This is a genomic window from Streptomyces sp. NPDC019937, from assembly GCF_040631655.1.
GTDB lineage: Bacteria > Actinomycetota > Actinomycetes > Streptomycetales > Streptomycetaceae > Streptomyces.
Window position 1 is genome coordinate 57672 of sequence record NZ_JBEYAL010000034.1, and the last position, 45509, is coordinate 103180.

The following is a 45509-nucleotide window of genomic DNA, read 5'->3' on the forward strand; positions in this document are numbered from 1 at the left end:
CGTCGCGGTGCCCGGGGTGAGGCTGAACGCGGCGAGGGCGACCGCGCCGAGGGCCGCGGATCTCTTCAGGTGCTTCAGAGTGTTTCGCAACGGAAGTCCTCTCGTGGGGGGTTACGCAAAAATGTCAGGCCCATGCCAAATGGCAAGGCCTGCGTATGCCCTGCGATTATGTGAAGTCCGTGAACAGCCTGACAAGAGTGGTGTTCAGGCCAAGCGCACGTCCGGCCGCTGCCCGCGCTCCCCCGTCACCACCGCCCCGCGCGGCCTCCGCGCCGCCGCGCCCGGCCGCCCGTACAGTGGGCACGTGGCGGCACCGGGCAGCGACATCGAACACGGCTATCCGCACCTGGACACGGTCCGGGCCGCGATCGCCGCGCTCTACCGGCGGCTCTCCCGCGACACGGTGGACACCTTCGGGCTCAGCGTGGCCCCCGGCGACGTCGCCTTCGCCGACCAGGACGATCTGCACCTGGGCGTCCAGCGGGTGGCCCGGGTGATGGTGGGGCACATGCGGCTGCCGGACGCCCGGATGATCGTGAGCTTCCGCGAGATGCGGCACGCGGGGAACGTGGAGCTGGCGGCCGGGCCGGAGTACTTCATCGAGCTGAACTCCCGCTTCAAGACCCACCGCCGCGACATCGGGGCGGCCCTCGCCCACGAGGTCACCCATGTGTATCTGCACCGGCTCGACCTGGCCTTCCCCGGCACCCGCGACAACGAGATCCTCACCGACACCACCGCCGCCTACCTCGGCACCGGCTGGCTGCTGCTCGACGCGTACCGCCAGGACGCGGTCACCAGCCAGAAGCTGGGCTATCTGACGCCCGAGGAGTTCGGCTACGTCCTCGCCAAGCGGGCCCGGCTCTTCGGCGAGGACCCGGCGCCCTGGTTCACCAGCCCGCAGGCGTACGAGGCGTACGCCAAGGGGCTGGAGCTGGCCCGGCGCGACGAACGGCAGCCGCCGCTCGCCGCGGCCGGGTGGACGGGCCGCCACCGGTACGCCAAGGACCGCCGTTCGGCCCAGTCCGGTCACCCCTCCCCCACCGGGGGCGACTACGCCTTCGAAAGCGGTCCGCCGTTCAGCGTGTCGTTCCCCTGCCCGACCTGCCGTCAGCGCATCCGGCTCCCGGTGCGCGGCAGGCTGCGGGCGCGCTGCGGACTGTGCCGTACGGTCCTGGAGTGCGACACCTGAGCGACCCTGACGGGGGCGGGGCGACGCCGGGGCGCACTCCACGTCGTACCCTCGCGTGCATGAGCCCCTCCATCGCCACCAACACCCGTGTCGCCCGGGACGAGCTGCTGGAGTTCGTCCGCCCGCGCCACCGCGCCATCCTGATGACCCGCCGGACCGACGGCTCCCCGCAGGCGTCCCCGCTGACCTGCGGCGTCGACGACTCGGGCCGTATCGTCATGTCCACCTACCCCGAGCGGGCCAAGGTCCGCAACGCCAAGCGCGACGCGGCCGTCAGCCTGATCGTGCTGTCCGACGAGTGGAACGGCCCGTGGGTCCAGATCGACGGCACCGCCGAGGTGATCGACACCCCCGACTCGGTCGAACCGCTGGTCGAGTACTACCGCAACATCGCCGGTGAGCACCCGGACTGGGACGAGTACCGCTCGGCGATGCGCAAGCAGGGCAAGTCGCTGATCCGGGTCACCCCCGAGCGCTGGGGCCCGGTCGCCACCGGCGGCTTCCCCGCCCGGCTGGTGGAGGGCGAGGGATAAGGGCCGGTCGCCCGTTCCGGATTCGCGGATACGGGAAACGCCACGCGGCGCCCGCCCCCGGTCGGGTGGGGGAGGCGCCGCGCGGCCGGTCCGTACGCCGTTGTACGGGCGGAGACCTGGAAGAACCGTCAGACCATGAGGGCCCGGTCGGTGGGGCGGATCGGGGCGGGCAGGGCGCTGGCCCCGGCCAGGTAGCGGTCCACGCCGCGCGCCGCGGAGCGGCCCTCGGCGATGGCCCAGACGATCAGCGACTGGCCGCGGCCCGCGTCACCGGCGACGAAGACGCCCGGCACGTTGGTCGCGAAGTCGGCGTCGCGCGCGACGTTGCCGCGCTCGTCCAGCTCCAGGCCGAACTGCTCGACGAGGCCGTTCTCCCGGTCGGTGCCGGTGAAGCCCATGGCCAGGGTGACCAGCTGGGCCGGGATCCTCCGCTCGGTGCCCGGCTTCTGCTCCAGCTTGCCGTCCTTGAACTCCACCTCGGTCAGGTGCAGCCACTGGACGTTGCCGTCCTCGTCGCCCTCGAAGTGGGTGGTGGAGACGGAGTAGACCCGCTCGCCGCCCTCCTCGTGGGCCGAGGTGACCTTGTAGAGCATCGGGAAGGTGGGCCAGGGCTGGCCCTCGCTACGCTCCTCGCCCGGCTTGGGCATGATCTCCAGCTGGGTGACGGAGGCGGCGCCCTGCCGGTGGGCGGTGCCGACGCAGTCGGCGCCGGTGTCACCGCCGCCGATCACCACGACGTGCTTGCCCTCGGCGGTGATGGGGGGCGTGGTGAGGTCGCCCTCCTGCACCTTGTTGGCGAGCGGCAGGTACTCCATCGCGAAGTGGATGCCGTTCAGCTCGCGGCCCGGGACCTTCAGGTCGCGGGAGGTGGTGGCACCGGCCGCGATGACGACGGCGTCGTACCGCTTGCGCAGCTTGGCGGCGTCGATGTCGCGCCCGATCTCCGTCTCGGTGCGGAACTTGGTGCCCTCCGCGCGCATCTGCTCGATGCGGCGGTTGATGTGGCGCTTCTCCATCTTGAACTCGGGGATGCCGTAGCGCAGCAGCCCGCCGATGCGGTCGGCCCGCTCGTAGACGGCGACCGTGTGGCCGGCGCGGGTCAGCTGCTGGGCGGCGGCGAGTCCCGCCGGGCCCGAGCCGATGACGGCGACGGTCTTGCCGCTGAGCCGCTCGGGGGGCTGCGGGGTGACGTCGCCCGAGTCCCACGCCTTGTCGATGATGGTGACCTCGACGTTCTTGATGGTCACCGCGGGCTGGTTGATGCCGAGGACACACGCGGACTCGCACGGGGCGGGGCACAGCCGCCCGGTGAACTCCGGGAAGTTGTTGGTCGCGTGCAGCCGCTCGCTGGCCTCGCGCCAGTCCTCGCGGTAGGCGTAGTCGTTCCACTCGGGGATGAGGTTTCCGAGCGGACAGCCGTTGTGGCAGAACGGGATGCCGCAGTCCATGCACCGGCCGGCCTGCTTGCTGATGATCGGCAGCAGCGAACCGGGGACGTAGACCTCGTTCCAGTCCTTGACCCGCTCGTCCACCGGACGCGTCTTCGCGACCTCGCGGTCGGTGGTCAGGAAGCCCTTGGGGTCAGCCATTGGTCGCCGCCTCCATCATCTTCTCGGTGGTCTCGGACTCGGAGAGTCCGGCTCGCTCGGCGGCGTCCTTGGCGGCGAGCACGGCCTGGTACGTAGCGGGGATGATCTTGCTGAAGCGGGTCAGGGCGCGGTCCCAGTCGGCGAGCAGCGCGGCCGCGACGGTGGAGCCGGTCTCCTCCTGGTGGCGGCGCACAGCGTCGTGCAGCCACTGCTTGTCGGTGTCGTCCAGCTCACCGATGGCGTCGAGGAGAGCGCCGTTGACGTTGTCCCGGTCGAGGTCGATGACGTACGCGATGCCACCGGACATGCCGGCCGCGAAGTTGCGCCCGGTCGGGCCGAGGACGACGGCCCGGCCGCCGGTCATGTACTCGCAGCCGTGGTCGCCCACGCCCTCGGAGATCACGGTCGCGCCCGAGTTGCGGACGCAGAACCGCTCGCCGACCTTGCCGCGCAGGTACATCTCGCCGCCGGTCGCGCCGTACGCGAGGGTGTTGCCCGCGATGGTCGAGTACTCGGCGAGGTGGTCGGCGCCCCGGTCCGGGCGGACGATCACGCGGCCGCCGGACAGGCCCTTGCCGACGTAGTCGTTGGCGTCGCCCTCCAGCCGCAGCGTGACCCCGTGGGGCACGAACGCGCCGAAGGACTGGCCGGCCGAGCCGGTGAACGTGATGTCGATGGTGTCGTCCGGCAGACCCGCGCCGCCGAACTTCCGGGTCACCTCGTGGCCGAGCATGGTGCCGACGGTCCGGTTGATGTTGCGGATCGCGACCTGGGCCCGGACCGGCTGGGCGGCCTCGGCGGAGTCGGCGTTCAGCGCGTCGGCCGCGAGCTTGATCAGCTCGTTGTCCAGGGCCTTCGCCAGGCCGTGGTCCTGCTCGACCACCTGGTGGCGGACCGCGCCGTCGGGCAGCTCGGGGACGTACAGCAGCGGGGCGAGGTCCAGGCCGCGGGCCTTCCAGTGCCGCACGGCCCGGCTGGTGTCCAGCAGCTCGGCGTGACCGATGGCCTCGTCGAGGGTGCGGAAGCCCAGCTCGGCGAGGAGTTCACGGACCTCCTCGGCGATGAACCGGAAGAAGTTGACGACGAACTCGGCCTGGCCGCTGTAGCGCTCGCGCAGCACCGGGTTCTGGGTGGCGATGCCGACCGGGCAGGTGTCCAGGTGGCACACGCGCATCATCACGCAGCCGGAGACGACCAGCGGCGCGGTGGCGAAGCCGAACTCCTCGGCGCCGAGCAGCGCGGCGATCACCACGTCGCGGCCGGTCTTCAGCTGGCCGTCGGTCTGCACGACGATGCGGTCGCGCAACCCGTTGAGCAGCAGGGTCTGCTGGGTCTCGGCGAGGCCCAGCTCCCAGGGGCCGCCCGCGTGCTTGAGCGAGGTGAGCGGCGAGGCGCCGGTGCCACCGTCGTGGCCGGAGATCAGCACCACGTCGGCGTGGGCCTTGGACACGCCCGCGGCGACGGTGCCGACGCCGACCTCGGAGACCAGCTTGACGTGAATGCGCGCCTTGGGGTTGGCGTTCTTCAGGTCGTGGATCAGCTGGGCGAGGTCCTCGATGGAGTAGATGTCGTGGTGCGGCGGCGGGGAGATCAGGCCGACGCCGGGCGTCGAGTGCCGGGTCTTCGCCACCCACGGGTACACCTTGTGCCCGGGCAGCTGGCCGCCCTCGCCGGGCTTGGCGCCCTGCGCCATCTTGATCTGGATGTCATCGGAGTTGACCAGGTATTCGCTGGTCACGCCGAAGCGGCCGGAGGCGACCTGCTTGATGGCGGAGCGCCGCGCCGGGTCGTGCAGCCGCTCGGAGTCCTCGCCGCCCTCACCCGTGTTGGACTTGCCGCCCAGCTGGTTCATGGCGATGGCCAGGGTCTCGTGCGCCTCCTGGGAGATGGACCCGTAGCTCATGGCGCCGGTGGAGAACCGCTTGACGATCTCCTCGACCGACTCGACCTCCTCGATCGGGATCGAGGGCCGCTCGCCGTCCTTGAAGGAGAACAGGCCGCGCAGCGTCATCAGCCGCTCGGACTGCTCGTTCACCCGCTCGGTGTACTTCTTGAAGATGTCGTAGCGGCGCGCGCGGGTGGAGTGCTGGAGCCGGAAGACCGTCTCCGGGTCGAACAGGTGCGGCTCGCCCTCGCGCCGCCACTGGTACTCGCCGCCGATGTCCAGCGCGCGGTGCGCGGAGGGGATGCCGGTGGCCGGGTACGCCTTGGCGTGCCGGGCGGCGACCTCCTTGGCGACGATGTCCAGGCCCGTGCCGCCGATCTTGGTGGCGGTGCCGTGGAAGTAGGTCTCCACGAAGGACTCGTCCAGGCCGACGGCCTCGAAGACCTGGGCGCCGCGGTAGGAGGCCACGGTGGAGATGCCCATCTTGGACATCACCTTCAGCACGCCCTTGCCGAGCGCCTTGATCAGGTTCTTGATCGCGGTCTCGGCCTCCATCTCCGGCAGGAAGGTTCCCGCGCGGACCAGGTCCTCGACCGACTCCATCGCCAGGTACGGGTTGACGGCCGCGGCACCGTAGCCGATGAGCAGCGCGACATGGTGCACCTCGCGCACGTCGCCCGCCTCGACCAGCAGCCCCACCTGGGTGCGCTGCTTGGTGCGGATGAGGTGGTGGTGGACGGCGGAGGTGAGCAGCAGCGAGGGGATCGGCGCGTGCTCGGCGTCCGAGTGGCGGTCGGAGAGCACGATCAGCCGGGCGCCGTCCTCGATGGCGGCCTCCGCCTCGGCGCAGATCTCGGCCAGCCGCGCGGCGAGCGCGTCGCCACCGCCGCCGACCCGGTAGAGACCGGAGAGGTTGGCGGCCTTCAGACCCGGCATGTCGCCGTCGGCGTTGATGTGGATGAGCTTGGCCAGCTCATCGTTGTCGATCACCGGGAAGGGCAGGGTGACGCTGCGGCAGGAGGCCGCGGTCGGCTCCAGGAGATTGCCCTGCGGGCCCAGCGAGGAGATCAGCGAGGTGACCAGCTCCTCGCGGATCGCGTCCAGCGGCGGGTTGGTGACCTGCGCGAACAGCTGGGTGAAGTAGTCGAACAGCAGCCGCGGCCGGTCGGAGAGGGCGGCGATCGGCGAGTCCGTGCCCATCGAGCCGATCGGCTCGGCGCCGGCCTTGGCCATCGGCGCGAGCAGGACCCGCAGCTCCTCCTCGGTGTAGCCGAAGGTCTGCTGGCGGCGGGTGACCGAGGCGTGGGTGTGCACGATGTGCTCACGCTCGGGCAGGTCCGCCAGGTCGATCAGCCCGGCCTCCAGCCAGTCGCCGTACGGCTGCTCGCCGGCCAGCTCGGCCTTGATCTCGTCGTCCTCGATGATCCGGTGCTCGGAGGTGTCCACCAGGAACATCCGGCCCGGCTGCAGCCGGCCCTTGCGGACCACCTTGGCCGGGTCGATGTCCAGGACACCGACCTCGGAGGACAGCACGACCAGCCCGTCGTCGGTGACCCAGTAGCGGCCCGGCCGCAGGCCGTTGCGGTCCAGCACGGCGCCGACCTGGGTGCCGTCGGTGAAGGTGACACAGGCCGGGCCGTCCCAGGGCTCCATCATCGTGGAGTGGTACTGGTAGAAGGCGCGCCGGGCCGGGTCCATCGAGGGGTGGTTCTCCCACGCCTCGGGGACCATCATCAGCACCGAGTGCGGCAGCGAGCGGCCGCCGAGGTGCAGCAGCTCCAGGACCTCGTCGAAGGTCGCGGAGTCGGAGGCGTCCGGGGTGCAGAGCGGGAAGATCCGGTCCAGCCCCTTGTCCCCGAACAGGTCGCTGACCAGCTGGGATTCGCGCGCCCGCATCCAGTTGCGGTTGCCCTGCACGGTGTTGATCTCACCGTTGTGGGCGACGAAGCGGTACGGGTGGGCCAGCGGCCAGCTCGGGAAGGTGTTCGTGGAGAACCGGGAGTGGACCAGCGCGATGGCCGTGGCGAAACGGCGGTCGGACAGATCCGGGAAGAACGGCTCCAGCTGACCGGTGGTCAGCATCCCCTTGTAGACCAGGGTGCGGGAGGACAGCGACGGGAAGTACACGCCGGCCTCGCGCTCGGCGCGCTTGCGCAGCATGAACGCCTTGCGGTCCAGGGCCAGCCCGCTGCTGGCCCCGTCCGCGACGAAGAGCTGGCGGAAGGCGGGCATGGTGGTGCGCGCGCCGTTGCCCAGCAGCTCGGGCGCGACCGGCACCTCGCGCCAGCCGAGGACGGTCAGCTCCTCCTCGGCGGCGAGCCTCTCGATGTGCTCCGCGGCCGCGTCGTCCCCTGCCTCGGGGAGGAACGCGATGCCCACGGCGTACGAACCGGCCTCGGGAAGCTCGAAGTCGGTCACGTCCCGCAGGAAGGCGTCCGGGACCTGTACGAGAATGCCCGCGCCGTCGCCCGAGTCGGGCTCCGAACCGGTGGCTCCGCGGTGCTCAAGGTTCCGTAGAACGGTGAGAGCCTGCTCAACGAGCTCGTGGCTGGCCTCGCCGGTGAGGGTCGCCACAAAGCCGACGCCACAGGCGTCGTGCTCATTGCGCGGGTCGTACATCCCCTGTCGGGCGGGGTGGGATGCGGAACGCATCGGCTCTCCCGTCGTCGTCATGGCATTTTGCGTGTGCCGAGGGACGACGTTGGCCCTCCGCGAGAATTTCGTGCAGGTTACATGATGAGCCGGTTCTCGGGAAGTGGATATTCCGTTTCACCATGTGGACACCCCTGCACGGGGTCGAGTCGGGCGATGGGGACTGTTCGACCACCGTCGCCCCGGCGCGAGACGGGCCACACTGCCCGAGCGCTTCGGCTTTATGCCCGCTGGTAAAGGAATCGAAACCGCCGAGTAACAGCGTAATGATGCGGTCACTCGCATGAGAGGCCGACCGAGGGGTCAGCCTACGGCCGTACCGAAGAATGTGCCGAGGGCATATGTCACACCGGCCGCCGCGCCGCCCAGCGCGAGCTGCCGAAGCCCGCTGTACCACCAGGGCCGGGCCGTCACCCGGGCCACCACCGCGCCGCAGGCGAACAGCCCGATCAGCGCCAGCAGCACCGCGGGCCACAGCGCCACCGCGCCCAGCAGGTACGGGAGCACCGGCAGCAGCGCGCCCAGCGCGAACGAGCCGAACGAGGACACCGAGGCGACCAGCGGCGACGGCAGATCGTCCGGGTTCACGCCCAGCTCCTCGCGGGCGTGTATCTCCAGCGCCTGCTCCGGGTCCTTCGACAGCTGGGCGGCCACCTCGCGGGCCAGCGCCGGCTTCACGCCCCGCGACTCGTACAGCGCCGCCAGCTCCGCCATCTCGTCCGCCGGGTGCTTGCGCAGCTCACGCCGCTCGACCTCCAGCTCGGCCTCGACCAGCTCGCGCTGGGAGGCGACGGAGGTGTACTCACCGGCCGCCATCGAGAACGCACCGGCGGCGAGCCCCGCCAGCCCGGTGATCACGATGGTCTGCCGGTCCACGGCCCCGCCGGCGACGCCGGTCATCAGCGCGAGGTTCGAGACCAGCCCGTCCATGGCCCCGAAGACGGCCGGGCGCAGCCAGCCGCCGTTCACATCCCGGTGCGTGTGGTTGTCACGGTGGGCGATATGCGGTGACTCGATGGTGTCGATGACGGACATAGGTGACGTGCTCCCTTCGCGGGCGCAAGCCTGCCGCCCGCGCCCCAATGACTCGAAGGTAGACACGGGATCCCTGGTCGCGCCAGCAAGGAAGGCCGAACTTACCCTTCTGACCTGCGGAAACGTAAAAAGGCCGCCGAAACCCGAGGGTTCGGCGGCCTCTTGGCGCAGGGGTCAGGGCTTCTTGGTGGCCTCCGCCTCGGCGGGAGCCTCCGCCTCGCCACCGCCCCCGGGATGTGCCTCGCTCTCGGCCTTCGCCCCGGCCTCGGTCTTCGCCCCGGCCTCGGCGTTCGTCTCGCTCTCGGCCTTCGTCCCGGCGCCGGTCCCGGCCTCGGCTTCGGTGGCCTCCGCGGCATCCCCCGCCGCGCCGGCCTCCACCGCGGCGGGTTCGACGACCGCCTCCCGGCCGGGGGCCTTCTTCGCGGAGATCACCAGGTACGCCACCGCGCCCAGGAAGACGATGATGGACGTCCAGCCGTTGAGCCGCAGGCCCAGGAAGTGGTGGGCGTCGTCCACCCGCAGGTATTCGGTCCAGAAGCGCCCGACGGTGTAGGCGGCCACATAGAGGGCAAACGCCCGGCCATGGCCCAGCTTGAAGCGGCGGTCCGCCCAGATCACCAGCAGCGCCACGCCGACGCACCACAGCGACTCGTACAGGAACGTCGGGTGGTACGTGCCGGCGACGCGCCCGGTGGCCGGGTCGGCGTCGATCTTCAGCGCCCAGGGCAGGGTGGTCGGCTTGCCGTACAGCTCCTGGTTGAACCAGTTGCCCCAGCGGCCGATCGCCTGGGCGAAGGCGATACCGGGCGCGATCGCGTCCGCGTACGCCGGGAGCGGGATGCCCCGGCGGCGGCAGCCGATCCAGGCGCCCACCGCGCCGAGCGCGATCGCCCCCCAGATCCCCAGGCCGCCCTGCCAGATCTTGAAGGCGTCGACCCAGTCCCGGCCCGCGGTGAAGTACAGCTCGTAGTCGGTGATGACGTGATAGAGCCGCCCTCCCACCAGGCCGAAGGGCACCGCCCAGACGGCGATGTCGGCAACGGTGCCGACCTGGCCGCCGCGGGCGACCCAGCGCCGCCCACCGAGCCAGACGGCGACGAAAACGCCGATGATGATGCAGAACGCGTAGCCGCGCAGCGGGATCGGACCGAGGTGGATCACGCCGGAAGACGGGCTGGGAATGTAAGCGAGGTTCATGACAGGGTCGACGCTACCGTGCCGGGCGGCGGATGCGGCAACCTGCCCGGCACAACGTGTGGATAACGGGTCTCAGCCCTTGGCCGCCGCGGCGACCATCCGCTTCAGCTTGTTGGGCGACAGCGGGGTTTTCGGGCCGTAAATCGACTTTCCGTCGAGCAATACGGTCGGGGTCGAAGCGAAACCGGCACGGTTGAAGTCGGCGTGGGACTTCCTGACCCATCCGTCGTGCCGGCCGTCCTCGACACACTTCTTGAACGCCGCCGTGCTGAGCCCGGGCACCTTGTCCGCCAGCCGGATCAGCCTGGCGTTCTTCGCGTACGCGTCCCGGGTCTCCTCCGGCTGGTTCTTGAACAGCACGTCGTGGTACGCGCGGAACTTGCCCGCGTCCTGGGCGCACGCGGCCGCGTTCGCCGCGCGCACCGAGCCGGTGCCGCCCAGGTTGCCGTCGATGATGGCCACGAGGTGGTACCGCACCCGCATCCGGCCGCGGTCCTCCAGCTCGTTCACGGTCCGGTGGAAGGCGTCCTCGAACTGCTTGCAGCCGGGGCAGCGGAAGTCCTCGTACACGGTCAGGGTGGCCGGGGCGCCCCGCTTCCCGGCCGGAATGACCAGATCGCCCTTCCCCGTCGCGCCCCGGGGCGGCTCGGCGGAGCTGCCCGACTTCCCCGAGTCCTGGTTCACCTTGGTCGCGAACACGCCCACACCGCCGGCCACCGCGAGGACGGCGACCACCGCCCCGGCCACGCCGAGCGTCCGCTTCCGCTTGCCGCGCGCCCTGTCCTTCTCGCGCTGTTCCCGCAGTCGCTCCCGGGCGCTGCGCTTTCCCTCACGGTTTTTCTGGCTCACGCCCTCGCCTAACGAGGCGGAGGGGCACCGCTCGGCCCCTCCGCCCCGTTTTCCCTCTAACGAGGGACTAACCAGCGGTCCTGACGCCCTCCGCCAGCTCGCCCGCGAGCCGGCGCACGCCCTCCAGCCCGGCCTCCGGGCTCTCGGCGTCCAGCAGCCGCTTCACGAAGGCCGACCCGACGATGACCCCGTCGGCGAACGCGGCGACCTCGGCGGCCTGCATGGGGTTGGACACCCCGAGCCCGACGCACACCGGCAGCGCGGTGGTCGCACGGGTGCGCGTGACCAGCTCGCGCGCCTCCTGCCCTACCGATTCCCTCGTTCCGGTGACGCCCATCAGGGACGCGGCGTAGACGAAGCCGCTGCCCGCCGCCGTGATCTTCGCCAGCCGCTCGTCCCGGCTGCTCGGCGCGACCACGAAGACCGTGGCCAGCCCGTGCTGCTCGGCGGCCTTGCGCCACACCTCGGACTCCTCGACCGGCAGGTCCGGCAGGATGCACCCGGCGCCGCCCACCGCCGCCAGGTCCGCGGCGAAGCGCTCGACGCCGTACCGGTCGACGGGGTTCCAGTAGGTCATGCACAGGATCGGCGCGCCCGTAGCGGCGTGCACCTCCCCCACCGTCCGGATCACGTCGCGGATCTTCACCCCGCCCTTGAGGGCGATGTCGTCCGCGGTCTGGATCACCGGCCCGTCCAGCACCGGGTCGCTGTGCGGCAGCCCGACCTCGACGACGTCGCAGCCGCCCTCGATCATGGCGGTCATCGCGGCCACGCCGCCGTCCACGGTCGGGAAACCGGCGGGCAGGTAGCCGACGAGCGCCGCGCGGCCCTCGTCCTTGGCCTTGGCCAGTACGGACCCCAGCAGCTCCAGATTCCCGGCCATCACTTGGCTCCCTCGTCGTACAGCCCGAAATACCGCGCCGCGGTGTCCATGTCCTTGTCGCCCCGCCCGGACAGGTTCACCAGCACCAGTCCCTCACTGCCCAGCTCCCGCCCGAGGTCCAGCGCCCCGGCCAGCGCGTGCGCGCTCTCGATCGCCGGGATGATCCCCTCGGTCTGCGAGAGCAGCCGCAGCGCCTGCATCGCCTGGTCGTCCGTGACGGCCCGGTACTCGGCCCGCCCGGCGTCCTTCAGATAGGCGTGCTCGGGGCCGACGCCGGGGTAGTCAAGACCGGCCGAGATCGAGTACGGCTCGGTGATCTGCCCGTCCTCGTCCTGCAGCACGTACGAGCGCGACCCGTGCAGAATCCCCGGCTCGCCCTGGCTCAGCGTCGCGGCGTGCTCACCGGACTCCACGCCGTGCCCGGCGGGCTCGAACCCCACGATGCGCACGCTCTCGTCCGGCAGGAACGCGTGGAACAGCCCGATCGCGTTCGACCCGCCGCCCACGCACGCCGCCACCGCGTCCGGCAGCCGCCCGGTCCGCTCCAGGATCTGCCGCCGCGCCTCCACGCCGATCACCCGGTGGAAGTCCCGCACCAGCGCCGGGAACGGATGCGGCCCGGCGACGGTCCCGAACAGGTAGTGGGTGCGGTCCACATTGGCGACCCAGTCGCGGAACGCCTCGTTGATGGCGTCCTTCAGCGTCCTGCTGCCCGACTTCACGGCGATGACCTCGGCGCCCAGCATCCGCATCCGCGCCACGTTGAGCGCCTGCCGCTCGGTGTCGACCTCGCCCATGTAGATCGTGCAGTCGAGCCCGAACAGCGCACACGCGGTCGCGGTGGCCACCCCGTGCTGGCCCGCGCCGGTCTCGGCGATGACCCGGGTCTTGCCCATGCGCCGGGTGAGCAGGGCCTGCCCCAGCACGTTGTTGATCTTGTGCGATCCGGTGTGGTTCAGGTCCTCCCGCTTCAGGAAGACCCGCGCGCCCCCGGCATGCTCGGCGAACCGCGGCACCTCGGTCAGGGCGCTGGGCCGCCCCGTGTAGTTGACCAGCAGATCCTCGAGCTCGGCCGCGAAGGCCGGGTCGGCCTTCGCCTTGGCGTACTCCGCGGCGACCTCATCGACCGCGGCGACGAGCGCCTCGGGGATGAACTTGCCGCCGAACGCACCGAAATACCCCTCGGTGCTGGGGATCTGACCCTCGGGGTCCGGAATGAAGAAATCAGAGGACATCAGACGTACTCCGCGAAGTCGTGATGAACGGAACGGCCCACCGGACGGGTGGCCGCCTGCGCAACGGGAAGGGACGGGGTCGCGGGGGCGCCCGGACGCCGGCGTGGACGCGGCGGCGCCGTGGCAGCGCGCTGTCAGCGCATGCGGCAACGTGCCGTCAGCGCACCGGCGACGAACCCCGGCGCACCCCGCGACAGCCCGTCCTCAACGCCATCGGCGCCCGTTGACCTGTCCCGGCTCGCATCCGATGTGATAGCGCACGCGACGCCCCCGCACCCGCCGGGCGGGTGCGCGGCAACCCCGGGGGCGGCACCCCCGCGCCAGGCGCGCGTACACGTCCATGATCCTCAGTCCCGCCCGTGCCGCAGCGCCGGGTGAGCGCCCGCCGCCACCAGATCGGCGACCGCGCCCTTGGGGTCGCGGCCCGTCACCAGGGACTCCCCCACCAGCACCGCGTCCGCGCCGTCGTTCGCGTAGGCGATCAGGTCGTGCGGCCCGCGCACGCCCGATTCCGCGATCTTGACGATGTGGTCCGGGATCTCCGGCGCGACCCGCGCGAAGGTCCCCCGGTCCACCTCCAGCGTCTTCAGGTTGCGCGCGTTGACGCCGATCAGCCGCGCCCCGGCGGCCACGGCCCGCTCGACCTCGTCCTCGTCGTGCACCTCGACCAGCGGGGTCAGCCCGATCGACTCGGCCCGCTCGATCAGCGAGACCAGCGCCTCCTGCGGCAGCGCGGCCACGATCAGCAGCACCACGTCGGCGCCGTACGCCCGCGCCTCCCACAGCTGGTAGGAGGTGACGATGAAGTCCTTGCGCAGCACCGGGATGTCGACCTTGGCCCGGACGGCCTCCAGGTCGGCCAGCGATCCGCCGAAGCGCCGCTGCTCGGTGAGCACGCTGATGATCGACGCGCCGCCCGCCTCGTAGTCGGCGGCGAGCGCGGCCGGGTCGGCGATCGCGGCGAGCGCGCCCTTGGACGGGCTGGACCGCTTGACCTCGCAGATCACCTTGACGCTGTCGCCCTTGAGGGCCGCCACGCCGTCCTTCGCCGGCTGGGCCCTGGCCGCCCGCTCCTTGAGCTCGTCGAGGGTGACGCGCGCCTGCCGCTCCGCGAGGTCGGCACGGACACCGTCGATGATCTCGTCGAGCACACTCACGCGAGCGGCCCCCTTCCGGGACGGGGATGGAGCTTCTGGTCGAATGCGATGGTAACTGTCAAAGGACCGAGGTCCCGCATCCGGTTGACGTCGCGTCCCACCACGTGGTCGTACGCACCGTCACGCACAACAAGGGTCAGGGTGCCAGTAGTCCCCCGAAGGGGAAATTCCGGATGACGGTGAAGGCGAGGACCGTGCCCCCGATCGCCCAGGCGTGCCACGCCCGCCACGTCCACGCCGCGCGGCGGCGCCGCCACCCCAGAGCGCGGGCGCACCACACCGCCCACCCCACGCAGAACACGCCCGCGCACGCCACGACCAGCGCGTTGTCGCCCAGTGCCGGCAGCAGCTCGCCGTGCGCGAGGGCGTGGGCGCCGCGCAGCCCGCCGCACCCGGGGCAGTAGAGGCCGGTCAGCCGGAACAGCGGGCAGACGGGGTAGTGGCCGGGCTGATGGGGGTCGACGGCGCCGACGTACCCGAAGGCGGCGACGACAGTGGCGAGCACGCCCAGGGGAGCGAGGAGCCGGCGCGCCGCGGGAGAGGGGACCACATCGTCGAGTCTCCCCGGGAAACCACGAAGGCGCAGCTCAGGGCCGTGCTCGATGACCCGTAGGGGTCAATCGGCACCGGCCCCGCGCCGCGCCCGGGCCGCGTCACTCCTGGGTCTGCGCCTGCTTCTCGCCCACCATCCGCAGCGGCTTCGCCTTCGGGGCGCCGAGCCCGGCCGCGCGCATCCCCAGGGTGACGACACCGCCGAGGAGAGCGATGACCATGCCCGCCCAGAAGCCGAGCGGGTTCGCCAGCACGGTGAACGCGCCGGAGACGCAGAAGCCGATGAAGGCGATGGTGACACCGGTCCAGGCGGCCGGGGTGTGCCCGTGGGCGTTGGACATGAATACTCCTCGTAGCTCTACACAGCGCCTGGGTCCGGGCGCGTGGGGCGAAGCTCCCACGCCATTGTCCCCGATGCCGGAAGCGCCCTTGAGCGGGGGTGCCCACCGGCTGTCCACCCGCTGTCTACCGCGAAAGCGTCGGGTCCTCGCCCCGGTCCAGGGCCTTCCACAGCTCCTCGGGGCGGTCCGGGTCGGGGGCGGCGGGGGCGCGGCGCCCGCGCCGGCCGCTCTCCGCGCCGGCCCGCTCGTACCGCCCGGACATGGCGGGCCAGTGGCGCCCGTACGCCAGCGCGAGCACGCCCGCGAGCAGCAGCAGCACACCGCCCGCCAGCGCGACCCATGGCCAGGGGGTGTACGTCACGTCGTGGATGGCGCTGCCCGCCACGCCGGTCACCTTGGACGCCTTCTCCTTGAGCGCCGCCTTGTCGGAGGCCCCGAGGGCGGCGCTGATGACGATGCCCGTACCGCTGAGGGCGAGCAGCAGGGAGACGACGACGCGGCCGACGCGCCGTACGGCGAAGACGGCCACCAGCGCGGCGAGGCCGACGACGGCGAGGGCACCGGGCAGCCCGGTGATGTCGTCGCCGTTGGCGCTCTGCGCCAGGGAGCCCTGGGCGACGCTGGCCGTGCCCTGGGCCCACTTGCGGCTGGTGGCGAGCAGGACGAGTGCCGCGCCGAGCGCACCGCACAGCAGCGCGACGGCGAGGCTGCCGCGCGCCGCTCGGCGGCCGCGCGCGGCGGGGGCGGAGGGCTCGTTCTCGGCCCGGGGCGGGGGTACGGCTGCTGCACTCACGCCTACCACTATCCCCCACGCCCAACGCACGCCCGCCCGAGGGGCATCCGGGGGCGGGCGCGGGGCTACCCCTGCCGGCCGCCCAGGCGGTTGGCCGCGTGCACCGCGCGCAGCACCGCCGCCGCCTTGTTGCGGCACTCCGCGTCCTCGGCCGTCGGGTCGGAGTCGGCGACGACACCGGCGCCCGCCTGCACGTAGGCCGTGCCGTCGCGCAGCAGCGCGGTGCGGATGGCGATGGCGGTGTCGGAGTCGCCCGCGAAGTCGAGGTAGCCGACGCAGCCGCCGTACAGCCCGCGACGGCTGGGCTCCAGCTCCTCGATGATCTGCATCGCGCGCGGCTTGGGGGCGCCGGAGAGGGTGCCCGCGGGGAAGCAGGCGGTGAGGACGTCGTAGGCGGTGCGCCCCTCCGCGAGCCTGCCGGTGACGGTGGAGACGATGTGCATGACATGGCTGTAGCGCTCGACCGACATGAAGTCGACCACCTCGACGCTGCCGGGCTCGCAGACCCGCCCCAGGTCGTTGCGGCCGAGGTCGACCAGCATCAGGTGCTCGGCCCGCTCCTTGGGGTCGGCCATCAGCTCCTCGGCGAGGGCGGCGTCCTCCTGCGGGGTGGCGCCGCGGGGCCGGGTTCCGGCGATGGGGTGCAGCATGGCGCTGCCGTCCTCGACCTTGACCAGCGCCTCGGGGCTGGAGCCCACCACGTCGAAGCCCTCGAAGCGGAAGAGGTACATATAGGGGCTGGGGTTGGTGGCCCGCAGCACCCGGTAGACGTCGAGCGCGCCGGCCGAGCAGGGCGTCTCGAAGCGCTGCGAGGGGACGACCTGGAAGGCCTCGCCCGCGCGGATGCGCTCCTTGATGTCGTCGACGGCCGTCATGAAGTCCGGGCCGCCCCACAGCGCGGTGTACTCGGGCACCTCGGACGGGGGCAGGGCGGTGGGGTCGGTGGGGACGGGCCGTACGAGGTCGGCGGCCATCGCGTCGAGCCGGGCCACCGCGTCCGCGTACGCCTCGTCGACGCCGGTGTCGAGGTCGTTGTGGTTGATCGCGTTGGCGATCAGCAGCACCGTGCCGTCCCAGTGGTCGAGGACGGCGAGGTCCGAGGTGAGCAGCATGGTCAGCTCGGGGAGCCGCAGATCGTCCCGCCCGTGCTCGCCGATCTTCTCCAGTCGGCGGACGACGTCGTAGCCGAGGTAGCCGACCATGCCACCGGTGAAGGGCGGCAGATGGACGAGGCCGCCCAGGTCACGCGGGGTGTGCAGGGTTTCGACCGTGGCGCGCAGAGCGGCGAGCGGGTCGCCCTCGGTGGGGACGCCGACGGGCGGGGTGCCCAGCCAGTGGGTGCGGCCGTCGCGCTCGGTGAGGGTGGCGGCGCTGCGGACGCCGACGAAGGAGTAGCGGGACCAGGAGCGGCCGTTCTCGGCGGACTCGAGCAGGAAGGTGCCCGGGCGCTCGGCGGCGAGTTTGCGGTAGAGGCCCACCGGGGTGTCGCCGTCCGCGAGCAGCTTGCGGGTGACGGGGATGACACGGCGGTCGGCCGCCAGCTTGCGGAAGGTCTCGAGGTCCATCGTGGCAGCGTCCTGGGTCATGGCTGGGGAGCCTAGTGGGCGATCGTGGGGCAGGGCGGCGGTCGCGGGGCGCGCTACTCGCCCAGCGGGAGGACGTCGGCGTCGAAGCAGGTGCGGTCGCCGGTGTGGCAGGCGGCGCCGGTCTGGTCCACCCGGACGAGCACGGTGTCGCCGTCGCAGTCGAGCGCGACGGACTTGACCAGCTGGATGTGGCCCGAGGTGTCGCCCTTGACCCAGTACTCCCGGCGGCTGCGGCTCCAGTAGGTGCAGCGGCCGGTGGTGAGGGTGCGGTGCAGCGCCTCGTCGTCCATCCAGCCGAGCATCAGCACCTCGCCGGTGTCGTACTGCTGGGCGATGGCGGGGACGAGGCCGTCGGCGCCGCGCTTGAGGCGGGCGGCGATGGCCGGGTCGAGGGCGGAGGGACGATCGGAGCCGGTCATGCGACCATTCTGCACTGCCGGGAGGACCGGGCCCGATGGTCGGGATACGGGGGTGATGGGGCATGCTTCGGGCATGACGTTTCCGCCGCCGTCGAACGACCCCAACAGGCCTGGAAACGGCGGGGGGTTCGGTCCTCCGCCGCCGCAGGAGCCGGCACAGCCGTCGCAGCCGCAGGGAACTTTCGGGCCGCCGGTCGACCCGGGGCAGCTGGTGCCGTCGCCCCGGCCCGGGCCGCCCGCGCTCCCCGGCGGCTTCGGTCCGCCCCCGCCTCCGCCGCCCCCGGGCGGACGGCCGCCCGGCACCGGCCGTTCCCGGACCGCCGCGATCGTGACCGGCGTGGCGGTGGGCCTGGCGGTGGTCGCCGGGGTGGCGTTCTTCGGGGCGCGGGACGACGGCGGCGACGACAAGGCGGCCGGCGCGCCCCCCACCTCGAACCGCCCCCTCTCCTCGCCGTCGGCCGCCGCGTCCGCCTCGGCGGGCGGTGCGGAGGACCCGGGCCGGGGCGCGCCGCTGGGCGGCGGGGACGACCAGGCTCCGCCGTCCCCCGAGGCCTCGGAGTCCGCCTCGTCCGACAGCCGGATGCCGTATGCCGTGCTCAAGCCGGGCACCTGCTTCGACCATCCGGCGATGGACAGCAGCGTGACGAAGATCGAGAAGCGCTCGTGCGACCGCGCGCACGACGGCGAGGTGATCTCCAACGAGACGCTGAGCGGGGACTTCGCCTCCGAGCGGGCGCTCCAGCGCAAGGCGCTCTCGCTGTGCGCGGCGGACGCCGAGAAGCGGCTGAAGAGCGTCCCCAACGACGGCCGGGAGTATTACTACTACGCCCTGTACCCGGCCCTGGGCACGTACACGGAGCACGGCAAGGACCGGGTCTCGTGCGCGCTGACGGTGAGCACGGGCAAGGACGGCGCCAAGCTGAAGGAACCCATACCGCAGTAGCGCCCTCCGGGGCACTCCGGGGCGCTTCGGGGCCTTCTCGTGGCGGGCGGCGCGCGTCGGCCGTAGGGTGGGCGGTATGTCCACTCACGCGAAGCGCGAACGCCTGCTCCTCGCCGATCTCTTGGAGAACGCGGGCCCCGACGCCCCCACGCTGTGCGAGGGCTGGACCACCCGCGATCTGGCGGCCCACCTCGTGGTGCGCGAGCGCCGCGCCGACGCGGCCGGTGGCCTGGTGATCAAGCCGCTGGCGCAGCGGCTGACCCGGGTGCAGGCCGAGTTCGCCGCGAAGCCGTACGAGGAGCTGGTGCGGCTCTTCCGCACCGGCCCGCCGCGGATGTCGCCCTTCGCGATGAAGCAGGTGGACGAGGCGGCCAACACCGTGGAGTTCTACGTCCACGCCGAGGACGTCCGCCGCGCCCAGCCGGACTGGACGCCGCGCGAGATCGACCCCGTCTTCGCCGACGCGCTGTGGTCCCGCACCGAGCGGGTCGCGCGGGTGTTCGGCCGCAAGTCCCCGGTCGGCCTGGTGCTGCGGCGCCCCGACGGCCGCACGGCGGTCGCCCATCGCGGCGTCCCGGTGGTCACGGGCACCGGCGAGCCCGGCGAGCTGGCGCTGTTCCTGTACGGGCGGCAGAAGGCGGCCCGGGTCGAACTGGACGGCGACAAGGAGGCGGTGGCCGCGGTGCGGGAGGCCAAGCTCGGCGTCTGAGGCTTCCGAGCATCCGCGGCGTCCGAGCCGCGCGCCGTCACTGGGTGCTGCCGAGGTTGAGCGTGACGACGCCGCCGATCACCAGGGCCACGCCCAGCGCCTTCGCCGCGGTGAGCGGTTCGCCCAGGAAGAGCAGACCGATCACCACGATGAGGGCCGTGCCGAGGCCCGACCACAGGGCGTAGCCCACGCCGACCTGCATCCCGTCGTGGATCGCCCGGGCCAGCAGGAAGCACGCCACCGCGTACGAGGCGAGGCAGGCCAGGGCGGGCCCGGGGCGGGAGAAGCCCGCGGTGGATTTGAGGAGACTGGTGCCGATCAATTCGGCGGTGATGGCGGCCAGAAGGAGGAGGTAGGCCATGCCGACAGTCTCCGAGCGGCGGGAAGTACCCGTCAAACCTGTCGGCAGGGGCCTGAGACCCCCGAAATGTGTCGCTCGCCCTTGCCCGGCCGGCCGGGCGCCGCGTAGCGTCGCCGACCGTGCGTACGCCCCTCCCCCCGCTGCCCGGTCTGCTGGCCTACGAGGCGACCGCGCGGCTCGGCAGCATCACGGCGGCCGCCGATGAGCTGGGCCTGTCGTCCTCGGCGGTGAGCCAGCGCATCCGGGTGCTGGAGGCGCGTCTGGGGATCGCGCTGTTCGAGCGCCAGGCGCGCAGCATCCGGCTGACGCCGATGGGCCAGGCGTATCTGCCCATCGTGCGGGGCGCGTTCGACGATCTGTCGGCGGGCACCACCGGGCTGTTCGGCCCGGCGGCCGGGCGTGGCCGGCTGACCGTGCGGGTGCAGGTCTCGTACGCCATGACCTGGCTGATGCCCCGCCTCCAGGACTTCCACGACTGCTATCCGCACATCGACCTGCGGGTGGTGACCGCGATCTGGGCGAACGAGGTCCCGCCGCACGAGGTGGACCTGGAGATCCGTCACGGCAACGGCCGCTGGGCCGGGTTCACCGCCGATCTGCTGCACGAGGACCAGGCCGTGGTGGTCGGCTCCCCCGCCCATCTGGAGGCGTACGGACCGCTGACGGGGCCCGCCGACCTGGAGCACCGGCCGCGGGTGCACGTCATCGGCTACGACGACCTCTGGCAGCGGCTGTTCCCGCACACCCCGCCGCCCTCGCGGGGCGTGGAGGCGACCATCACGCTCGACACCACCGTGGCCGCGACCCAGTTCGCCGCCTCCGGGCTGCACTGCGCCCTGGTCCCCGAGCGCTTCGCGCGCGCCGCCGTCCGCGACGGCCGGCTCGTCGTGCTCCACGACCGTCTGGTGCCGTTGCGCCAGGCCCACTATCTGCTGCAGCGCGAGGGCGAGGCCCATATGACCCCGGAGGGGCGCACGTTCGTCCAGTGGCTCATCCGCCAGGACATCGAGGACCCACCGCTCCAGCCGGGTGGCTAGTACGTTCTAGGCGGTCCTGGGCGCCGGGCCGGTGGTGGCGCGCTCCACCAGGTGGGGCGCGAACACGCTCTCGACCGCCTCCCGGCCCGCCACCAGGTCCAGCGCCCCGCTCACCGCGGCCTCCGCGAGCCGGGCCGCGTCCTGTGACACCGTCGTCATCCGCACATGCGGGAACTTGGCCAGCCGCGAGTCGTCGTACCCGACCACCGAGATCTCCCCGGGCACCGCGCGGCCCTCCCGCCCGAGGACGTCCAGCACGCCCGTGGCGCAGCGGTCGTTGAAGGCGACGACGGCCGTGGGCGGGGTCTCGCGGTCCAGCAGATAGCGCATGCCCTGCGCCCCCGCGGTCTCGGTGAGCCCGCCGGTCAGCACCTCGGCCGAGTCCTGCAGCCCGTGCCGCCCCATGGCCTCGAGGAAGCCGAAGCGGCGGTCGGAGCTTCCGGGGGCCCCGGCCCCGTCGATGTGCGCGATGCGCCGGTGGCCGAGGGCGGCGAGGTGGTCGACGGCGAGCGCGACGCCCGCGTGGTCGTCGCCGCGTACGACGCCCACGCCGGGGACATCGGTGTGGCGGGCGACCAGCAGCGTCGGCAGCCGGCCGGCCAGCCGGGCCAGCTCCTCCGTACCGAGCCCGCTGCCCAGCAGGATGGCCGCCTCGCACCGCTCGCGCAGCAGGGCGCTCACCGCGGTGGTCTCCTCACGGCTGGGCGCCACGGCGCTGAGCGTCACGTCGTAGCCGCGCCGGGCGGCTGCGGCGTAGATCTGCTCCACGAGGTCGCCGTGGAAGGGCTGCTGGAGTTCGAAGGTGACGCCGAGCAGCCGTGAACTGCTCTGGCGCAGTTTGCGGGCGCGCTGGTCGGGGACGTACCCCATCTCGTCGGCGATCCTCAGCACGCGTTTGCGGGTGGCGTCGCTGGCGCCCGGTACGCCGCGCATCACGATCGAGACCAGCGCGGTGGAGATACCGGCGGCCCGTGCGACATCGGCCATGGTCGGCCGCGCGCCGCCCGCCTCGTCGGTCACTCCCGTCACCCCTGCCCTGCCGAAACGCCATCCTGGCCGATGTCCCGGCCGACCGCGTCCGAGCATATCGATCTCTTGACCGGCGCCCCGTCCTCGCTCTACGGTCCTGCGACTAGAACGTACTAGTTATACCCACGGTACGAGGCCCCAGGGGAGTTACGCATATGACCGTCACCGACACCGTGCGGCTGGCCACGATCGGCGCGGGCCGCATCGGCACCCACCACGCCGGACTCGTGGCCCGGCACCGTCCCGGCGCCGCGCTGACCGCCGTCGCCGATCCGGTGCCCGGTGCCGCCGAACGCCTCGCGGCCGCCCTCGGCGCCCCGTCGGCCACCACCGACCCCGCTGCCGTCCTCGGCCGGGACGACATCGACGGTGTGCTGATCACCGCCCCCGCCCGGGCCCACACCAGCCTGGTCGTGGCGGCGGCCGAGGCCGGAAAGCATGTGTTCGTGGAGAAGCCGATGGCGGTGACCCTGGCGGACGCCGACCGCGCCATCGCCGCCGCGCGGGACGCGGGCGTGGTCCTGCAGGTGGGGTTCAACCGCCGCTTCGCCCCCGGTTTCGCCGCCGCCCGCGCCGCCGTCGACGACGGCCGCACCGGCACCCCGCAGCTGCTGCGCTCCCTCACCCGCGACCCGGGCCCGTTCACCGCCGACCCGGCCCGCATCCCCCGGTGGACGATCTTCCTGGAAACCCTCATCCACGACTTCGACACCCTGTGCTGGCTCAACCCCGGCGCCGCCCCCGTCCGCGTCCACGCCACCGCCGACGCCCTGATCCGCCCCGACGCCAAGGCCGACGGCCACCTCGACACCGCCGTGGTGACGATCCGCTTCGACAACGGCGCCATCGCCACCGCCGAGGCGTCCTTCTCCGCCCTGTACGGCTACGACGTGCGCGCCGAGGTCTTCGGCTCCGGCGGCATGGTCACCGCCGGAAGCGGCCGCAGCAGCGACATGACCTACTACGGCCCCGAGGGCCTGCACGCCGACACCGCCCGGCGCGATACGGACCTGCTGCGCGCGGCCTACCTCGCCGAACTCACCGCCTTCACCGACGCCGTCCGCCATGGCACGCCCCCGCCCGTGACCGGCGCCGACGCCCGCCGGGCGCTGTCCGTCGCCCTGGCCGCCATCCGCAGCGTCGAGACCTCGGCCCCCGTCGAGCTCGCCGAGGTGACGGCATGAGCGCCTTCACCCTCGCCGCCAGCGCCGAAACGCTCTACCTCGACCTGCCGTTCGCCGAACGGGTCCGCCGCATCGCCGACCACGGGTTCCAGGTCGAGATCTGGGACTGGTCCACCAAGGACATCGACGCCCTCGCCGCCACCGGCGCCACGTTCTCCTCCATGACCGGCTACCTCACCGGCGATCTCACCGACCCCGACGGCATCGACGCCCTGCTCTCCTCGGCCCGTCGGTCCCTCGCCGTCGCCGAGCGCCTGGACTGCCCCCGCCTCAACCTCCACGGCACCGGGCTGGACCCCCACGGCCTGCCCGTACGCCCCGTCCACCGGACCACCCCCGCGATGTGGCTCACCGCCGCCGACACCCTGCGCCGCGTCGCCGGCCTCGGCGCGGCCGCCGGACGCGTCTTCACCCTCGAAAACCTCAACCTCGCCGTCGATCACCCGGGCACCCCCTTCGCCCGCGCCGCCGACACCCTCGCCCTCGTCCGCGCCGTCGACAGCCCCTGCCTGCGGCTGAACCTGGACCTCTACCACGCCCAGATCGGCGAGGGGAACCTCATCGAACTGTGCCGCGAGGCCCTGCCGTACGTCGGCGAGATCCAGGTCGCCGACGTCCCCGGCCGCTGCGAACCGGGCACCGGCGAAATCCACTACCCCGCCATCGCCGCCGCCCTCCACGACCTCGGCTACACCGGCGTCGTCGCCCTCGAAGCCTGGGCCCGCGACGACCCCGACGACGCCCTGACCGCCTTCCGCACCGCCTTCGCCACGGACCGGCCGGAGGGGGTGGGATCATGAGCGCCCACCACGGCCATGAGGAGCAGCAGACCGATGGGAAAACAGCACGCTTACCGCACCACCGTCCGCTGGACGGGCAACCTCGGGACCGGCACCGGTAGCGGATACCGGGGCTACGGGCGGGCGCACGATGTCATCGGTGACGGCAAGCCGACCCTCCAGGGCAGCGCCGATCCGGCGTTCCTCGGCGATCCGGAGCGCTGGAATCCGGAGGAGTTCCTGGTCATCGCGCTCTCGCAGTGCCACATGCTGTCGTATCTGTCCGTCTGCGCCCGCGACGGCGTGACGGTGACGGCGTATGAGGACGAGGCCACCGGGGTCATGGAGGAGACGGCGGGGTACAACGGCCACTTCACCGAGGTGGTGCTGCGTCCGGTGGTCACCGTCGCGGACGCGGCGATGGTGGAGCGCGCCCGTACGGCGCACCACGACGCGCATCAGTCGTGTTTCATCGCCAACTCGGTGAACTTCCCCGTCCGTCACGAACCGACGATCCGGGTGGGCTGAGCACCCCCCTTGTGTGGCACAGGTCACGGGAACCTCACACCTCGTGCGGAGAGGCAGGGGTGTGAGGTGTAAACGAGATGACTGAGGGCCTGCGCGAGCGCATACGGGCGGGTGACCGCGAGGCGTTCGCGGAGCTGTACGAGGAGCATGCGCGGAGCGTCTACAACCACGCCTTCCGGCTGACCGGCGACTGGTCGGTCGCGGAGGAGGTGATGGGGGACACGTTCCTCGACGCCTGGCGCGGCCGGGAGCAACTGGAGCCGGGCGACGGCACGCTGAAGCCGTGGCTGCTGGGCGTGGCGACGAACAAGGCGCGCAACGCCAACCGGGGCCTCGGCCGCCGTCTGGCCTTTCTGGCCCGCCGCCCCGCGCCCGCCCCGGTGGCGGACTTCGCGGAGGAGGCGGCGGGCCGGATCGACGACACCCGCCAACTGGCCGCCGTACGGGAGGTGTACGGCCGTCTGCGGCGCGGGGAGCAGGAGGTGCTGGCGCTGTGCGTGTGGTCGGGGCTGGACTACGCGCAGGCGGCCGAGGCGATGGGGATTCCGGTGGGGACGGTGCGTTCGCGGCTGTCCCGGGCCCGCGCCCGGCTGCGCAAGCTCGCCGAACAGCGGCTCGCGGAGGACAAGAAGAAAGAGCAGGAACCGCCGCGCCGCCGCGGAGAGGTACAGGGCGAGGCCGCGTTCGCGGCCGTGCCGTTTCAGGAGTTTCAGGAGGACCCCCGATGAGGCCCGAGCGCGAGGACGCCGCGTACGAGAACACGACGTGCGAGGAACTTGCCCGGCTGCTTCCTCCCGTCCCGGGAGAGCGGGACGTGCCCTCCGCTCCGTACCTCCACCACAAGGACCGTTTGATGCAGCTGATCAACGACGACGCCGCCGACGCCGCCGCCGACCGGAACACCGCCCCGGCCCCGAAGGCCCGGCAGCGGCTGCTGCGCCCGGCCGTGCTGATGCCCGCCGCGGGGCTGGCGCTGGCCGGGGTGCTGGCCGTCGCCTTCACCGGGGGCGGGGCGTCCGGCGACACCACCGCCCGGCCCCACGAGACCGCCACCGTCCTGCTCGACCGGATCGCCGGGACCGCGGCGAAGTCGGACGTCGAGCCGGTGCGCGAGGACCAGTTCGTCTACGTCAAGAGCCTGACGGCCGGGGCCGAGATGAAGGAGGACGGCTCCTCCACCATGGAGCCGCGGAGCAAGCTCGAGGTCTGGAAGTCGCAGCAGGTGAAGCGGATCCACAAGACCGGCGAGTTCTATGAGAACGGGGGCTACGGCAACACCTACGAACTGGGCGGGTCTCCGGCGGGCATCGACCGTCCCACGTACCAGTGGCTGGCCTCCCTGCCGACCGACCCGGACGTCCTGCTCGAGGAGCTGGACCGGATGACCGAGGCGAGCGAGGGGCAGGAGAAGGCGCAGGCCGTCTTCGAGCAGATCGGCTCCCTGGTGGGGACGGTGATGCCGCCGCGGACCGCCGCCGCCCTCTACAAGGCCGCCGCGAAGATCCCCGGGGTGAAGCGGCTCGATGACGCGGTGGACGCGGCGGGCCGCCATGGGGTCGGCATCGCCCGCGTCGACAAGCGGACGGGGATCATCACCGAGTGGGTCTTCGACCGGGACAGCCTCGCCTACCTCGGCGAGCGCAGCTACCGGACGAAGGACTTCGGGGCGGGCAAGAAGGGCGACATGCTGGAGGAGTTCGCCGTTCTCAAGCGCGGGATAGTCGACCACTACCGCGAGCGGCCGTAACCCTGACTCGCACCGCGGCGGGGGCCACGATGGCCCCCGCCGCGGTGCGTCACGTCCTCAGCGGACCGGGTGCCCGGCGTCCCGCAGCGCGCCCTTGACCTCGCCGATGCGCAGGTCGCCGAAGTGGAAGACGGAGGCGGCCAGCACCGCGTCCGCGCCCGCCGCGACGGCCGGGGCGAAGTCGGCGAGCTTGCCCGCGCCGCCGCTGGCGATGACGGGGATGGTGACGTGCTCGCGGACGGCCTCGATCATCGCCGTGTCGTAGCCGTCCTTGGTGCCGTCCGCGTCCATCGAGTTCAGCAGGATCTCCCCGGCGCCCAGCTCGGCCGCGCGGTGGGCCCACTCCACGGCGTCGATGCCGGTGCCGCGGCGGCCGCCGTGGGTGGTGACCTCGTAGCCGGACGCGGTCTCCGTGCCGGCCGGGCAGCGGCGGGCATCGACCGACAGGACGAGGACCTGGCTGCCGAAGCGCTCGGCGATCTCGCGGATGAGGTCGGGCCGGGCGATGGCGGCGGTGTTGACGCCGACCTTGTCCGCTCCGGCGCGCAGCAGCTTGTCGACGTCCTCGGGGGTGCGGACGCCGCCGCCCACGGTCAGCGGGATGAAGACCTGCTCGGCGGTGCGGCGCACCACGTCGTAGGTGGTCTCGCGGTCGCCGGAGGAGGCGGTGATGTCGAGGAAGGTCAGCTCGTCGGCGCCCTCCTGGCCGTAGATCCGGGCCATCTCGACGGGGTCACCGGCGTCCCGCAGGTTCTGGAAGTTGACGCCCTTGACGACCCGGCCGTTGTCCACGTCCAGGCAGGGGATGACTCGGACCGCCAGGGTCATGACGCTCGGGCTCCTCGGAATGCTTCCAGTTCGACTTCCACCAGCACGCGCGAGTCGACGAAGCCGGATACCACGACGAGGGTCGCGGCGGGGCGTACGGCGTCGAAGATCTGCTTGTGGGCACGGCCCGCCTCGTCCACGTCGCGGGCGTGGGTGAGGTACATGCGGGTGCGGATGACCGATTCGACGCCGAGGCCGAATTCCTTCAGCGCGTCGAGGGCGTGCCCGAAGGCGGCGAGCGTCTGCTCGTACGGGTCGCCCTCGCCCTCCAGGACGCCGCGCTCCGCGAGCGGCATGGTGCCGGAGACGAGCACCAGGTCCCCGGCGGCGACGGCCCGGGCGAAGCCGATGCTCTCCTCCCAGGGGCTGCCGGTCTGCACGCGCCGCGTGGTCGCCCCGGGCGGGACCTCGGGTGAGCTCTCGCGCGGGTTCTCGGCCGAGCTATCGGGTGGGGTCATGCGGATACCGCCTCCAACGCCTCTTCCAAGGTGAACGCCTTGGCGTAGAGCGCCTTGCCCACGATGGCGCCCTCGACACCTTCCGGTACCAGGGTCGCAAGGGCGCGCAGGTCATCCAGCGAGGAAACGCCGCCGGAGGCGACGACGGGCTTGGGCGTCGCGGCGCAGACGCCCCGCAGCAGCTCCAGGTTGGGGCCCTGGAGGGTGCCGTCCTTGGCGATGTCGGTGACGACGTAGCGGGCGCAGCCCTCGGAGTCGAGGCGGGCGAGGGTTTCGTACAGGTCGCCGCCGTCGCGGGTCCAGCCGCGGCCGCGCAGGGTGGTGCCGCGGACGTCGAGGCCGACGGCGATCTTGTCGCCGTGCTCGGCGATGACCTTGGCGACCCATTCGGGGGTCTCCAGGGCGGCGGTGCCGAGGTTGACGCGGGTGCAGCCGGTGGCGAGGGCGGCGGCGAGCGAGGCGTCGTCGCGGATGCCGCCGGACAGCTCGACCTTGAGGTCCATGGCGCGGGCGACCTGGGCGATCTGCTCGCGGTTGTCGCCGGTGCCGAAGGCGGCGTCGAGGTCCACCAGGTGCAGCCACTCGGCGCCGGCCCGCTGCCAGGCGAGGGCGGCCTCCATCGGGTCGCCGTACGACGTCTCGGAGCCGGACTCGCCGTGGACGAGGCGGACGGCCTGGCCGTCGCGGACGTCGACGGCGGGGAGGAGTTCGAGGCGGTGCGTTGGCATGCGGGAACCTTACGGTGAGGACGGAGCGGGTACGGGCGGGACGGGCCGGTCAGAGCGTGTCGAGCCAGTTGCGCAGCAGGCGGGCCCCGGCGTCGCCGGACTTCTCGGGGTGGAACTGGGTGGCCCACAGCGGGCCGTTCTCCACGGCGGCCACGAACGGCTCACCGTGGGTGGTCCAGCTGACCTTGGGGCCGGGCATGTGCGGGTTGCCGACCTCCAGCTCCCAGGTGCGGACGGCGTAGGAGTGCACGAAGTAGTAGCGCTCCTCCTTGTCCAGCCCCGCGAAGAGCCGCGAGTCGCCGGGCGCGGTGACCGTGTTCCAGCCCATGTGGGGGACGACGGGGGCGCGCAGCGGTTCGACGGTGCCGGGCCATTCGTCCAGGCCCTCGGCCTCGACGCCGTGCTCGATGCCGCGGCCGAAGAGGATCTGCATGCCGACGCAGATGCCCATGACCGGGCGGCCGCCGGCCAGCCTGCGGCCCACGATCCAGTCGCCGCGCGCCTCGCGCAGCCCCTTCATGCAGGCGCTGAAGGCGCCGACGCCGGGGACGAGGAGGCCGTCGGCGGCCATGGCCTTGTCGTAGTCGCGGCTGATCTCGACGTCCGCGCCGACATGGGCGAGGGCCCGCTCGGCGGAGCGGACATTGCCGAAGCCGTAATCGAAAACGATCACGCTCTTCGCACTGCTGCTCAATTCCATACCTCCAGCCGAAGGATCCCGGCCAGCAGCGACATCGTGGCGCCCACTCCCAGCAGCACGATCACGCCCTTGGGCAGCCCCTGCTTGGCGAAGGAGATGACGCCGCCGAGGAGGAACAGCCCGAGCAGGATGAAGACGGTCGACAGCCCGTTCATTCAGAGGGCGCCCTTCGTGGAGGGGAGGATCCCGGCGGCGCGCGGGTCGCGCTCGCTCGCGTACCGCAGCGCCCGGGCGAGCGCCTTGAACTGGCACTCCACGATGTGGTGCGCGTTGCGCCCGTAGGGCACGTGGACGTGCAGGGCGATCTGCGCCTGGGCGACGAAGGACTCCAGGATGTGCCGCGTCATCGTGGTGTCGTAAGCGCCGATCATCGGCGCGATGTTCTCCGGCTCGGTGTGCACGAGGTACGGGCGGCCGGAGAGGTCGACGGTCACCTGGGCCAGCGACTCGTCCAGCGGCACGGTGCAGTTGCCGAAGCGGTAGATGCCCGTCTTGTCGCCGAGCGCCTGCTTGAAGGCGGCGCCGAGCGCGAGGGCGGTGTCCTCGATGGTGTGGTGGGTGTCGATGTGCAGGTCGCCCTCGGTCTTGACCGTGAGGTCGAAGAGGCCGTGGCGGCCGAGCTGGTCGAGCATGTGGTCGTAGAAGCCGACGCCGGTCGACACGTCGACCTGGCCGGTGCCGTCGAGGTCGATCTCGACGACGACCGAGGTCTCCTTGGTGGTGCGCTCCACGCGGCCCACGCGGGTCATGCGCTCTTCTCCTTCATCAGCTCGCGAACCGCGTCGAGGAACGCGTCGTTCTCGGTCGGGGTGCCCGCGGTGACCCGCAGCCGGCCCGGTACGCCGTTGTCCCGGACCAGCACGCCGTGGTCCAGCAGGGTCTGCCAGGCGGCGTGGGCGTCCTCGAAGCGTCCGAACTGGACGAAGTTGGCGTCCGAGTCGGTCACGTCGCAGCCAAGGGCGCGCAGCTCCCGCACCAGCCGGTCGCGCTCGCTCTTGAGCGCGTCGACGTACCCGAGCAGCGTATCGGTGTGCTCCAGGGCGGCCAGCGCGGTGGCCTGGGTGACGGCGGACAGGTGGTACGGCAGCCGCACCAGCTGCACGGCGTCGACCACGGCCGGATGGGCGGCGAGGTAGCCCAGCCGCAGCCCGGCGGCGCCGAACGCCTTGGACATCGTCCGGGAGAGCACCAGATGCGGGCGGCCCTCGATCAGCGGCAGCAGCGACGGGCGGTGGCTGAACTCGGCGTACGCCTCGTCCACGACCACCAGCGACGGCTTGGCGGCCTGCGCCGCCTCGTACAGCGCGAGCACCGTCTCGGCCCCGACGGCGGTGCCGGTCGGGTTGTTCGGCGAGGTGATGAAGACGACGTCGGGCTTGCGCTCGGCGATCACCTGGCAGGCGGCCCCGACGTCGATGGTGAAGTCGTCGTTGCGCGGGCCGGAGATCCAGCCGGTGCCGGTGCCGCGCGAGATCAGCGCGTGCATCGAGTACGAGGGCTCGAAGCCGATCGCGGTGCGCCCCGGCCCGCCGAAGGTCTGCAGCAGCTGCTGCAGCACCTCGTTGGAGCCGTTGGCCGCCCACACCTGCTCGGGTCCCACCGCGAGACCCGCCGTACGGGTGAGGTAGCGGGCCAGCTCGGTGCGCAGCTCGACCGCGTCCCGGTCCGGGTAGCGGTTGAGCCGGCGGGCCGCCTCGGTGACCCGCTCGGCGATCCGCTCCACCAGCGGCTCGGGCAGCGGATAGGGGTTCTCGTTGGTGTTCAGCCGTACGGGGACGTCCAGCTGCGGCGCGCCGTACGGGGACTTGCCGCGCAGCTCGTCCCGGATGGGCAGATCGTCAATCCCGGTCACTTGCTCCCAGGTACCTTCCAGTCGAACCGTGCCTTCACCGCCGCGCCGTGCGCGGGCAGGTCCTCCGCGTCGGCGAGCGTCACCACATGGCCCGCGACCTCGGCCAGCGCCTCGCGGGTGTAATCCACGACGTGGATGCCGCGCAGGAAGGACTGCACCGACAGGCCGGAGGAGTGGCAGGCGCAGCCGCCGGTGGGCAGGACGTGGTTGGAGCCCGCCGCGTAGTCGCCGAGCGACACCGGTGCGTACGCGCCGACGAAGATCGCCCCGGCGTTGCGCACCCGGGCCGCGACCGCCGCCGCGTCCTCGGTCTGGATCTCCAGGTGCTCGGCCGCGTACGCGTCGACCACCGCGAGGCCCTGGTCGAGGCCGTCGACCAGCACGATGCCGGACTGCCGCCCGGCCAGCGCCGGGGCGATGCGGTCCTCGACGTGCTTGGTGGCCGCGACCTGGACCGCGAGCTCCTTCTCGACCGCGGTGGCCAGCTCCTCGGAGTCGGTGACCAGCACCGAGGCGGCCAGTGGGTCGTGCTCGGCCTGGCTGATCAGGTCGGCGGCGACGTGCACCGGGTCGGCGGTGGCGTCGGCGAGGATGGCGATCTCGGTGGGGCCCGCCTCGGCGTCGATGCCGATGCGGCCCTTGAGCAGCCGCTTGGCGGCGGCGACCCAGATGTTGCCGGGCCCGGTGACCATGGCGACCGGACGGCACTCCTCGGTGCCGTACGCGAACATCGCGACCGCCTGGGCACCGCCCGCCGCGTACACCTCGTCGACGCCGAGCAGCGCGCAGGCCGCCAGGATCGTGGGGTGCGGCAGCCCGCCGAACTCCGCCTGCGGCGGGGAGGCGACCGCCATCGAGGCGACCCCGGCCTCCTGCGCGGGCACCACATTCATCACAACGGACGACGGGTAGACGGACCGCCCGCCCGGTGCGTACAGCCCGACCCGCTCGACGGGCACCCAGCGCTCGGTGACCGTGCCGCCCGGCACGACCTGCGTGGTGTGGTCGGCGCGCCGCTGCTCCCGGTGGACCAGCCGGGCCCGCCGGATGGACTCCTCCAGGGCCGCGCGCACGGCCGGGTCCAGCTCGTCGAGGGCGCGGGTCAGCGCCTCGGCGGGCACCCGCACCCGTTCCATGGTCACGCCGTCGAACCGATGCGCGTACTCGATCAGTGCAGCGGTGCCGCGATGGCGCACGTCGTCGCAGATGGGTCGCACCTTCTCCAGGGCGGCCTCGACGTCGAGCTCGGCACGGGGCAGCAGGTCGCGGTCGATTCCGCCGCCCGGGAAGGCGGCGCCGCGCAGATCGATACGGGAGATCACGCGATCAATTGTCTCAGACGTGTTCCGGCGTCCCGCCCCCCGTATCAGTGAGTGATACGGAACCCCTAAGTTGATCCTGACCGTTGGCGTTCAAGCGGTTACTCAGCGGGAATGTGGATCCGTACGGGGATACGGAGGACAGGAGGCGACACGGCTGTGACCGAGCCACGCGACGGCGATCCTCCCCCCGGGCTCGACCTGACCACCGCCGAGTGGGGCATGTGGCAGGCGTTCCGCAACGGCAGTACGCACGATCTGCGCACCTCCCACCCCCAGCGGAACGACCCCTCAGGACCGTACGCCTGGGGCCCGGAGCGCAGTGTGCGCGCCCGGGTCGTGGCCCTGCTGCTGCTGGACGGGCCGCCCGCCCAGCCGGGCCGGGTGGCGGCGCTCAAGCTGAACGGGGTGCACATCACCGGCACCCTCGACCTGGCGGGCGGCACCATCGACCCGTATGTGGAGCTGAAGAACTGCCGCTTCGAGCGGGAGGTGCTGCTGCCGGAATCCCACTTCACCACGCTCCGCCTGGTGGGCTGCTCGCTCCCCCGGCTGGAAGCGGCCCGGCTGAGCACCGAGGGCGATCTGCATCTGCCGCGCTGCGTGGTCGACCACGGCATCCGGCTCACCGACGCCCACATCGGCACCGATTTACTCCTGAACCAGCTCATCGTGCGCCGGGACCGCCGGGGCATGTCGATCACGGCCGACGGGCTGACCGTGGCCCAGGACTTCCAGGCCGACATGATCGAGTCGTACGGCGAGATCAGTCTGCGCGGCGCCCAGATCGGCGTGTCGCTCAGCCTGCGCGGCAGCCGGCTGCGCAACCCGTACGGGCGGCGGGCGCTGAACGCGCCGCAGCTGACCGTCGAGCGCAGCCTGTACCTCACCGCGGGCGGGGTGAGCACCTACTCCAGCGGTTCGACGCCGCCCTACGGCACCACCAGCACGCCGACCCGCGGCACCCGCATCCAGCGCTTCGAATGCGAGGGCGGGATCCGGCTGGACGACGGGCGGATCGGCGACGCCATCGACTTCGACCAGGCGCGCTTCGTGATGGAGAACGACCAGGAGCTGTCGCTGCGCCGGGTACAGACGCCCGAGCTGCGCTTCCTGGGCGAGCGGCCGCAGCGCGGGCGGGTGATCCTCTCCGGCGCCCGGGTGGTCAACCTGGTCGACAAGTCGGTGAGCTGGCCGGGCCCGGGCGGGCTGACCATGGCGGGCTTCTGCTACGAGAACCTGATCCCGCGCGGCCACTTCCCGCTGTCCCGGCGGCTGGAGTGGGTGGCCGCCGCGACCCCCGAGTACGCGCCCGAGCCGTACGAGATGCTGGCCAACACGATGCGGGCCAGCGGCGAGGACGCCGACGCGCGCGAGGTGCTGCTCGCCAAGCAGCGGCGGCGCCGCGAGACGCTGCCGCTCGCCGGGAAGATGTGGGGCTATCTGCAGGACTGGACGGTGGCCTACGGCTACCGGCCCGGCCGGGCGGCGGTGTGGATGGCGGTGCTGTGGGCCATCGGCTCGGTGTTCTTCGCGCACAACAGACCGGAGGCCATCAAACCGGGTGAGACCCCGCACTGGAACGCCTCGCTCTACGCACTCGATCTGCTGATCCCGGTCATCGATCTGGGCCAGGACGGCTACTGGAAACCCGCGGGCGCGATCCAGTGGGCGTCCATCGTGATGATCCTGCTCGGCTGGGTGCTGGCCACCACCGTGGCCGCCGGTGCGTCCCGGCTGCTGCGCCGTCAGTGAAGAGACGCGCGTGAGGCCATTAGGCTTACACCCCGTGACCTCCGCGCGCCTTCCGCTCTTCCCGCTGAACACGGTGCTGTTCCCGGGGCTCGTCATGCCCCTGAACGTCTTCGAACAGCGGTACCGCTCCCTGATGCGCGATCTTTCGGCGCTTCCCGAGGACGCCCCGCGCCGGTTCGGGGTGATCGCCATCAGGGACGGCCACGAGGTCGCGCCCAGTGCGATCGGCCTCCCGGAGTCGGCGCCCACGCCCGACCGGGGCCCGGCGGCGGGCTTCGGCCCGGACCCGGCCAAGTCGTTCTACGGGGTGGGCTGTGTCGCGGACGCGGCCACCATCCGGGAGCAGGAGGACGGCACCTTCGAGGTGCTGGCCACCGGCACCACCCGGTTCGAGCTGCTGTCCGTGGACTCCACGGGCCCCTATCTGATGGGCGAGGTCAACGAATTGGAGGAGGAGCCGGGCGACGGTGCCGGGGCGCTGGCCTCCGGGGTGGTACGGGCCTTCCGCACGTACCAGAAGCGACTGGCGGGCGCCCGGGAGCGCACCCTCGCCGCCGAACAGGACCTGCCGGGCGAGCCCTCGGTGCTCTCCTACCTGGTCGCGGCCGCCGCCGTGCTCGACACCCCGGCCAAGCAGCGGCTGCTCCAGGCGCCCGATACGGCGAGCCGGCTGGCCGAGGAGCTGAAAATGCTGCGCTCCGAGAGCGCGGTCATCGGTAAGCTCCCGTCCCTGCCCGCCGTCGACCTCACCCGCCACCCCACCAGCCCCAACTGACGCCGACTCACTCCAGCCATGGCGAAGAAGACCAAGAAGAACTCCTCCGGATCCACCGGCACCCCGGCCACCACCGCCCTCACCGCGGCGGGCACGGCCTTCACCGTGCACTCCTACGACCACGACCCGGCCGCCCCCTCGTACGGCGAGGAGGCCGCGCGGGCGCTGGGCGTGGAGCCGGGCCGGGTGTTCAAGACCCTCATCGCGAGCGTCGACGACCGGCTCACGGTCGCCATCGTGCCCGTATCGGCCTCGCTCGACCTCAAGGCGCTCGCCGCCGCGGTCGGCGGCAAGCGAGCCACCATGGCGGACCCGGCGGCGGCCGAGCGCACCACGGGCTACGTCCGCGGCGGCATCTCCCCGCTCGGCCAGCGCAAGCGGCTGCCGACCGCGCTGGACGCCTCCGCCGACGGCCACGAGACGGTCTGCGTCTCGGCGGGCCGCCGGGGCCTGGAGGTCGAACTGTCCCCGAAGGACCTGGCGGCGCTGACCGACGCGGTGGTGGCGCCGATCGCGCGGTTCGACCCGTAGGTGGTCACGGCCCGCACCACGTGCCCGTCGCGGATCTCCACGTCGTAATCCGCGCCCGGCCCGAGCGGGCCGCGCACCGCGACGGCGTCGCCGTCCAGCCGTCCGCTCTGCCGCGCCCACTCCAGCCGGAGCAGTACGTCGGCGGCGAGTCCGGCGGGCTCGCGGGCCGTACCGGACACCGGGCGCCCCCAGGCCGCGGCTACGCCCTCCACCCGCCGCAGAAAGCGGCGCGGCGACCAGCGGGGCGAGGCGAGGCCGGCCAGTACGGCGCGGGCCGTGGCCTCGGAGTCCACCAGCGCCACCTCGCCCGCGCCGTCCAGCGCCGCGTCGGGGCAGCCCGACCCGCCGGGGCCGACGCGCAGCACGACCCCGGTACGGCCGTCCCTCCCGCCCGGCACCGCCAGCGGCCCGGAGGGCCGGGCGGGGGCCGGTGGCGCGGGCGCGTCCGCCGCGCCGAACCGCCGCAGGGCCGCGACGAGCGCGCCGAGGCCGTCGCAGGCGGCGGCGCCGCCGGTCGGCCCGCTCACCAGCCACCCGCCGCTGTCCGCCATCACCCGCAGGCCGGGCCGGTGGGCCGCGCGCGCCGCCGCGACGGCGACGGCCCGCCGGGCGGTCACGCCGCTGGTCCACGGCCGGGCCCAGTCGAGCGTCCCGCGCTCACCACACGCCCCGCACATCCCGTCGCCTCCTGTCTCCTTACGGCATGACGTCGCCGCTGTTGGGCCCCAGCGTCTGGCCGACGTACAGATTGCCGCCCGGATCGCCGGCCAGCAGGACGGCGGTGGGGGCCACCTCCTCCGGGCGGCCGAAGCGGCCCAGGGGGAGTTCGGCCTGCTTGGCGGCCTTCCACTCGGCGGTGATCCCGGCGACCATCGGCGTGTCGATCGGCCCGGGCGCGATGGCGTTCACCAGGACGCCGCGTTCGGCCACCTCCAGCGCGAGGGACTTCGTCAGCCCGATGACCCCGGCCTTGGCCGCCGCGTAGTGGGACAGCGAGCGGCCGCCCTTGATGCCGAGCTGGGAGGCGATGTTGATGACCCGTCCCCAGCCCCGCTCGGCCATCCCCGGTACGACGTAACGGCAGCACAGGAAGACCCCGGTGAGGTCGACGGCGATGGTCTCCGACCACAGCCGCGGGTCCATCTCGGTCAGGGGCGCCTCGGTGAGGATGCCCGCGGCGTTGACCAGGATGTCGATGCCGCCGTGCTCCCGTGCCACAGCGCCCGTCACGGCCTCGACGGCGGTGGGGTCGGTGACGTCCAGGGCGACGTGCCCCGCCGCGCCGGTCCCGGCCGACGCGGCCGCGGCGCGGGACGCGTCCCGGTCGGCGATCACGACGCGGGCGCCTTCGCGCACGTAGGCCGCCGCGATGGCGCGGCCGATGCCGCTGGCCCCGCCGGTGACGAGGGCGGTGCGCCCCTGGAGCGCGCCGGCCGTCATGCGGGCATCCTCACGGTGAGCCCGCCGTCCACCACGAGGCTCTGGCCCGTGATGTACGAGGCGTCCTCGGAGGTCAGATAGGCGATCGCGGAGGCGGCCTCCTCGGGCCGGCCGACCCGCCCCCAGGGGATGGACGCGGCGGCGCGGGCGAGCCCGTCGGGGCCGAGGGAGTTGACCGGGTCGGAGGACTGCGGGGTGCGGATGAGCCCGGGGATGACGGCGTTGACGCGGATGCCGCGCGGGGCCAGTTCGACCGCCAGGCTCCGGCACAGCCCCAGCACTCCGGACTTGGCGGCGGCGTAGTGGGCGTGGTCGCCCCAGCCGTAGACGCCGCCCGCGATGGAGGAGACGGCCACCATCGCGCCCGGCCCGCGCATGCGCCCGGTGGCGGAGCGCAGGGTGCGCAGCACCCCGGTGAGGTCGACGGAGAGCATGTCGTCCCAGGCGTCGTCGGTGAGGTCGGCCAGCGGAGCCCGGCGCAGCACCCCGGCGTTCGCCACGGCGATGTCGAGGCGGCCGTACGCGGTGAGGGCGGCTTCCGCGAACGCCTCGACGGCCGCCGGGTCCGTCACGTCCACGGCGTGCCGTACGCAGGTGCCGCCCGCCGCCTCGACCAGGTGTACGGTCTCGTCCGGGTCGTGGGGGTCGCCGGGGTAGTGGCCGAGCACCGTCCGGACGCCGCGGCGGGCGTAGGTGACGGCGAGCGCGCGGCCGATACCGCTGGCGGCGCCGGTGATGACGGCGACCGGCCGCTGATCGTTCTGTGTCACTGAGGAGACTCCTGACGGGTCTTCGTGGGTTCAGGCTTCGACGGTGTCGACCCGGCGGGCCGCGAACATCACGAAACCGGAGAGGAACGTTCCCGCGGCGCCGATGAGCAGCGCGGTCCGGTCCCAGTGGGCGCCGGAGGCGAGCATCGTGGTGGCGAGGGCACCGGCGATGACGGCCCCGGGCTGGCTGAAGGCGTTGATGAAGGAGGTGCCGGTGGCCCGGCAGCGGGTGTCGTAGCACTCGCCCATGTAGAAGAGCATCGCCGCGTACGGGCCGATCAGGAAGAACATCCCGAGGGAGTACAGCGCCACCACGGGCCCGGTGCCGTGCGCGACGGTGAGCATCAGGGCGAAGAGGACGCCGGAGAGGATCCAGCCGCAGGCGATGACATTGCGCCGGCCGAAGCGGTCACCGGCCCAGCCGTGGAAGAGGTAGCCGGCGAAGCCGACGGCGTTGATGACGATGAACAGCAGCAGGGAGCCCTCGAAGCTGACGCCCTTGGCCTTGGTGAGCACCGTCGTGCCGAGCACGCTGAAGATCTGGATGCCGAACCAGTTGGCGAGCCAGGCGAAGCTGAGGACGAGGGTGTTGCGCCGCGCCGGGCCGCGGAAGATCTCCAGCAGCGGAGTGGTGGGGGTCTCGTCCACGTCGTACTCGGCGGCGAGCTGCCGCGCCTCGGCCTCCTTGCCGTCCTTGCGCAGGCCCCGCAGCCTCTTCTCCAGTTCGAACTGCGGGGTCTCCGGCAGGCCGCGCCGCAGGAGGGCGATGACGAGGGCGGGGAAGGTGGCGAGCAGGAAGCAGCCGCGCCAGCCGACGAGCGGCAGGAAGACGGCGACGAACGCGGCCGCGACGAGGGTGCCGACGGGCCAGCCGGACTGCACCAGGCTGTAGACGAAGCCGCGGCGCTTCTTGATCGCCTCGTCCTCGGTGACGGCGTAGACCTCGTTCAGATAGGTGGAGTTGACGGCCTGTTCGGACAGGCCGAGGCCGCCGATCGAACGGACGCCGACCAGATAGGCCGCACCAGGGGTGACGGCCGAGGCGGCGGAGGCCAGGGCGGTGCCCGAGACGGTGAGGATCATGCCCTTGCGGCGGCCGAGCCGGTCGACGAGCGGGCCGACCCCGAGGACGACGACGGCCGTACCGACGGAGATCAGGGTGGAGATCAGCGCCGCCCGCTCCTCGCTCCAGCCGAAGCGGCCGGAGATCTCGGGCAGCAGGGTGCCGAACAGGATGTAGTCGTAGACGGCGAACACCCAGGCGCAGAAGGCGATGGCGGTGGCCTTGCGGGTGGCACGCACTCCGATGCGCGGCAGCCGCCGGGCGGGGGCCGCGGTGGGTCTGGGGCCGGAGGCGTCTGTGGTGTGGGAGGGGACGGTGGTCATGGCGGATGCCCCTTGTCGGAAGCGGGGTTTCGCCGCGCCGGCGCGGTGCGCCGTCGCGGTAAGAGGGGGAGGGGATGCTTCGTCGGCCGGGGGTGAGGCCGGGCGCCGGGCGGCGGGTGATCCGCCGCGCGGGGAGGGTGCCGCGCCCGCGCGGGGTGTCCGCGCGGGAGGGCTGATGGCGAGCGAGAGCGGGGGACGGGGAGTGCGGAGGGGGGATCAGGTCCGGGGGGAGCGGGACCTGAAGTCGGTGGCGATCTCGTCGAAGGTCGACCAGCGGACACCCTCGTGGCCGCTGATGTACTCGATGAGCCGCTCCAGCATCAGCAGCGTCTGGGGACGCCCCGAGACATCGGGATGGATCGTCATGGTGAAGGCCGCGTAGTCCATTTCGCGGTAGACCCAGTCGAACTGGTCGCGCCAGGTCTGCTCCAGTTCGCGCGGGCTGACGAAGCCATGGCTGTTGGCGCTGGCCTTGACGAACATCATGGGCGGCAGGTCGTCGAGGTACCAGTTGGCCGGGATCTCGACCAGATCGGTCTCCTCGCCGCGCACCAGCGGCTTCATCCACTCCTCGGCCGGTCGCGAGTAGTCGATCTTCGTCCAGCTGTCGCCGACGCGCACGTAGTAGGGCGTGAAATCGTTGTGCATCAGGGAGTGGTCGTAGGCGATGCCGCGTTCGATCAGCAGTTCGTTGGTCACCGGCGAGAACTCCCACCAGGGGGCGACGTAGCCGGTCGGGCGGCGCCCCGCGACCTTCTCGATCAGCTCGATGCCGCGGTCCAGGACGGCGCCCTCCTGGGCCCGGGTCATCGCGATCGGGTTTTCGTGCGAGTATCCGTGGGCGCCGATCTCATGGCCGCCGTCGACCACCGCGCGGGTCTGGTCGGGGAAGGTCTCCAGGGAGTGGCCTGGGATGAACCAGGTGGTGCGCAGTTCCTTCCGCTCGAACAGGCGCAGCAGCCGCGGCACTCCGACCTCCCCGGCGAACAGGCCGCGGGAGATGTCACAGGGCGAGTCCTCGCCGCCGTAGCTGCCAAGCCAGCCCGCCACCGCATCGACATCGACGCCGAAGGCCACAAAGATCTCTTTAGCCATGCTGGTTCCTCTCCAAGGGTGATTCCAGTGCTGTTGTCAGTGCGGTCCGCACCCGCGCCGGGTCGCCGTGGCACCCGAGCAGGGCGGTGAGCAGGACCCGCGCCTGGGAGGGGCGCAGGGTGCCGGTGGGAACGGCCCCGGCCCGGACCAGGTCGGCGCCGCCGCCGTTGCCGTACACCGCGGCGACCGGACCGGCGTGCACGCGCGTCGAGAGCGCGACCACGACGCCGGAGCCGACGAGCCGGGCGACCTCGGCGGCGACCCGCGGATTGGCGTTGCCCGCTCCGGTGGCTTCGAGGACCACCGCACGGGCGCCCGCGTCGGCCACCGCGCGCAGGGCCTGGATGTCACAGCCGGGGTAGACCGCGACGATGTCGGTGCGGACGCGCTCGGGCTCCTCGGCGCGGAAGGCCGCGAGGTCGAGCGGCTCGGGGCGCAGCGGCGTCGCGGTGACGCCCACCTCGCCGTCGGCCACCCATCCCAGCGGGCCGCCGTCGGGGGCGGCGAACGCTGCGGGGGCCACGGTGTGGGCCTTGCGGGTGCCGCGCGCGGGGTAGATCCGGCCGTCGAAGGAGATCAGCACGCCGAGGTCGCGGGCGCGGGTGGCGTTCGCGACCGCGATGGCGTCGGCGAGATTGCGCGGGCCGTCGCCGTCCGGGGCGTCCGCCGGGCGCATCGCGCCGGTGAACACCACGGGCCGGGGGTCGGCGTGGAAGAGGTCGAGGAGGTACGCGGTCTCCTCCAGGCTGTCGGTGCCGTGGGTCACCACCACGCCCCGGACGCGGTCGTCGGCCAGCGCCTCGTGGGCGGCCACCGCGACATCGCGCATGTCGGCCGGGGTCAGCAGATAGCTGCCCAGGCAGAAGACGTCGCGCGTCTCGACCGGCACCTTCGGGGGCCGGGGAAGCCGTTCCAGCAGGGTGTCCGCCCGATCGGCGGCGAGCCTGGTGCCCTGGGCGTCCTGGCGGGTGGCAATGGTCCCGCCCGTCGACAGTACGACGATCCTGCGCACCGGGCCTCCTTCCGACGTGGCGCGAATAAGACCCGGCACCTGGCGTGAAAGAGCGCCCTGCGTGGCTCAAAGTCGCACCCAAACGTTTGGGGCAATCGTTTGGGTAGGATGTGTGTCACCGGCCGCAGGTGTCAAGAGGTCCGCTGTTACCATCACGTTCGTTCGCCGTACCGGGGTCCGGGGTGCGGCGGTGGGGAGAACCGGAGGCCGAGCCGAAGTGGGCACGCAGCAATCACGACCGGTCACCCTGCGCACCATCGCCGATCAGCTCGGTCTGCATGTCTCGACCGTCTCCCGGGTGCTGCACGCCAGGCCGGACGAAAGCCTGCGCGCCGCCTCGGCCGGCACCGTGGAGCGAGTCCGCCGGCTCGCCGACGAACTGGGCTACCAGCCCAATCCCCATGCCACCAGCCTGCGCACCCGGCGCAGCAACCTGGTCGGCGTCCTGGTCCCCCGGCTGTCGGACATCGTGCTCGCCACGATCTACGAGGGGATCGAGGAGGCCGCCGCCGAGCAGGGCCTGTCGACCTTCGTCGCCAACACCGGCGACAACCCCGAGGCCCAGCGCAGCCGCACCAAGATGGTCATCGCCCGGCGCGTCGACGGCATGATCTTCGGCGACGCGCACGCGGACGGGCGCTTCCTGGCCGAGGTGGCCGGGCGCGGCATCCCGTTCGTCCTGGTCAACCGGACCTGTGCCGGACACCCGTCGGTGACCTGCGACGATTACCTGGGTGGCCGGCTGGTCGCCGACCATCTGCTGGAGCTGGGCCACCGCGACGTCGCGGTCGTCGCGGGCGAGCCGTACGCGAGCACCGGCACCGACCGCATGGCGGGCCTGGTGGACCGCTACCGGGAGGCGGGGCTGCCGGTCCCGGCCCACCGGATCGCGCACTCCCGCTTCGACGTGCCCGGCGGACACGCCGCCACCGCGCGGCTGCTGGAGACACCGGAGCCGCCGACGGCGGTCTTCGCGGTGAACGACTTCGCGGCCATCGGCACGATCGGCGCCCTCCGCGAACGGGGCCTGCGGGCGGGCGCCGACGTGGCGGTGGTGGGGTTCAACGACACCCCGCTGGCGGCGGAGTTGCCGCTGCCGCTGACGACCGTCCGCTCCCCCATGCTGGAGATGGGCCGCCGGGGCTTGCGGATGCTGGTCCGGCTGCTGGAGGGCGAACCGGTCGAATCCGAGCGCCTGCGCCCGGAACTGGTCGTTCGCGCCTCCAGCGCGCCGCGGCCGTGAGGCGCGGTGGCTACGAGGTGGCCGACGCCTGGTAGTAGGTCTCCGGCTCCTCGTCGCGGGGGCCGAACAGACCGGTCAGGGCCAGGTGCACGACCATCGCGGCCACCGACCAGGCCAGCAGCGCGCCCTTGGCGTTCAGCTTCAGCGGGGCATCGAACGTGACGCCCTTGCCGACCTGCCGGGCGTGCGCCACGACGTCCGTGGACGGCCCGAGCCAGACGCCCAGCCGCCAGGCGATCACCGAGCCGAGGACGCCGCCGATGGCCAGCCCGACCACCAGGGCGACCCCGCCGCGCCGGCAGAACAGGAAGGTCAGCAGCGCCGAGACGAGGCCGAAGGCGAGCGCGCCCAGCACGAACACCCCGTCCGCGCCGACCGCGTCCTCGCCCTCCGAGTTCTTCAGATAAACGGCCTTGCCGTCCGAGATCAGGCCCACCCGAGGCGCCAGCCACAGCCACAGCAGCCCGAGCAGCACGCCCGCGACCGCCACCGCGATCGCCACCACGGAGGCCTGCACCAGCTCGGCGCGCAGCTCCTCCCCCGGTTCGGAGTGCTCGGCGTGCCCGGACTCCTCGGCGGGATACGGCTCGGGATGCCCCTGCGCGGCCGGTTCGCCCGGTGCGGGCTGTCCGTGCTCGGAGTCGTCGTGCGGCGAGGGCTGATCATGTGGCGTCAACGGTGCGGTCACTCCGTCATCGTGCCAGGTGGATGGTGTACTTCGGTCGGCGGGAGGTTCACTGCGGCGCGTCACCGCACGGCGGCCCGCCGATAGGCCCAGGTCGCGGCGGCGAGCGACACCACGGCCACCCCCGCGCACACCCCGAGGTCGGCGCAGACCGCCAGCCAGTCGGGCTGCCCGTCGAAGGACCGGGCCAGGGCCTCCACACCGTACGTCGACGGCAGCAGATCGCGCGCGTACGACACCACCTCCGGCATCCGGGCGGCGGGCAGCACCCCCAGCAGCAGCGCGGCCGACATCCCCAGCTGTCCCAGCAGCGTGGCCAGTTCCTGGCGCGGCGCGAGCAGTCCGAGGGCGGCGCCCAGGCCCGCGAGGGCAGCGCCGGAGAGCGGGATCACCGCGGCGAGCACCCACAGGTGGCCCAGCGGCAGCTGGAACAGCACACTGCCGACGACAGCGGTGACGGCCGTCCCGGGCACGGTGAAGGAGGCGTACGCGGCGGCCGCGCCGAGCACCACCGCGGCGGGCGGCACCGGCAGCGTCGCGTAGTGGTCGAGCCCGCCGCTCGCCCGGAGCTGGCCGAAGTACTGCGCGAGCAGGTTGAGCGCCACGAACGCCACGACGAGCACGCTCGACCCGGCCACCACGGAGCGCGCCGCGCCGCCGCCCTCGTCCACCACACCGCGCATCAGGACCATGATCCCCACGGACTGGAAGGTCGCGACGAACAGCAGGGGAATCCGGGCCACCCGCGCCCGCGACAGCTGCGCCCGGTAGACCGCGACCAGCGCCGGCAGCAGCCGCGCGGAGGCCGCGAGCGGCGCCGGGGCCGCGAGCGGGGCGGGAACGCCGTCGGCCGGCCGGGGCACGGCGCCACCGGCCTCACCGGCCGACGCACCGGACTTCGGCATGCCGGGCATGGCCTGCGCGGGCACGACACTCACGTCTGCGCTGCTCCTCTTCCGTCTGGCTTGGTCACGGGCTTGGTTACGGACATGATCACGGCCCCGTTCACCGACGCGTTCCCCTTCTACCGTCCGTCACGTCTTCACCAGCCCCTCCGCACCCTCCGTACGGCCGCCCAGCGCCACGTACACGTCCTCCAGGCTGGGCGTGGCGAGGGTGAAGTCGTCCAGCGCGGCGAAGGCGGGCCCGCCGGTCACGGTGGCGATCGCGGCGCGCGCCGCGTCCGGGGCCAGCCGCAGGGTCCAGCGCCGCCCGGAGGCGTGCGCGGCGTCCCGCAGCGCGGCGACCCCGGGGATGTGCAGCGGCGCCTCGGCGCGCCACACCAGCTCCACCCGTACCTCGTCCGCGACCATCGCCTTGAGCCCGGCGGGGGTGTCGCAGGCGATGACCCGGCCCCGGTCGAGCACCGCGACCCGGTCGAGCACGGTCTCGGCCTCGATGACGTTGTGCGTCACCAGCAGCACGGTCACCCCGCGCTCGGCCCGCCGCCGGTCCACCGCGGCCCAGACGGCGCGCCGCGCCACCGGGTCCATCCCGGTGGTCGGCTCGTCCAGCACCAGCAGCGGCCGCTCCCCCACCAGGGCGGCGGCGACGCAGGCCAGCCGGCGCTGACCGCCGGAGAGCTTCTTGAGCGGCCGCCCGGCGATCTTGGTGAGCCCCAGCTCCTCGATCACCGCGTCCCGCTCGGCGCGGGCGGCGCGCGCGTCCAGCCCGCGCAGCCGTGCGGTGGTCTCGGCGGCGAGCGCGACGGTCAGCTCGTCCAGCGCGGTGGAGTCCTGGCCCAGGTAGCCCAGGAGGCGGGAGGCGCGCTCGGGGTGGCGTACGAGGTCATGGCCGAGCACCCTCACCTGGCCCTCGTCGGGCCGCAGCAGGCCGGTGAGCTGGCGTACGAGGGTCGACTTCCCGGCGCCGTTGGGCCCGAGCAGCCCGAACACCTCACCGCGCTCCACGTCCAGGTCGATGCCGTCGCTGGCCCGGACCTCGGGCGTGGCGGGCGCACCGCGGCGGCCACGCGCCGCGGGATAGGTCTTGACCAGGCCACGCACGGTGCACACCACATCGCCTGCCGTCGCCTGTTTCGCGCCCGTCCTCACGAGCTATGAGGGTACGCGCCCAAACACCCGGAGCCGTCCGCGGGGGCCGGGTCCCGCCCGGGGGGCCCGCGGGGCCTAGTCCCCTGCCGGGGCGTGCTCGGCGGCGCTGCGGACGTCGATCTCGCGCCAGAACCCGGCCCGGATGGCGTAGCGGTCGTGCTCGTCGATCTGGTCGTCCTTGTGGGCGAGCAGGCCGAAGCGGGCGGCGTAGCGCAGCAGCTCGCCGTCGATGCGGTGCGGGATGCGCGGGTACTCCGTCGACAGCTGGTGGAGGTGTCCGGCGTCGGAGAGCCGCTCGATCCAGCGGCGGGCGAAGACCTGGCCGACCTCGAACGGGTCGCCGCTGACGGCGGTGATGTCCTCCTCCCGGTCGGCCCAGCGCTGCTCGGCGCTGGTGAGCTGGGCCAGCATGGGCAGATTGGCGGTCTCCGGCGGCTCGCCCGCCCCGGAGCCCGGGCCGCGGTCGATCCAGCCCTTGTCGGAGGACCAGCGGAGGGTGGCGCTGGGGGCCGGATGGGGTGCGGCGGGGCCGCCGGGCCCGCGGCCCAGGCCCGCGAGGTCCTTCGGGGTGGGCACGCCTCTGGCCCCGCCCCCGGTCGTGGCGTCCTGCTCGGCGGCGGGGCCCGGGCCGGGCGCCGTCCGGGCGTCCTGCCCGGACGCGGC

At 72.7% G+C, this 45509-nt stretch carries 46 protein-coding genes and 1 pseudogene (1 of these 47 only partly in view); 14 read left to right on the plus strand and 33 right to left on the minus strand.

Features of this window, described 5'->3' with window-relative positions:
• On the minus strand, positions 1-90 hold the 5' portion of the coding sequence (locus ABZ562_RS29850; RefSeq protein WP_361485447.1) for a serine protease. The gene continues 708 nt to the left of window position 1, outside the view; the window shows 90 of its 798 coding nt (coding positions 1-90); it begins with the start codon at positions 88-90; its stop codon lies beyond the left edge, outside the window.
• A gap of 214 nt (positions 91-304) precedes the next feature.
• Between ABZ562_RS29850 and ABZ562_RS29855 the strand changes: the two genes are divergently transcribed.
• Together ABZ562_RS29855 and ABZ562_RS29860 are read left to right on the plus strand one after the other, a co-directional pair.
• A complete protein-coding gene (locus ABZ562_RS29855; protein WP_361485449.1) occupies positions 305-1192 on the plus strand; it encodes a hypothetical protein in 888 nt (295 codons plus the stop codon).
• Positions 1193-1251: 59 nt separating this feature from the next.
• The gene (locus ABZ562_RS29860) at positions 1252-1725 is read left to right on the plus strand and encodes a PPOX class F420-dependent oxidoreductase (protein WP_361485451.1); all 474 of its coding nucleotides are present in this window, start codon (positions 1252-1254) and stop codon (positions 1723-1725) included.
• A 128-nt stretch (positions 1726-1853) separates the two neighbouring features.
• Here the strand turns inward: ABZ562_RS29860 and ABZ562_RS29865 are convergent, their stop codons facing one another.
• From ABZ562_RS29865 to hisI, 13 genes are all read right to left on the minus strand, one after another.
• Positions 1854-3314: a glutamate synthase subunit beta gene (locus ABZ562_RS29865; RefSeq protein WP_361485452.1), complete on the minus strand. Its 1461-nt coding sequence runs from the start codon at positions 3312-3314 to the stop codon at positions 1854-1856.
• Positions 3307-7851, minus strand: coding sequence for a glutamate synthase large subunit (gltB, locus tag ABZ562_RS29870; protein ID WP_361485454.1), 4545 nt, complete (start codon positions 7849-7851; stop codon positions 3307-3309). The genes ABZ562_RS29865 and gltB overlap by 8 nt, the downstream gene beginning before the upstream one ends.
• Positions 7852-8154: 303 nt before the next feature.
• Complete coding sequence (locus ABZ562_RS29875; protein WP_361485456.1) at positions 8155-8886, minus strand: VIT1/CCC1 transporter family protein; 732 nt, start codon at positions 8884-8886, stop codon at positions 8155-8157.
• 174 nt (positions 8887-9060) lie between these two features.
• Positions 9061-10083 carry a prolipoprotein diacylglyceryl transferase gene (lgt, locus tag ABZ562_RS29880; RefSeq protein WP_361485458.1) on the minus strand — a complete coding sequence of 341 codons (1023 nt, stop codon included), beginning with the start codon at positions 10081-10083 and terminating at the stop codon, positions 9061-9063.
• 72 nt (positions 10084-10155) lie between these two features.
• Positions 10156-10932, minus strand: a complete 777-nt coding sequence (locus ABZ562_RS29885) for a thioredoxin domain-containing protein (RefSeq protein WP_361485460.1) — start codon at positions 10930-10932, stop codon at positions 10156-10158.
• A gap of 67 nt (positions 10933-10999) precedes the next feature.
• Entirely contained in the window at positions 11000-11815 is an 816-nt protein-coding gene (gene trpA, locus ABZ562_RS29890) for a tryptophan synthase subunit alpha (RefSeq protein WP_361485462.1), read from the minus strand.
• Complete coding sequence (gene trpB / locus ABZ562_RS29895) at positions 11815-13050, minus strand: tryptophan synthase subunit beta (protein WP_361485464.1); 1236 nt, start codon at positions 13048-13050, stop codon at positions 11815-11817. Before trpB ends, trpA begins: the two co-directional genes overlap by 1 nt.
• 347 nt (positions 13051-13397) lie before the next feature.
• Complete coding sequence (gene trpC, locus ABZ562_RS29900; RefSeq protein WP_361485466.1) at positions 13398-14207, minus strand: indole-3-glycerol phosphate synthase TrpC; 810 nt, start codon at positions 14205-14207, stop codon at positions 13398-13400.
• A 136-nt stretch (positions 14208-14343) separates the two neighbouring features.
• Complete coding sequence (locus ABZ562_RS29905) at positions 14344-14757, minus strand: DUF2752 domain-containing protein (RefSeq protein ID WP_361485468.1); 414 nt, start codon at positions 14755-14757, stop codon at positions 14344-14346.
• 103 nt (positions 14758-14860) lie between these two features.
• Positions 14861-15100, minus strand: coding sequence for an HGxxPAAW family protein (locus tag ABZ562_RS29910; protein ID WP_361485470.1), 240 nt, complete (start codon positions 15098-15100; stop codon positions 14861-14863).
• A gap of 124 nt (positions 15101-15224) precedes the next feature.
• Positions 15225-15893 (minus strand): TIGR02234 family membrane protein, encoded by a 669-nt coding sequence (locus ABZ562_RS29915; RefSeq protein ID WP_361485472.1) that lies wholly within the window; start codon positions 15891-15893, stop codon positions 15225-15227.
• Positions 15894-15958: 65 nt separating this feature from the next.
• Entirely contained in the window at positions 15959-17479 is a 1521-nt protein-coding gene (locus tag ABZ562_RS29920; RefSeq protein ID WP_361485474.1) for an anthranilate synthase component I, read from the minus strand.
• A 53-nt stretch (positions 17480-17532) separates the two neighbouring features.
• Positions 17533-17898 carry a phosphoribosyl-AMP cyclohydrolase gene (gene hisI, locus ABZ562_RS29925; RefSeq protein WP_361485476.1) on the minus strand — a complete coding sequence of 122 codons (366 nt, stop codon included), beginning with the start codon at positions 17896-17898 and terminating at the stop codon, positions 17533-17535.
• Positions 17899-17971: 73 nt separating this feature from the next.
• Here hisI and ABZ562_RS29930 point away from each other — a divergent pair, with 73 nt between their 5' ends.
• Together ABZ562_RS29930 and ABZ562_RS29935 are read left to right on the plus strand one after the other, a co-directional pair.
• Positions 17972-18841 carry a hypothetical protein gene (locus ABZ562_RS29930; protein WP_361485478.1) on the plus strand — a complete coding sequence of 290 codons (870 nt, stop codon included), beginning with the start codon at positions 17972-17974 and terminating at the stop codon, positions 18839-18841.
• Positions 18842-18917: 76 nt separating this feature from the next.
• Positions 18918-19550: a TIGR03085 family metal-binding protein gene (locus ABZ562_RS29935; protein WP_361485480.1), complete on the plus strand. Its 633-nt coding sequence runs from the start codon at positions 18918-18920 to the stop codon at positions 19548-19550.
• 37 nt (positions 19551-19587) lie between these two features.
• Here the strand turns inward: ABZ562_RS29935 and ABZ562_RS29940 are convergent, their stop codons facing one another.
• A complete protein-coding gene (locus tag ABZ562_RS29940) occupies positions 19588-19911 on the minus strand; it encodes a multidrug efflux SMR transporter (protein WP_361485482.1) in 324 nt (107 codons plus the stop codon).
• Between the two features lie 119 nt (positions 19912-20030).
• Between ABZ562_RS29940 and ABZ562_RS29945 the strand changes: the two genes are divergently transcribed.
• Positions 20031-20948, plus strand: a complete 918-nt coding sequence (locus ABZ562_RS29945) for a LysR substrate-binding domain-containing protein (protein WP_361485484.1) — start codon at positions 20031-20033, stop codon at positions 20946-20948.
• Between the two features lie 6 nt (positions 20949-20954).
• Here ABZ562_RS29945 and ABZ562_RS29950 read toward each other — a convergent pair whose 3' ends face one another.
• Positions 20955-21968 (minus strand): LacI family DNA-binding transcriptional regulator, encoded by a 1014-nt coding sequence (locus tag ABZ562_RS29950; protein WP_361485486.1) that lies wholly within the window; start codon positions 21966-21968, stop codon positions 20955-20957.
• A gap of 164 nt (positions 21969-22132) precedes the next feature.
• On the opposite strand from ABZ562_RS29950, the gene ABZ562_RS29955 reads away from it, so the two are divergent.
• The 5 genes from ABZ562_RS29955 (at position 22133) to ABZ562_RS29975 (ending at position 26215) form a co-directional block, all read left to right on the plus strand.
• Complete coding sequence (locus ABZ562_RS29955; protein WP_361485488.1) at positions 22133-23161, plus strand: Gfo/Idh/MocA family oxidoreductase; 1029 nt, start codon at positions 22133-22135, stop codon at positions 23159-23161.
• Complete coding sequence (locus ABZ562_RS29960; protein ID WP_361485490.1) at positions 23158-23961, plus strand: TIM barrel protein; 804 nt, start codon at positions 23158-23160, stop codon at positions 23959-23961. The genes ABZ562_RS29955 and ABZ562_RS29960 overlap by 4 nt, the downstream gene beginning before the upstream one ends.
• Positions 23962-23994: 33 nt before the next feature.
• Entirely contained in the window at positions 23995-24468 is a 474-nt protein-coding gene (locus ABZ562_RS29965) for an OsmC family protein (RefSeq protein ID WP_361485492.1), read from the plus strand.
• A 77-nt stretch (positions 24469-24545) separates the two neighbouring features.
• Complete coding sequence (locus tag ABZ562_RS29970; RefSeq protein WP_361485494.1) at positions 24546-25196, plus strand: RNA polymerase sigma factor; 651 nt, start codon at positions 24546-24548, stop codon at positions 25194-25196.
• Positions 25193-26215: a CU044_5270 family protein gene (locus ABZ562_RS29975; protein WP_361485496.1), complete on the plus strand. Its 1023-nt coding sequence runs from the start codon at positions 25193-25195 to the stop codon at positions 26213-26215. The genes ABZ562_RS29970 and ABZ562_RS29975 overlap by 4 nt, the downstream gene beginning before the upstream one ends.
• A gap of 57 nt (positions 26216-26272) precedes the next feature.
• Here ABZ562_RS29975 and hisF read toward each other — a convergent pair whose 3' ends face one another.
• Genes hisF through hisD form a run of 8 tightly spaced genes read right to left on the minus strand, consistent with a single transcriptional unit; the run spans position 26273 to position 32103 of the window.
• Complete coding sequence (hisF, locus tag ABZ562_RS29980) at positions 26273-27043, minus strand: imidazole glycerol phosphate synthase subunit HisF (RefSeq protein WP_361485498.1); 771 nt, start codon at positions 27041-27043, stop codon at positions 26273-26275.
• Positions 27040-27501, minus strand: a complete 462-nt coding sequence (locus ABZ562_RS29985; RefSeq protein ID WP_361485500.1) for a RidA family protein — start codon at positions 27499-27501, stop codon at positions 27040-27042. The genes hisF and ABZ562_RS29985 overlap by 4 nt, the downstream gene beginning before the upstream one ends.
• Entirely contained in the window at positions 27498-28229 is a 732-nt protein-coding gene (priA, locus tag ABZ562_RS29990; RefSeq protein WP_055556397.1) for a bifunctional 1-(5-phosphoribosyl)-5-((5-phosphoribosylamino)methylideneamino)imidazole-4-carboxamide isomerase/phosphoribosylanthranilate isomerase PriA, read from the minus strand. The genes ABZ562_RS29985 and priA overlap by 4 nt, the downstream gene beginning before the upstream one ends.
• A gap of 49 nt (positions 28230-28278) precedes the next feature.
• The gene (gene hisH / locus ABZ562_RS29995; protein ID WP_361485502.1) at positions 28279-28923 is read right to left on the minus strand and encodes an imidazole glycerol phosphate synthase subunit HisH; all 645 of its coding nucleotides are present in this window, start codon (positions 28921-28923) and stop codon (positions 28279-28281) included.
• On the minus strand, positions 28920-29084 hold the full coding sequence (locus ABZ562_RS30000) for a hypothetical protein (RefSeq protein ID WP_179933723.1): 165 nt from the start codon (positions 29082-29084) through the stop codon (positions 28920-28922). Before ABZ562_RS30000 ends, hisH begins: the two co-directional genes overlap by 4 nt.
• Positions 29085-29678 carry an imidazoleglycerol-phosphate dehydratase HisB gene (hisB, locus tag ABZ562_RS30005; protein WP_361485504.1) on the minus strand — a complete coding sequence of 198 codons (594 nt, stop codon included), beginning with the start codon at positions 29676-29678 and terminating at the stop codon, positions 29085-29087.
• Positions 29675-30781 carry a histidinol-phosphate transaminase gene (locus ABZ562_RS30010; protein WP_361485506.1) on the minus strand — a complete coding sequence of 369 codons (1107 nt, stop codon included), beginning with the start codon at positions 30779-30781 and terminating at the stop codon, positions 29675-29677. Before ABZ562_RS30010 ends, hisB begins: the two co-directional genes overlap by 4 nt.
• Positions 30778-32103 carry a histidinol dehydrogenase gene (gene hisD, locus ABZ562_RS30015; RefSeq protein WP_361485508.1) on the minus strand — a complete coding sequence of 442 codons (1326 nt, stop codon included), beginning with the start codon at positions 32101-32103 and terminating at the stop codon, positions 30778-30780. Before hisD ends, ABZ562_RS30010 begins: the two co-directional genes overlap by 4 nt.
• A 156-nt stretch (positions 32104-32259) precedes the next feature.
• On the opposite strand from hisD, the gene ABZ562_RS30020 reads away from it, so the two are divergent.
• From ABZ562_RS30020 to ybaK, 3 genes are read left to right on the plus strand one after another with little or no spacing between them, the layout of a single operon-like run.
• Positions 32260-33855: an oxidoreductase gene (locus ABZ562_RS30020; RefSeq protein WP_361485510.1), complete on the plus strand. Its 1596-nt coding sequence runs from the start codon at positions 32260-32262 to the stop codon at positions 33853-33855.
• Between the two features lie 34 nt (positions 33856-33889).
• Positions 33890-34630 carry an LON peptidase substrate-binding domain-containing protein gene (locus tag ABZ562_RS30025; protein ID WP_361485512.1) on the plus strand — a complete coding sequence of 247 codons (741 nt, stop codon included), beginning with the start codon at positions 33890-33892 and terminating at the stop codon, positions 34628-34630.
• 18 nt (positions 34631-34648) lie between these two features.
• Positions 34649-35161: a Cys-tRNA(Pro) deacylase gene (ybaK, locus tag ABZ562_RS30030; protein WP_361485514.1), complete on the plus strand. Its 513-nt coding sequence runs from the start codon at positions 34649-34651 to the stop codon at positions 35159-35161.
• 696 nt (positions 35162-35857) lie between these two features.
• Here ybaK and ABZ562_RS30035 read toward each other — a convergent pair.
• The 5 genes from ABZ562_RS30035 to ABZ562_RS30055 all read right to left on the minus strand — a co-directional run bounded on the left by ABZ562_RS30035 (position 35858) and on the right by ABZ562_RS30055 (position 40864).
• The gene (locus ABZ562_RS30035; protein ID WP_361485516.1) at positions 35858-36601 is read right to left on the minus strand and encodes an SDR family NAD(P)-dependent oxidoreductase; all 744 of its coding nucleotides are present in this window, start codon (positions 36599-36601) and stop codon (positions 35858-35860) included.
• Complete coding sequence (locus ABZ562_RS30040) at positions 36598-37371, minus strand: SDR family NAD(P)-dependent oxidoreductase (RefSeq protein WP_361485518.1); 774 nt, start codon at positions 37369-37371, stop codon at positions 36598-36600. The genes ABZ562_RS30035 and ABZ562_RS30040 overlap by 4 nt, the downstream gene beginning before the upstream one ends.
• Before the next feature lie 30 nt (positions 37372-37401).
• Complete coding sequence (locus ABZ562_RS30045) at positions 37402-38757, minus strand: MFS transporter (protein WP_361485520.1); 1356 nt, start codon at positions 38755-38757, stop codon at positions 37402-37404.
• A 216-nt stretch (positions 38758-38973) separates the two neighbouring features.
• The gene (locus tag ABZ562_RS30050; RefSeq protein ID WP_361485522.1) at positions 38974-39852 is read right to left on the minus strand and encodes a polysaccharide deacetylase; all 879 of its coding nucleotides are present in this window, start codon (positions 39850-39852) and stop codon (positions 38974-38976) included.
• Positions 39845-40864, minus strand: a complete 1020-nt coding sequence (locus ABZ562_RS30055; protein ID WP_361485523.1) for an asparaginase — start codon at positions 40862-40864, stop codon at positions 39845-39847. Before ABZ562_RS30055 ends, ABZ562_RS30050 begins: the two co-directional genes overlap by 8 nt.
• A gap of 217 nt (positions 40865-41081) precedes the next feature.
• Between ABZ562_RS30055 and ABZ562_RS30060 the strand changes: the two genes are divergently transcribed.
• A complete protein-coding gene (locus ABZ562_RS30060; RefSeq protein WP_361485525.1) occupies positions 41082-42107 on the plus strand; it encodes a substrate-binding domain-containing protein in 1026 nt (341 codons plus the stop codon).
• 10 nt (positions 42108-42117) lie between these two features.
• On the opposite strand, the gene ABZ562_RS30065 is transcribed toward ABZ562_RS30060, so the two are convergent.
• From ABZ562_RS30065 to ABZ562_RS30080, 4 genes and pseudogenes are all read right to left on the minus strand, one after another.
• Positions 42118-42795 (minus strand): ABC transporter permease, encoded by a 678-nt coding sequence (locus ABZ562_RS30065; protein WP_361485527.1) that lies wholly within the window; start codon positions 42793-42795, stop codon positions 42118-42120.
• 59 nt (positions 42796-42854) lie between these two features.
• A complete protein-coding gene (locus ABZ562_RS30070; protein ID WP_361485529.1) occupies positions 42855-43730 on the minus strand; it encodes an ABC transporter permease in 876 nt (291 codons plus the stop codon).
• Between the two features lie 96 nt (positions 43731-43826).
• Complete coding sequence (locus tag ABZ562_RS30075; RefSeq protein WP_361485533.1) at positions 43827-44807, minus strand: ABC transporter ATP-binding protein; 981 nt, start codon at positions 44805-44807, stop codon at positions 43827-43829.
• A gap of 114 nt (positions 44808-44921) precedes the next feature.
• Positions 44922-45509 (minus strand): annotated as a pseudogene (locus ABZ562_RS30080) (NYN domain-containing protein); the annotation flags it as partial.

Excerpts from the sequence above, each read along its gene's own strand:
- ABZ562_RS29860 (WP_361485451.1), top strand. The coding sequence starts at position 1,252 with ATGAGCCCCTCCATCGCCACCAACACCCGTGTCGCCCGGGACGAGCTG.
- ABZ562_RS29865 (WP_361485452.1), bottom strand. The coding sequence starts at position 3,314 with ATGGCTGACCCCAAGGGCTTCCTGACCACCGACCGCGAGGTCGCGAAG.
- gltB (WP_361485454.1), bottom strand. The coding sequence starts at position 7,851 with ATGCGTTCCGCATCCCACCCCGCCCGACAGGGGATGTACGACCCGCGC.
- ABZ562_RS29875 (WP_361485456.1), bottom strand. The coding sequence starts at position 8,886 with ATGTCCGTCATCGACACCATCGAGTCACCGCATATCGCCCACCGTGAC.
- lgt (WP_361485458.1), bottom strand. The coding sequence starts at position 10,083 with ATGAACCTCGCTTACATTCCCAGCCCGTCTTCCGGCGTGATCCACCTC.
- trpA (WP_361485462.1), bottom strand. The coding sequence starts at position 11,815 with ATGGCCGGGAATCTGGAGCTGCTGGGGTCCGTACTGGCCAAGGCCAAG.
- trpB (WP_361485464.1), bottom strand. The coding sequence starts at position 13,050 with ATGTCCTCTGATTTCTTCATTCCGGACCCCGAGGGTCAGATCCCCAGC.
- ABZ562_RS29910 (WP_361485470.1), bottom strand. The coding sequence starts at position 15,100 with ATGTCCAACGCCCACGGGCACACCCCGGCCGCCTGGACCGGTGTCACC.
- ABZ562_RS29920 (WP_361485474.1), bottom strand. The coding sequence starts at position 17,479 with ATGACCCAGGACGCTGCCACGATGGACCTCGAGACCTTCCGCAAGCTG.
- hisI (WP_361485476.1), bottom strand. The coding sequence starts at position 17,898 with ATGACCGGCTCCGATCGTCCCTCCGCCCTCGACCCGGCCATCGCCGCC.
- ABZ562_RS29930 (WP_361485478.1), top strand. The coding sequence starts at position 17,972 with ATGACGTTTCCGCCGCCGTCGAACGACCCCAACAGGCCTGGAAACGGC.
- ABZ562_RS29935 (WP_361485480.1), top strand. The coding sequence starts at position 18,918 with ATGTCCACTCACGCGAAGCGCGAACGCCTGCTCCTCGCCGATCTCTTG.
- ABZ562_RS29940 (WP_361485482.1), bottom strand. The coding sequence starts at position 19,911 with ATGGCCTACCTCCTCCTTCTGGCCGCCATCACCGCCGAATTGATCGGC.
- ABZ562_RS29955 (WP_361485488.1), top strand. The coding sequence starts at position 22,133 with ATGACCGTCACCGACACCGTGCGGCTGGCCACGATCGGCGCGGGCCGC.
- ABZ562_RS29960 (WP_361485490.1), top strand. The coding sequence starts at position 23,158 with ATGAGCGCCTTCACCCTCGCCGCCAGCGCCGAAACGCTCTACCTCGAC.
- ABZ562_RS29965 (WP_361485492.1), top strand. The coding sequence starts at position 23,995 with ATGGGAAAACAGCACGCTTACCGCACCACCGTCCGCTGGACGGGCAAC.
- ABZ562_RS29970 (WP_361485494.1), top strand. The coding sequence starts at position 24,546 with ATGACTGAGGGCCTGCGCGAGCGCATACGGGCGGGTGACCGCGAGGCG.
- ABZ562_RS29975 (WP_361485496.1), top strand. The coding sequence starts at position 25,193 with ATGAGGCCCGAGCGCGAGGACGCCGCGTACGAGAACACGACGTGCGAG.
- hisF (WP_361485498.1), bottom strand. The coding sequence starts at position 27,043 with ATGACCCTGGCGGTCCGAGTCATCCCCTGCCTGGACGTGGACAACGGC.
- ABZ562_RS29985 (WP_361485500.1), bottom strand. The coding sequence starts at position 27,501 with ATGACCCCACCCGATAGCTCGGCCGAGAACCCGCGCGAGAGCTCACCC.
- priA (WP_055556397.1), bottom strand. The coding sequence starts at position 28,229 with ATGCCAACGCACCGCCTCGAACTCCTCCCCGCCGTCGACGTCCGCGAC.
- ABZ562_RS30000 (WP_179933723.1), bottom strand. The coding sequence starts at position 29,084 with ATGAACGGGCTGTCGACCGTCTTCATCCTGCTCGGGCTGTTCCTCCTC.
- hisB (WP_361485504.1), bottom strand. The coding sequence starts at position 29,678 with ATGACCCGCGTGGGCCGCGTGGAGCGCACCACCAAGGAGACCTCGGTC.
- ybaK (WP_361485514.1), top strand. The coding sequence starts at position 34,649 with ATGGCGAAGAAGACCAAGAAGAACTCCTCCGGATCCACCGGCACCCCG.
- ABZ562_RS30035 (WP_361485516.1), bottom strand. The coding sequence starts at position 36,601 with ATGACGGCCGGCGCGCTCCAGGGGCGCACCGCCCTCGTCACCGGCGGG.
- ABZ562_RS30045 (WP_361485520.1), bottom strand. The coding sequence starts at position 38,757 with ATGACCACCGTCCCCTCCCACACCACAGACGCCTCCGGCCCCAGACCC.
- ABZ562_RS30050 (WP_361485522.1), bottom strand. The coding sequence starts at position 39,852 with ATGGCTAAAGAGATCTTTGTGGCCTTCGGCGTCGATGTCGATGCGGTG.